The organism is Synechococcus sp. MU1642 (assembly GCF_020514115.1).
Taxonomy (GTDB): Bacteria; Cyanobacteriota; Cyanobacteriia; order PCC-6307; family Cyanobiaceae; genus Parasynechococcus.
In genome coordinates, this window is the sequence record NZ_VTKZ01000002.1 from 56,402 (window position 1) to 109,359 (window position 52,958).

Sequence of the window (52,958 nt, forward strand, 5' to 3'; positions counted from 1 at the left end):
GCAGGTCTTCCTGAGGTTTTAAGCGAGGTTGACTTCGCCCAAAACCCAGAGCCCGATTTGCCATCTGAGCTGAACGCTTCAGCAGGAGTGATAGGCCTACCAGCACCAGCAGAACCATCACCAGGGTCCCGGCTAGTTCGCGTCCTGCTTGTTCACGGCGGATATCAACAACCGTCAGAGGCGTGCCAGAGCTCTCGGCTGCTCGAAGGATTTGGTTGTCATTGGCGAAAACGGGAACGGTGACCTTTCGGCCATCGTTGTATTGGACCCTGACCTCCCTGCTGCCCGGTACGAGATCCAACTGTTTGATCTCTTTTGCATCGATATCCTTCAGCAGGGTGGAATAACTCACCGCGTCCTGCTTTGTCCAAAAACCCTGCATTGAGGAAGGTTGAACCTTCTGAGGGGCCGCGGAACCACTGGAGTCGTCCGAACCTGGTGCCACGTCGTCGCTGCGCTTCACGGAGCCTAGCGATTTGACGCAAGGGGGTTCCAAACGAGACAATTTCAGTCTGGAAATACATCAGGCGCAATGGCCGTCCCGAAGAAGAAAACATCCAAGGCCAAGCGCAACCAGCGCAGCGCCACCTGGAAGGGCAAGGCAGCCGTTGCCGCCCAGCGCGCCATGTCCATTGGCAAGTCTGTGCTGAGTGGCCGTGCTCAGGGATTTGTCTATCCGGTGAGTGAGTCCGAAGACGGCGAATCCTGATCCGCACCCTGGAGGTGGATTCGTCTGAGGTTTCGATCTGGATCCACCTCCAAAACAACATCCGCTTGCATTGTTCGAAAACTGCTCGATGGCAGCGAGCAGAGAATCATGCGGATGAATCGATCCAGCTCGTAATTTGAAAGTGATGCACCCCGTTCTGCCTGAAGGGTGGCTTCCTGTTGTTTTTTCCATCGCCATGGAGCGTTGAAGTCTGTCGCTCGCAGTTGCCAGAGTTGATCGAAACAACTCCAGGTGGCTTCGTAGAGGGCGAGCACTGGTTGCAACTTCTGGCGCCACTCCAATTCCTGCGACGTCAGGGGGATCTCGAGATGGGGCTCAACTGCCGTTGGGTCGGCACTTGATCTGCATCCCACAAACCAACCCTCAAAAATCAGCAGGTCGGCATCGCAACGGCGCCAACCGCTGCGATCTCCACGTCCTTGTCGTTTGGCTTTGTCAAAGCAGGGCATCAAGACGGAGTCACCCTGGCGCCAAGCCTGGAGACAATTCAGCAAGAGTTCCAGGTCATGGCTGCCAGGAAGTGCGCGGGGCACACCCCAGGGGTTGCCCCGCATAGCGGCATCAAGCCGTTCGGCCTCGAAATAAAAATCATCCAGCGACACCACCTGGATTGAGAGGCTAAGTGCCTTTGCCGCGGCTTCAATCCAGTGCCCGAGAGTGGTCTTTCCGCATCCCGGCAAAGCACTGAGTCCCAGCAGACGCCGTTCTCCCAGCCATTGATCCCCCAGACTCAGAACAGGCAGACCAACTGACCACAGCCAATCCGGTGCAGCTTTGGGATGCCAGTGATCTAGGGCGACCCGATGACGCCCGGAATTGCGCTGTTGATCAAACCAACTTTCGAGGTCACCCAACCCGAGATGCTGAAGCAACCGTTGCTGATCGCTACTGGGAATGACGCGTTGACCCTCAGGATCCAACTTTGAACGCCTCCAGAACTACGGCGTAAACAAATCCAAGCCGCAGGTTGTCGAGCCAGGGAAGACGACGACGCCCAAGAACCATCAATTCACAGGCGATGAGGGCACATAGCGCCGCATACGTTCTCAGCTGGACAGCGTCCAGGATGTAAACGGGGAGGTTGCTGCCAATGAAAAATCCAAGCAGAAGCTGTAGCAACGTGGCGCTGCGGCGCCACCAGGGTCCTGACCAAGATCGACGGATCCCCGCACCCAAACTGTTCTGAAGCCCCGCCATACGTGTGCGCTGGATTGAGCTCATCGATCCAGCACCGACAGCAGGGTCTCCAGATACTTCAGCGTCACTGCTCCCTCCTGGCAAGAGGCACCGGAAAGGACGGTCGCTGGTTGTCCAGGGTCCCCCAGGTGATTCAACACTGCAGCTGCCTCGTCACAGGAATTACGCAGGGCTTCGGCATCCCAGGGGGAAGGGGTCAGCAGACAACGCAAACCTGCGGCTCTTGCTGCCGAGAGACCAGCAGCAGAATCTTCGACAGCGAGGCTGGCAGCACTGTTGGCCTCACTACGTTTGAGAGCGAGAAGGTAGCCGTCCGGTGCTGGCTTTCCCGAAGCAACGTCATCCGCTGCCACCACGCCATCGAAGGTGGGGATCTGCTTCTGGATCTGTTCCAGCAGTGCCATCACCGACGCCGTTCCGCTGGAGGTGACGATCCACTGCTGCACTCCGGCGCGGCTCAGCTCATGCAAAAGCCTCTTCACACCAGGGCGGAGATGAACGTGTCCTTCGCGGACCCGTTCCAGGTAATGCAAGCGTTTGCGATCACGCACTTGGTCCAGTTGGTCCTGGCTGAGGTTCATCCCACAGGCTTCAGCGTGAAGCTTCACCCTGCGGAGTCCACCGGGAATTGCCAGCAGCCTGTTGTACAGCGCTTCATCCCACACGAAGGGGAGATCCAGCTCCTTGAAGGCCATGTTGAAGGCCGGTCGATGACCGTCCATTTCCGTGTCGGCCAAGGTGCCATCCACATCCCAAAAGACCGCTGAAAGTCTGTTCACCATGAGCAGCAGCAACGGCACAATGCTGGGACATCACCCCCTATTGCGTTCCCTTGCCGGCTGTTCCGCTCCATTGGTCCTGGTCCCTTCCAGCCGTGGTGGAACCATCCCCACTGCGAGGGCTTGATTTGCCGCTGGCCCTGCGCTGTGTGCTGCGGCGCAGGGGATTCAGCTCAACATCCGAGGCCGAGAGATTTCTCTCCCCTGGTGATCTTCCACCCGCTCTCGATCATTTCCCCGATCTAGAGCGGGCCTGCGCCCGCCTGGTGGCGGCCTGCCGATCCCGTGAACGTGTCGCCATCTGTGGTGATTACGACGCCGATGGGATGACCAGTACAGCTCTTCTGTTGCGGGCTTTGGCCCCGCTGGGTGCTGAGCCGGAGCCAGCGATTCCGTCGCGGATGGAGGAGGGATATGGCCTCAACCCCGCCATGGTGCAGCGCCTCTACGACGATGGAGTACGGCTTCTGGTCACCGTGGATAACGGAGTAGCCGCGAGGGAAGCCCTTGAACTGGCCGCGAGTTTGTCTATGCAGGTGATCGTGACCGATCACCACACCATCCCAGCGGAACGGCCGCCAATGACCGCACTCATTCACCCGGCGACCACGCCGGATGGCTCGCCCTACCGCGGACTGGCCGGTGTGGGCCTGGCCTATGTGGTGGCCCATGCCGTTGCCGAGGTGCTGAACAAACCAGAATCCATCCGCGTTGCCCGGGATCTTTTTTGCATCGGCACGGTGGCCGATATGGCTCCGCTGGTGGGGGCCAACCGCAGTTGGTTGCTTGAAGGGCTGAACTACCTGCACCGCTCCGAGTGCAAGGGCTTGCAAGCACTTCAGCGCCTGGCCGGTTTGGGAGAACGCCCCCTGACAGCCGAGGACATCGGGTTTCAGCTTGCACCACGCATCAATGCCGTCGGTCGCCTAGGCGAACCGAGGCTTGTCGTGGATCTGCTCACAGCCGAGGATCCAGATTCAGCGATGGCCCTGGCACGCCGTTGTGATGATTACAACCGTCAGCGACGGGACCTCTGCGACGCAATTGAAGCGGAGGCAGTGGCTCTGGTGGAAGCGGAGAGCAATGAAGCACTTCCATCCTTTCTGTTGCTGGCCCAAAGTCACTGGCACCACGGGGTGATTGGCATCGTTGCTGCGCGTCTGATGGAGCGTTATCACCGACCCACAGCTCTTCTGGCCGGTGATGGTGATGGAAGCTTGCGGGCTTCGGTGCGGGGACCGATCGGTTTCGCTGTGGATCGTGCCCTCTCCAATTGCAGTGATCTGTTGAACCGTTTTGGAGGCCATCCCGCTGCAGGGGGATTCACCGTGAGAGCGGAGCAAGTGAACTCCCTGCATGAGCGCCTCTGCGCCGAGGCCGATAGCTGGCTGAACACCCAGGCTCAGGGTCGTCCCGTGCAACCTGATGCTCTCCTGCAGTTAAAGGATGTGAACTGGGATCTGTGGCGCCACCTGCAATCTCTGGCTCCCTTCGGCATCGGTCATCCCAAACCGCTTTTCTGGTCACGGGGAGTGAGCGTTGAGGAAAGGCGCGACCTTAAGGGAGGACATCTGGCCCTGACGCTTCGCCAAGGGGAGAGTGAGCGTCGCGCCATTGCCTGGCGATGGGATCCATCGGCGTCTGTCCCCGAATGGTGTGACGTGGCCTACAGCATTTCGATCAACCGCTGGCAGAGCGAACAGCGTCTTCAACTGGAGCTCAAAGCCATCCGCGCCCATACCGAGTTGGTGATGATTGATCGCGGCACACGGCAGTACACCGCCAGCTGGACGGAAAGCTCAGGGCTGACGCTCACCAATGGCGAGGGTGAGACGCTTAAGGCGAGCATCGAACAAGAAGAATCCCCCACCAGTGACGACGAACTGGCGAGGGATCAGCGGGTGATTCAGTTGATCGAAGAAGCCTGTCTGGGATTGGGGCTTCGTCCTTAAGGCGATGCGATCAGAGCGCGCCGCGACGATAGAAGAGGATGAAGATGACAGCAGGACCGGCAATGGTGATCATCGCCAGGGCAGCAAAGTTGGCGATCAGGTGAATGTCAAAGCCCATGGCGTTGCAGCGCTGTCCGAAATCGTTACGCCCACCAGGCTACGGGGCTCTGTCCCGAGAGCGACGGATTGGTCCTGATCTCTGTGATGGCTTGTCACAGCTTCAGTCATGAGTCGGGAGAAGCCGCAATGGACCTGCATCAAACACTGCGGAGCCTGTTGCCGGCTCGCTCCAGAAGAAAGGGCTGATGCCCTGGCGGCCTTGAGCGAAGAACAACAACGCACCTATCTGGCCATGGTCGGACCCGACGGATGGTGCATTCACTACGACACCGGGAGTCAGCGCTGCACGATTTATGAGGAACGTCCTGACTTCTGTCGTGTCAGTGGCCTGGGCTGTCTATTTGACGTTCCCGATGATCAATTCGACAACTTCGCCATCGCTTGTTGCCACCAGCAAATCCGCAGCACCTATGGCGGTCGTAGTGGCGTGATGCGTAGGTTCAAGCGCGCTCAGACCGCGGGAGGTTCTGTCGATGAGTGAGCAAACCAGCCATGAGTCGCGCAGCTTTGCTGCCGTTCTGTTCAGCACCTTCACCACGGTTTTTATTGCTGAGCTTGGCGACAAAACACAGTTGGCAACGCTGTTGCTCTCCGCCCAGTCCGGCTCACCGGTTCTGGTGTTCATCGGTGCTGCGCTGGCGTTGATTGCCTCCAGCCTTGTGGGCGTTCTCGTGGGTCAATGGTTGGCCAAAACCCTTCCGCCTGAACGTCTTGAACTGATGGCTGGAGTGCTGATGGTGGCGCTTGGCATCTGGCTGGGTCTCCAGGCAGCCCGTTCCCTTTGGCTTAATGCCGCGAGCTGACGATGGATTTTCCACTTCTGATTTCCACCTTCTTGACCGTATTCCTGGCCGAACTCGGTGACAAGACCCAACTCGCCACCGTGGCCATCAGTGGCACGTCCAATCGCCCGCTAGCCGTGTTTCTGGGCTCGTCATGCGCGTTGGTTTTGGCCAGTTTGCTCGGGGCCTTTGCAGGTGGATCCGTTGCCACGGTGATTCCGAGCGACTTACTTCAACTGTTGGCCTCGCTGGGTTTCCTTGTAATCGGTGGCCGTTTGTTGGTTCCTCTGTTCCGTGAGACGGAACCCGCCGAGGACGGGGATCAAACTCCTGAGTCCTAGAGTGGGCTTTGAAGGGCTGACTCCGCACGGCCTGCTGAACAACGTTGGCCGCCCCTTCCGTCTCTCCCGACCCTGATGGTCGGTTTCTGCGCACGCCACGATGAAATTTACGGTTGCCGATCTGCTGGATCAGCTCTCGACAGAGCATCCCTCCGAGCCAGACCAATTGGCCAAGATCTTCAAGCTCAGCAACAAGACTGATAAAGAATCGCTCGAGCTTGCTGTCTCATCATTAGTCAAGATCGGTGTAATCGAGCAGACGAGTGAGGGTGGTCTTACACGACCCCAAGAGAGTGACCTGATTGATGCCCGCCTGCGTTGCAGCAGCAAAGGCTTCTGCTTCGCCATTCGCGATGACGGCGGCGAAGATATCTATATTCGCGACCATCAGCTCAACCACGCCTGGAATGGCGATCGTGTGCTGGTACGTGTAACGAGGGAGGGCGGCCGCCGCCGCTCACCAGAAGGTGGCGTGCAGTGCATCCTTGAAAGGGCCACTCAATCGCTCCTAGCTCAGGTGGAGCAGCAGAGCGAGCAGCTGCTTGCTGCCCCCTTGGATGACAGGGTGCTCGCTGGCATTGAGTTACCAGAAGAGGATTCGAAGCATCTCCCAAGCGATGAAGTCTCGAGCGTTGTCGAGGTGCGCATCGATCGCTATCCCCTGGCTCAACATGCTGCGTCTGGTCACGTTGTGCGATCTCTCCCGCTCAACGGTGGACCCGCAGCAGATCGAGACCTGCTGCTGACCAAGGCTGGGCTTCAGGACCGTCCGGCGGCAACTCGAAGCTCCGGCAAAAACCCTGCGGCCAAGGGCCGGGTCGATTTCACCTCGCAACCCTCGCTGCTTCTAAAAGGATGGACCCAGGAGGATGCGCCGGGTATGCCTGCCGTGCATGTTGAGCCCATTGGCGGTGGTTGTCGCCTCTGGGTCCATGTGCCCAGCGTGGGGGAGCGGATCGGGTTGGGCAACAGCCTTGATGCCTGCCTGCGCGATCGCGGCGAAGCGCTTTGCCTCGGTCAAGTCTGGCAACCCCTGCTTACTCCCGCCCTCAACAAGGCCACCAGCTTCTCCGCCGGCTCCGTGGCTGACGCCATCAGCGTTCAGCTCGATATCTCAGCTAACGGTGAGGTGAGCAATTGGGAGTTCATGCTGAGCTCGGTGAGGCCCGTCGCCGACATCTGCGCCGAGCAGTTGATCGCCCTTGCGGAACGCAAACCCAAGGCGCGCAGTATTCCTGCGGCGCTCAAGCCGATCAAAGACCAGCTCGGCCAGTTGGAGACCCTGCGGTTCTGCTGCACTCTGCTGTTGGAGCAAGAGCGCATCAGCGGGGTTGTGCAACTCAATCTCTGCCCTCCGCAGCTGGATGCCCTTGGTGACCTGCGCAGCGCAGATCCATCCGGTTTGCGGCATCGCTGGGTTGATGCGTTCAACCCGGTTGACCCCAATGCTTTCCTTCAGCCTTTGTTGAGGGCTGCTGACCGTGCATGGACCGCACAACGACTCGATCTGCAATTGCCTGGGATCACCATCGAGGCGGATGAACCTGATGGCGGCATGCTGACCGATGTGGCGAAGACAGCCATTGCCCTGGATCTACCCCTTGAGCTGGATGACGAAGGCTGCCCATCTGCTTCGGAACTGGTTCAGGTGTTCAAAGACAGCAGTCAATGTCGGGTGCTTGAACAGCAGCTCAGTAATGCCCTGCCACCGCTCAGCTTTGTGGCATCAAAAGAAGCCACCCCGGCGGCTGCGGAATCCGATGGGGAAGAAGCTGCTTCGACCAGCCCCAACACTTCACTTACCCCATGGACTTGTGCCACCCAGCACTACGTCCACCTGGTGAATCAACAGGTGATCGTTGCGCTGCTGACCGATGCCAAGGATCGTCCAACCGTTCGTCACAAGACACGCCTGACGCTTGGTCTCAAGGGTGCAGGTGCTGATCTCACATGGCCTCTATTCACGGCATCAAAGGACGAGAAACTGAACGGATTGGTGAACGAGCGCACCGTGCAACGGCTCAACACCCTTCGGCGTCGAGTGTTGGAACTGGAAAAGGATCTTCTGTCGATGATCCAGGCCCGTTCTGCTCAGCCCCTGATCGGCCAACAGGTGGAAGGACGCATCAGTGGTGTGCAGAGCTATGGCTTCTTCGTTGAAGTTGGTGAGAGTCGCGTTGAGGGGCTGGTTCATGTGAGCTCCCTCAACGATGACTGGTACGAATACAGATCACGCCAGAATCGCTTGGTCGGGCGAAAGAACCGTCAGACCTATCAACTCGGCGACGCCGTTCAGGTGCGCGTGATCAATGTGGATGTTCTGCGAAACCAGATCGACCTCGATATCATCAGTCAGGGCTCCAATGGCTCCAGCGAGATTGAATCCTCGGAGCCGATGCCCGTTGCCCTCAGCGAGCGCTGAGTGATGCATCCCTACGTTTTGGCGGTCACAGGTGCATCGGCCCAACCCCTGGCCGAACGCGCCCTGCAGTTTCTATTGCAACGCGGTCGCGCGGTGCATCTGGTGCTCAGCCATGGTGCCCATGAGGTCTTCCGTGCGGAACAGGGCCTGTCCATCCCTGTGGATCCTCTGAAGCAACGCGAGTTCTGGAGAGACAGGCTTGCGGTGGAGAGCGGCGAACTAACCTGTCACCGCTGGAATAATCAAGCTGCCTGCATCGCGAGTGGAAGCTTCAGAACCAGGGCGATGGTCATCGTTCCCTGCAGTATGGGAACCGTCGGACGGATCCATGCCGGTATTGCGGCTGATCTGATTGAACGTTGTGCGGATGTGCACCTCAAGGAGCGCCGTCCTCTGGTGATTGCTCCCCGGGAGATGCCTTTCAATCTCATTCACCTCCGCAACCTCACCGGCCTGGCTGAGGCCGGAGCCACCATTGCCGCTCCCATTCCGGCCTGGTACACCCGGCCTGATTCGTTGCAGGAGATGGTGGACTTTTTGGTGGTGCGCTTGTTCGATGGTCTGGAGGATGACCTCGCACCTTTGAACCGCTGGAACGGCCCCCTGGAATGAGCGTGTTTCAGCGGCTGCTGCTGATTCCCTGCCTGGCGCCACTGCTGGCCTTGCTAGTTCTGTCGGCCACCAATGTCGGGGACAACACCCGAATCCGTCTGCTGGTGTGGACAACACCTCCACTCCCGGTGGGGGCTTGGACAGCAATGGCTGGTGTCTGTGGTGCGGCCGGAACAGCTATCGCAGCTTTTCTGGTATCGCCACTGGAGCGTCCTCTGAGTCGTCAAAGGCGTTCCCCCGTTCAGCCGGAGTTGGATGAAAGAGGCTATGCGGCCAACGCACCGACTCCAAGATCGAGCGCAGACCCCAGCCCCAAACGAGATGTGAGAGAACCGGCTCCAACGGTTTCTGTGGCTTACCGCGTGATTCAACGCCCTTCATCAGCTCCCCAACAGCCAGAAGCTTCAGCCGTGGCCTCTCCCATGAAGGACTTAAGTGATTGGGGAGATGATCCTGAGTCGGACTGGTAAGCAACGCACCAAGCTGCTTACAGTTGCGCCAGCAATGCTTGATCGGTGAGCGAAAACCCAGTCGAGAAGCAGTCTTCAGGACAAGACGCCCCCGTCAAAGCGGCGCCGAAAGCCAAGCCGCCCAAACCGGAAGACAAGCCCTTCCCTGAATTCATCGAGACGCTGTTTCTGCCGGCCGTCGCCAAACAGCTGGCTGAACACGACATCACAGCTGATCGGCTTGAGCGCGTGGATGGGCAGCGTCCCGTAGTCGGTGGTGAATGTCCGATGGTGATTGGCGAATTGCCTGGGGGGCGTCGCTTCTGGGTCTGCTTCTCCAAAGCCGACATCAACAGCACAAAGGTGATTGCCCTTGCTGATGCCGGTAGTGAGCCAACGCTGCTGGAGAGCTTTCTGATCGATGAGAAGCGAATGTCATTGCCCCTTCTCGTGTCCCGCCTGTTGCAACGGCTTAACGGCCAAAAATGGCTGGGAGGTAACTAACCCCCCTCTTTCGCCTCGGGGGTCGGGCCGACACGCCTACATTGGCAGGATCGTCAATAGCAACTGATGGTCCCTCCCACCGCCGTGGCCGAAGGCAGCGCTGTAGCAATCAAGGATCCCGTCAAGGACACAATCCTGACTCCTCGCTTCTACACCACCGATTTCGAGGCGATGGCGGCAATGGATCTTCAGCCTAATGAGGCTGAACTGGAAGCCATCTGTGAAGAGTTCAGGAAGGATTACAACCGTCACCATTTCGTACGTAACGAAGAGTTTGAAGGCGCCGCTGACAAGCTCGATCCGGAAACCCGCAAGGTGTTCATCGAATTCCTTGAGCAAAGCTGCACGTCGGAATTCTCAGGATTCTTGCTTTACAAGGAGCTGAGCCGCCGGATCAAGGCCAAAAACCCACTTCTGGCTGAGTGTTTCGCCCACATGGCTCGTGACGAAGCTCGCCACGCCGGCTTCCTCAACAAGTCGATGGGCGATTTCGGGATGCAGCTGGATCTCGGCTTCCTGACGGCCAACAAGGACTACACCTTCTTTAAGCCGAAATTCATCTTTTACGCCACCTACCTGTCTGAAAAGATCGGCTACTGGCGTTACATCGCCATTTACCGCCATCTCGAAAAGAATCCCAACAGCAAAATTTTCCCGATCTTCAATTTCTTCGAGAACTGGTGTCAGGACGAAAATCGTCATGGCGATTTCTTCGATGCCCTGATGAAGGCCCAGCCGGACACGGTTCGTGGACCGATCGCCAAACTCTGGTGCCGCTTTTTCCTGCTGGCGGTGTTCGCCACCATGTATGTGCGTGACGTGGCTCGCAAGGACTTCTACGAGGCTCTCGGATTGGACGCTCGCACCTACGACAAGATGGTGATCGAGAAGACCAATGAAACCTCCGCACGCGTTTTCCCTGTCGTTCTCGACGTGAACAACGACAAGTTCTGGACGCGCCTCGAACGCCTTGTGGCAAACAATGCCGCCCTAGAAGAGGCCGATGCAAGCGGAGCTATTGCCCCTGTGAAGCTGCTGCGGAAGCTGCCGTTCTGGATTCTTAATGGTGCCGAAATGGCCAAGCTTTTTCTGATGCCTGCGGTCGACAGCGATCGCTTCCAGCCTGCTGTGCGCTGAGGAACGACCCCAGCCCAACCGAGGAGATTTCTTGACCAACGCCTTTTCGAACCAATGGCGAGGACTCATGGAGTCCTTGCTACATCGTGGCAGTGCTGCAGGAGCCGACCTGGTGGAGGTATTCCTTGAGCGCACCGATCACATCGGTTTGCTCGCTGAACAGGATCGGATCACCAGTGTGAATCCATCCTTCGCCCGGGGTGCTGGCCTCAGGGTTTTTCGTGATGGCCGGGATGGCTTCGTAAGCACCAACGACCTCAGCGAAGTAGGCCTCCAACGGGCCCTTGATCAAGCCCTCGCCATGCTGGGGCTCGAGGTTCAACAGCTTTCATCGCCGGCAGCTTTTGAAGGGTTGAAGCAGCTGACCGACCACGGTCTGACCAAAGACGACTGGCTGGAACGCTGTCCATCCCTGGACCAGGCCAGCCAATGTCTGCTCCAGGGCACAGCCCATCTTGATCGTCTCGGTCAGCACCTTCAGGTGCGCCGCGGCAGCTATGCCCGCGACTGGCAAGAAGTGCTTGTGGCTGCATCCGATGGCACCTTCGCCCGCGACATCCGCCTGCATCAGTCGACCGGACTTTCCGTTCTCGCCGCCGATGGAGATCACCGGTCCAGCATTGGCCGACGCTATGGCAGTTCCGATCGTCCGGATGATCTTCGGGACTGGGATTCCGAGGCCAGTGCAGCTGAGGTATGTAACAGCGCTGGAACGATGTTGCGTGCCGACTACGTGGATGCCGGACAGATGCCGGCTGTTCTTGCCAACCGCTTCGGTGGCGTGATTTTCCATGAGGCCTGTGGACACCTTCTCGAAACAACCCAGATCGAACGAGGCACTACTCCCTTCGCTGACCGCGTGGGTGAATTGATCGCTCACCCAGCTGTCACTGCCATTGATGAAGGACTGAGTGGTGGATCCTTCGGTTCCCTCTCGATGGACGACGAAGGAATGGAACCGGAGCGCACTGTTCTGATCAAGGACGGTGTGCTGCAACGGTTCATAAGTGACCGGGCCGGTGAACTGCGCACGGGCCACAAACGCACCGGAAGCGGACGTCGTCAGAGCCATGCCTTCGCCGCTGCGAGCCGGATGCGCAATACCTTCATCGATGCGGGCTCGCACACCCCCGAGCAGTTGATTGAATCCGTTGACCAAGGCCTGTATTGCAAGGCCATGGGTGGTGGAAGCGTCGGTCCGACGGGTCAGTTCAATTTCTCCGTTGAAGAGGGTTATCTGATTGAGAACGGCAAGCTCACCAAACCGGTGAAAGGGGCCACGTTGATCGGTGATGCCAAGGAGGTGATGCCTCGCATCTCCATGTGCGCCAATGATCTCGAACTGGCTGCCGGGTTTTGCGGTTCCGTGAGCGGGAGTGTGTTCGTCACCGTGGGCCAACCCCATATCAAGGTTGATTCGATCACGGTGGGGGGCCGTTGATGATGACCAGCAACAACAGCCTCAACGCCACAGATCTCAGGGATCGCCTACAGACCCTCGCTTCTCGCGAAGGCATTCGTCGGTGGGACCTCGGTGCAGCCTGCAGCGATGACTGCTCCGTTCAGGTGGATCGCGGTGAAGCCAAACAACTCAAGGCTTCGCAGCGGAGCTCAATCACCGTCCGGGTCTGGAACAACGATGGACTGGTGGGCATCACCAGCACCACCGACCTCTCGGAAAGCGGATTAGATCAAGCTCTGGTCGGAGCACATGCGGCCAGCCGTTTTGGAAATCCGGAAGACATTCCTCAGTTCTCACCATTGGCGACAGCTCCACTCCCCGAGCTCGATCGACCGCTGCAACCACGTCAGGGAATCCTCCCCCTTCTGGACACCCTCCGGGATGCGGAAGCGGACCTGCTGGGTCGCCACTTCGCGATTCAGACCGTCCCCTACAACGGACTGGCTGAATCCTTATCCCAGAGCCTCTATCTCAACAGTGAAGGAGCACTCCGTCAGATGGAGCGTACCCAAGCTAGCCTTTATCTTTACGCCAGAGCGGAAGAAACAGGTCGCAAGCCCCGCAGTGGAGGTGCTGTTCGTATGGGTCTTGGTAGCAGTGAGCTGGATGTTCAGGGTTGCATTAGCGAAGCGGTTGCTCGCACCGTCAGCCATCTGGACTATCGACCAATCGAAACCGGGAGCTACCGGGTTTGTTTTACGCCTGAGGCCTTCCTCTCCTTGCTTGGTGCCTTCAGCAGCATGTTCAATGCTCGTTCGGTGCTCGATGGGGTGAGCTTGAGCCAACGGGATTCGATTGGATCCAATGTGGCGGTTCCCTTCTTCAATCTCCACGATGACGGCCTCCATCCTGGCCATATCAGTGCGGCTGCCTTTGATGGCGAGGGAACACCGACACGGCGGCTGTCCTTGATTGAGGACGGAAGCCTGCGGAACTTCCTCCACTCGGAAGCCACGGCGCGGGCGTTCGGTGTTCAACCTACCGGCCATGCAGGTCTTGGAGCCAAGGTTTCAGTTGGTCCCGACTGGTTCGTGGTTAGTTCCAACCCGCAGGTGAGCAGCGGCAACAGCCTCGATCACCGCACTGAGTCAGCCCCCTTCGTTCTCATTGAGGATCTGTCAGCTCTCCATGCCGGTGTAAAAGCCACCCAGGGCTCCTTCTCCTTGCCTTTCGATGGCTGGTTGGTGAACAACGGCGAACGGGTCTCCGTTGAAGCGGCAACGGTTGCTGGTGACATCCGCTCCGTTCTGAACGGGATTGCTCATTTGGAAGCTGATTCTGAAGTCACACACCGTGGGGTTTCCCCCCATGTTTGGGTGGATGGACTCTCGATCACCGGCGAAGCCTGACGTTGAAAATTCTGTTCTGGGGGACACCGGTCTATGCCGTGCCGACCCTTGATGCATTGCATGAGGCGGGTCACACCATTGTTGGGGTGGTGACCCAGCCGGATCGGCGGCGTGGACGCGGCAAACAGTTGGTTCCATCACCAGTGAAGGCGAGGGCCAAAGAGCTGGGTCTACCGGTGTTTACCCCTGAGCGGATCAAACGGGATGACCATTGCAAGGCTGAGCTTGATGCTCTCGGAGCCGATATTTCAGTGGTGGTCGCCTTCGGACAGATCCTTCCCAAGGATGTGTTGCAGCAACCGCCCCTGGGCTCTTGGAACGGCCACGGATCGATATTGCCCCGCTGGCGAGGTGCGGGTCCCATTCAGTGGGCCCTGCTCGAAGGTGATCAGGAAACGGGTGTGGGAATCATGGCCATGGAAGAAGGCCTCGACACCGGGCCTGTGCTGCTGGAGCAACGCATCCCGATTCAGCTGCTGGAGTCATCCATCGCGTTAGCCAAAAGGCTGAGTGCACTGACCGCAAACCTGATGGTGCAGGCCATGCCTCTGATTGAAGCGGCTGGTCCTGGCAGCGATGACGAGAGATGGGCAAGGCTGAACGTGCGCGTTCAGGCAGAGGAGTCGACTTATGCCCGCATGCTGGAGAAGCAGGATTTCCAATTGGATTGGTCATTCCCTGCCCTCAGCATCCATCGCAAGGTCATGGGACTTCATCCCGGAGCATTCACCCAGTGGAAGGGTAAACGTTTGAAGGTGTTACGCACAGAGCCGTTGATCGAGCGCTTGCAGGATCAACTAAGCGCCGAAGGACGCAACCTCGTGGGCCAGTGGCCCACGGGCGGGCATATCCCAGGGACGATCTTGGCAGTGATTGAAGATTTGGGACTTGTGGTGAGCAGTTCAGGTTGTCCTCTTCTGATTCGGGAGGCACAACTGGAAGGGAAAGCTCGCAGCACAGCACCCGTTATGTTGCAGCAACTAAAGGCCACTCCGGGAGATCGCTTCGATGAGGGTTGATTCAGGTTTCCGTGTACAACGAACGGGCTTGAGTCCAGACCCGATCAAGATTCTGTTCGGAAAGTTGTAGAGCTTCCGGGAACATCGTTGAAAGCCATTGTTGTCGTTTCAACAGAGTGTCAGCCTCAAAAAATGTTTGCTGCGATGCGAGCACTCTGAATTTTAGGAATTCAAGCAACCTTGCACGCAGGCGAATCGTGTCCATGAGTTTGATTCGTCCGCCTTCATCTCGAAGTTGAATGGTGCTGCCGGGTTCAATCCCCCTTAAGTGGGGTGCAAGCAACTCCAACGTTGTTGGAGGTTGCCAATGACGTTCTTTGGTCTCGGGGTGGGCGTAGTAAATCCATCCGTTCACAACGTCAGTTTCATTTGCTTTGATCTCCACAGTCCAGAACGAGAATGTTTCAGGGGGGTGGAATTCGGTCCAATTCACGTTCTCGAAACAGTGATCTGGATTTGTGAGAGAAACCTCGAGTGGCGAAAAATCGATGTTTAGTGTGCCGTAATGACAGCCCGATAAGTCAAGCCCGAAGCCCTGGAAAACAGGGACTTGCATTCGAATCGTTCCATCTGGATACGGAGATTCTTTACTTGATCCGGAGGCGACTCCATGGCCAGCGCAGAGACGCCCAGTGAGCCAATTAGCACTCATGGATTAGCGAGTTCACGATGGCGGCAGCTCTCACAGGGGCCTTCCGGCCACACGGCGCAACGGAGCAAAGGGCTGCGAGCATTGAACCGACACTTCGGATCACCGATCACCCAGCCGTGTCGCCAGTGTGTTGCATCAGCTGGTCGAGCTTGGGGTTTCACCATCAAGGCCACCGATGCCATCACATAGCGACCGTTACGAAGGGCATAACGGTGACGACGTTGCATCACAAGAAAGGATTGCTCTTCAACAAAAAGCCAGCGTCCCGGTTGTGGTGGATCTTCCAGATCAACGCGATGGATCAAACGGTCACCACTGATATGACGAAGTTCAACAAGCATGGCTTTCATCCTGATCGAGATCATTGCTGCGGATCGACATTCCCCAGCCAAATAGCATCAGCACCACCAACAGGGTGAGCCAATCGGGTTGATTGAGACTGGGGAGAACAACGTGAACAATCAGGCGCAACGCCACAAAGGCAACAGCGAGAAATCCAGCCGTTTCCAGCCGTGGGTAGAGATCAAGCCAGCGGATGAACAGAGCGGACGTGAAGCGCAGCGCCACGATGCCAATGAAGGCACCTGCACTGATCAACAAAATTTGATCACTGATGGCAACTGCTGCGGCAACGCTATCAATGGAAAAGGCCAGATCTGTGAAGGCCAACAGCAGAACAGTGTTGAGGAAAGGGCGTGACAGAGCCCTGGATTCACTGCCTTCGATGGAGTCCGCGTCATCGCCTGATCGATTGCTGAAGTGATCCACCACCAGCCACACCAGATAGACGGCAGCCAGAAGTTGCACCCATGCGTTTTGCAACACCCATTGGGCGACAACGATCAAGGCGATCCTCAAGACCAATGCAATGCCGATGCCCAGGTTGAAGGCAAGGCGTTCCTTCTCCGGTTGGCGGCTGCTTCTGGCGATGGCAGCAAGGGCCACGGCATTGTCGGCGGAGAGGATCAGCTCCAGCAACACCAGAACGGGGAGCAGTGACACAACCTCTCTCCATTGATCGGCACCTTCGAAGAAATCCGAGAGTGAGGGGAGCGAAGTGATGTCCATCGCGGCAGCCTAGAAAGTGCAAGCGCTGTTCCATTGCGATGCAGATCCGGGCCGAGCTGTGTCACGTCGACACCCTGCGATGCATCGTGCGAGTTGAGGCATGGCACGACGGCTCTCTGCAGGGCAGTGCCCTTGGTGAATCCGCGACGGCGGAGGAAGCGGAGGAAAGGGCTTTGCAGCGCCTGAACACCAGGCTCGAGGCCACTGGGCGCGCACGACCCACACAGACTTCGGCTCGTCTCGAAGCCAAGGCGAATGATGGGGACGCAAAGGCGGTCCACGTCGAAAGGCCAAGAAAGCTTGATCAGGCCGAGCCCGAGTCCGTTTCCGCTTCGCCCCCTCCGGCCCCACAGGAGCTCGCCGTTACAGCCTCTGACAATCCTCCGTCCGAAACCCCCACGGATCCTGACGATTGGAGTGATGAGCTGACCGCCATCGATATGGAAATCAGACGTATCGGTTGGTCTCGGGGGCAGGAGCAGGAGTACTTGACTCGTGCTTTCGGTCTTGGCAGCCGGCACAAGCTGACGCGCTATGCCGATTTGGTGGCCTATCTGCGTCAGCTGAAGTTGATCCAAGCCAACGACGATGCGTCAACCGCGCCAGCTCCTATCCGCCGTGGTGATCTGCTCCAGCAAGGAGATTCAATGTTGAAGCAGCTGGGCTGGAACTCCGATCAAGCCCGGGCTTTTCTCCAACAACAACTTGGGTCCACCACTCGTCAACAGCTGAGTGATGAACAGCTGCTGCAGTTCAACATGCTGCTGGAGGAGCAAGCTATGAAAACGCCGAGCTGATTTCTTTAGCTGAAAAGCCTTTGCTGACTGTGCTTCTCAGGTTTTAGGGAAAGGTTGTTTGCGTGCAGTAGTGCCCTTTCGGAACTGCTTCAGAGCCTTTTGCGTGCGTTTTTGCGTGCAGGGCCATCGTTTTGCGTGCACGTGAGCCCTACAGCCGCATTGCAGCCATCTCAGAGGCGTTCAAGATCGTCAACAGCAACGTGCTGGAGGCTGAGCAACGCAAGCAGTTCCAGGCGATCAGAGCGCATCTGGACAGACTTGAGGACGGTGGTGCACAGGTGATCGATGTTTAGTTCCCGCCTCCCTGCAAGTAGGCACCGCAATACGTGTAGGCGGCGCCGTAATCGTCGAACCCCTTTTTCTTGGCGATCTTTTCTGCCATGTCGTTGTCAAAGGTCGCCAGCAACCTGGCGCATTCATCCCGTTGTGATGAACAGGCTGAAAGCAGCCAGATGGCTGGCAGCAGGAGCAGGAGCTTTCTCATGCGCCAAGGATGGCAGCGCTGATCACCCACATCACCCGTCCTTATGAGAAGTCAGTCACAGTCAATGATTTGGCCGGATGAGAGACATTCCGTCGGTGTCGGAGGTTACAAGGGTCACAGGTCTTCACAGGAGATTTTCTGAAATCAAAAAATGACCAAATGATCTGTTGCTGATCCCGCTGTTTGGCCCCATATTTGCCAAGCGCGAGCAGGGTGAATTCCCTCACACGCGACGGCCTCGGAAGAGCGATCCGAGAGCTGGCAGAACCCCTGTCTCCTGCGTGAGCGATCGCTGGAGACAATGTTCTGTGCAACGGAATTGTGAAGAGAGTTAGTGCGTTCGTAGGGAACCTATGTAACGCGGCGAACGTGCGTTCACCGATGCCGCATCGCTCGGGAAGGACAGAGTTCTTCTCGCGGCCTCAGTAGCCTCCCTTCCTTAGGAGCCGTTAGGCCCTGGAGGGTGCTGCCTGCTGCTCATGCGCCAAGGATGGCAGCGGTTCAGACCCTTGGGCAGATGTGAGTCACAAGGTCAGCGTTGACCCAGTTGATGACGCCGGTATCGACATCAGCAACCTGGAACAACGTTGGAACCTTGGGGTTTCTGGCACCGCCATCCACCCAAATCACATCAGCCATGCGCCAGGCACCTTCCGTGTCAGTGACGATCACGGTCATGCCTGGCTTGACATGCAGGAAAACGGGATCCGACTTGGGCGCTGCAACGGCGCTTGCATGATCAACCGACATACCCACAGAGCTGGTACGGCTGTATTAGTGCAGGAGTAGGTCGCAGGTCCAGGAAATGAATCGGAAGACTGCGAACAGCAGGCATCACGCCCGGGGCTGCCTAGGGCAGTCACAAGCATTCCCAATCAAATAAGCGTGCTTTTTTGGTTGCAGATTGTCGAGGTTCGTTGAAAACCAGGTCAGTCACTCAAACTGTTGCTGCTGGAGGAGCAGCAAATGAAAGCGGCGAGCTGATGGTTGCTTTCCCCATGCGCCAAAGTTGGCAGCAGCTCAGGCTTCGATTTCAGTCTTCTGAACTGCGATCTCGCCGATACCGGTCAGGGCTGAAAAACCAAATGATTAACCGGGTGGTGAACCAGGCGAGCAAAATGCCCAGAACTATCGAGACAAGCGCCTCCACAACAATTATTCAGAGAACATCAGCCGGAGCTGGATATCCTCAATATGCCGTGCTGATCAAGGGCTGAAGAGCGACCGTTAACGGTCAGTCGCGAACTGGTTCGTCCTCGTCTTTGGGTGCCTCGACTTGAGGCTGGTACTTGACCACTGACTTTGACGCGAGGGAGGCCGCGAGACGCTGCAGCTGCGCTTCCCGCAGTGCGGCGGGGATGTCGAGAATTCGTTCAGTCATCAATTGGCGTTTCCAAACACCCTCTGCAACCTATCCATTTCTCCCGCTTCTTTCGAGAAGGGGGAGATGTCTCCTTTGGGGCGATAACGAGCTCCCTTCTGCCATGCTTTCAGGGCTAGTTGAACGATGAACTCAACTGCGGAAGTTGAACTGCAGCCTGTTTTTGGGCTTTTGATACTTGATGACATTCATGACCTGAAGGCCGGTATTTTCGGACTTCCTTTCTTCAGAGAGAGCTTTGAGGATCATTGAGCCACAGGAATGCCAATCTTGATCCACTTCGATCAGTTCCTTGGCCCGTGAATAATATTCGGCAGCTTTAGCCAAATGATTAGACTTTTGATCCGAGGTTTTTGATGATATAGCTGATGTGATGGACTTTGACTCGTCTAGTTGAATTATACAGCATGCTTTTCAAAAAAAGCATGCTTTTGGGCGGTCTCTAGCGGCGCGCTTTTCTGTACAGAGTTTGATTCACGAGCGGAAAGGCATAGGGCATTGGGTTGATTTCATTCTTGATAGATGAAAAGCAGGCCGCGGAGCCATCCGAATAGCCATCTTCGAGAATCCATTCTTTGGCTTGTTGAAGGGTTAATCCATATCGCATTCGAGCTTCAAGGTTGAATGCCGCCTCATAGCTTTGGCAGGCACCAGTTTGCGCTTTCATGCTTTGACCAAAAAGCAGCAGCATCAGACCAGCGTTACCAGCAAAAGCATTCCTAAACAAGGGGACTGAAGGGATAAAAAAAGATCACTATGTCTACGGCTGCGTGATCAGGGAGAAGGTCTCACTCCGTAATCCCAGCCCAGTACATATTGCCTTGACGATCGGATTTACCAGAAGAGGTGCCTTCAAATCTCAACGTTTTGAATCTTTAACTTGTCAAAGTTACACGTTGCTTTCGCGATAGGTTCAGGTATGGAAGAATCCACGCTTGTTGTACGGCAGCTGATCAACGAGCTTCGGGATGACATATCCGAAGCAGGCCGTGAACTGAGAAATCGGAACACTTGGGATCTTCAATGCCCCGTCGTCATCATTGACGCCCGAACCGAACCGAACCGGGTTGTTCGAACTTCGGTACGTGGCATCACCGGTGCAATAGCCACCAGCAACGTGATCGACGATCCATTGATGCAGTCTTTTCTGGAACGCTTCCGTGAGATTGGTGCTGATCAAGCACGGGAGGAATTTCTGCAGGGTCCAGAGGCAGAACGCTTCGCGGAACTCTGGGACATTTACACCGACGAAGCCCAACAGCAGGGTTTAGCGGTCTGGTCCCATAGTGATGCCGCCAAATTTGTGCTCAAGTCGAAAACCTGTTTTGACGATGGTCAGTTGGCCTGTGTGGCCATCACTTCCAGTGACCATCGAGAGGCCCATGACGTGCTGACCTTTTCAGTGGATGCCTGCTGGTTGTCTTGAGATCCCCCTCAGTTTCAAACACACCAGAGATCAGGAACGGATCAGTTGCACAACGACCAAAAGCGCTGAGGCTGCCAATGGCCAAAGCAACCAAGTCAGCTGAGGAACGGTAAGCGCGAGCGCTATCCCGACCACAAAGAAAATCAAAAAACGGCCGAGGGTCATGAAGGCACCGATACCGACGTATTGAACCGAAAACACCGCTTTAGGCCAGTTTTTCGGGCCTCGATCTGGGAGCTTGTTCTGGATTCAACAGGAAGGGGATCGACGAGGCCACGAGAACTCCACCAACCGTGAGCAACACCAGCAGTGGGATGGGCCGGACCAGCGGCTGACGCTGTAACGGGGTCGCGCAGCTGGAGCAGAGCGGAATCAAGCCTTTGGGGGGATGCAACATCAAGCCGGGCCGCAACAACAGGACGGGCAGCGAAAGCGCGGCATCGACCGGTGAAACGCAGCTCCTGGCACCTTATTGCGAAGATCATGGACTGCCGAGGCCTGCTCCATGCCGCTCCGTTCCCTGGTGACCAAGTTGCAGGAAACTGCACTCACCGGTGAGCTTGATGAGCGCTCAAGCCGCACTGAACGTCTGTTGATGCGCGGAGCTGGTCGTTGCAGCCGCGCTCTGGTGGCCAGTGCCCTCTCTCAACGACGGGACGCACCTCTGCTGGTTGTAGTGCCGACGCTTGAGGAAGCAGGGCGCTGGACGGCGCTGTTGGAATTAATGGGGTGGGGCCAGGCAAGCCTGTACCCCACCAGTGAAGGCTCTCCCTATGAACCCTTCGATCCCACAAGTGAAATCACCTGGGGGCAGCTTCAGATTCTGAGTGACCTGTTGGGGGAACCCAACGCGGCGTCCTGGGCCATCGTGGCCACGGAACGTTGTTTGCAGCCCCATCTCCCCCCGCCGGATGTTCTGAAAACAAAAACGCGCACCTTGCGCAAAGGGGATGAGGTTGATCTAGAGGCACTGGGCGAGACGCTGGCCCAACTTGGCTACGAGCGGGTCACCACCATTGAGCAGGAGGGGAGCTGGAGCCGTCGCGGCGACATCGTCGACATCTTCCCGGTGAGCAGTGAGCTGCCTGTTCGACTCGAATTCTTCGGAGAGGAGCTCGACAAGCTGCGGGAATTCGATCCCGCCAGCCAACGCTCACTGGACCCCGTCGATGCGCTTCGACTCACACCAACAGGGTTTGGGCCTCTGATTGCGGACCAGCTCAGAGAGACAATGCCCGATGGACTGGAGCAACTGCTCGGTTCTGAGGGCACAGAGCAGCTTTTGAACGGCGGGACACCGGAGGGCATGCGCCGGCTGATGGGTCTCGCCTGGGGGCAACCCGCTTCACTGCTCGACTACCTGCCGGACACCACAACAGTGGTGATCGATGAGCGACGTCAGGGCCTAGCCCACGGACAACAGTGGCTCAGCCATGTGGAGGAACATCACCACGACATGGCTGCTGAGGCGGGCCTGGACGAGGGAGATCGTGATCGGGTCTGGCCAGCGGTTCTGCACCGTGAGATTGAAGCCGCCTATGCCCTGACGGAGGTCTTCCATGGCTTTGACATGGCAGAACTGCTGGAAGTTGACCAGCACCCCAACAGCTTCGACCTCGCCAGCCGCCCTGTTGCGGCCTACCCCAACCAATTCGGAAAACTCGGGGAACTGATCAAGGGATTTCAAACTGAACGCACGGCGGTTTGGTTGGTGTCTGCACAACCCAGCCGAGCGGTTGCGCTGCTGGAGGAGCACGACTGCGTTAGTCGGTTTGTGCCGAACGCGGGAGACAGCAATGCCATTTCCCGTCTGATTGAGCAGAACACCCCCGTCGCCCTGAAGGTAAGGGGCACGGCCGAACTTGAGGGTTTGCAGCTGCCGGCTTGGCGGATTGCTCTGGTCACCGACCGTGAATTCTTTGGCCAGCAGAGCCTCAGTTCCAGTGGCTATGTGCGCCGTCGTCGCAAGGCCGCCAGCCGCACGGTGGATCCCAACAAGATGCGCCCGGGCGATTTCGTGGTGCATCGGAACCATGGCATCGGCCGCTTCAAAGCCATGGAAAAACTCGCGATGTCCGGCGACATCCGCGACTACCTCGTGGTGCAGTACGCAGATGGAATCCTTCGGGTTGCCGCCGATCAACTCGGCAGCCTTGGGCGTTATCGGGCCACGAGTGAAACACCCCCGCAGCTCAACCGCATGGGTGGCACGGCCTGGAACAAGGCCAAGGAACGGGCCAAGAAGGCGGTTCGCAAGGTTGCCCTTGATCTTGTGAAGCTGTACGCAGAACGCCAACAGGCCGCAGGCTTTGCCTTCCCCACCGATGGCCCCTGGCAGGTGGAAATGGAGGAGTCGTTCCCCTATGACCCGACGCCGGATCAACTGAAGGCCACGGCCGACGTGAAACGGGACATGGAACGGCAGGAGCCGATGGACCGACTGGTGTGCGGGGACGTTGGCTTCGGCAAGACCGAAGTTGCGATCCGCGCCATCTTCAAAGCCATCACCGCTGGAAAACAGGTGGCGATGCTGGCCCCAACCACGGTGTTGGCTCAGCAGCACTGGCGCACGCTCTCGGAACGCTTCGCGCCATATCCGATCAAGGTGGCTCTGCTGAATCGTTTCCGGACGGCGTCGGAACGCAAATCCATTCTCGATGGCCTGAAGCAGGGAATCATCGACGCCGTGGTGGGAACCCACCAGCTGCTCAGCAAAGGAGCGTCGTTCCAAGAGCTTGGTCTTTTGGTGGTGGATGAAGAACAGCGCTTCGGTGTGAACCAGAAGGAAAAGATCAAAGTGCTGCGGAAGGACGTCGACGTGCTGACCCTGTCGGCAACGCCGATTCCCAGAACGCTCTACATGAGCCTTTCGGGGGTGCGGGAGATGAGCCTGATCACCACACCACCGCCACTGCGCCGTCCAATCAAGACGCATCTGGCTTCTCTGGATCCGGAGGCGGTGCGCAGCGCCATCCGCCAGGAACTGGATCGTGGGGGCCAGGTCTTTTATGTGGTTCCCCGGGTGGAAGGAATCGAGGAGGTGGCAGCAGGCCTACGGGAAATGCTGCCAGGCCTGAAGCTTTTGGTGGCTCACGGTCAGATGGCCGAGGGCGAACTGGAGAACGCCATGGTGGCGTTCAACGCCGGTGAAGCCGACGTGATGCTCTGCACCACGATTGTGGAAAGCGGCCTGGACATTCCTCGTGTCAACACGATCCTGATTGAGGACGCCCACCGCTTTGGCCTGGCCCAGCTGTACCAATTGCGGGGACGGGTCGGTCGCAGTGGGATTCAGGCCCATGCCTGGTTGTTCTATCCGGGCAACGCATCGCTGAGCGACACCGCTCGTCAGCGGCTGCGCGCCATTCAGGAGTTCGCCCAACTGGGCAGTGGATACCAGCTCGCCATGCGGGATATGGAGATCCGTGGGGTCGGAAATCTCCTCGGCGTGCAGCAGAGCGGCCAGATGGAAACCATCGGCTTTGACCTCTACATGGAAATGCTGCAGGAATCCCTGGCGGAAATTCAGGGTCAAGACATCCCCAGCGTTGAAGACACCCAGGTGGACCTCCCCGTCACGGCCTTCGTGCCTGCGGACTGGATCACTGATCCGGATGAGAAGATCGCGGCCTACCGGGCTGCCTCCGACTGCCTCACCGCCGAGGCCCTGGTGGAGCTGGCTGCGGGTTGGGCCGATCGCTACGGAGCGCTGCCCGCTGCCGTGGTGTCGCTTCTGCAGCTGATGGAGCTCAAACTGCTGGCGAAGCGGTGCGGCTTCTCCAGGATCAAACCGGAAAAGCCCAACATCGTGCTCGAAACTCCCATGGAGGAACCGGCGTTCCGTTTGCTGCGCCAGGGATTGCCCCAGCATCTGCATGGTCGTTTGGTGTATCAGGCCGGCAGCGGCATCCAGCACAAGGTGATGGCCCGCGGTCTTGGTGTTCTCCCCATGGAGAAGCAACTGGAACAGCTGATGGAATGGCTGCGTCTGATGGCAGCCCAGATTCCCGATGCCGATGGCAAAACGGAGGCACAGCGGCAGGAGGAACTGCGTGCCAAGAATGCAGAGGTGGTTCAGGTCTGAAGCCTGAACCCAATTCTGAGAAAAACGTTACCAACCACGCAATTCTTCGTTACATTGGTACCAGCAAAATCCGTTGACATGGGTGAATTCGTCGAGATCGGTGCTGGTGGCGTCTCTCTGGAACTGATCAGCGGCGTTTTCTGTGCAACCGCGCTTGGTGTGTATGCCCTGTTCCAGCCCGGCGCTTCAGACGATGACGACTCCAACGGTGGTGGCGGCGGCGGACTGATGCAGCCGATCTCCTGAGCTACTGCAACGCGTAGCTGAGGTTGGCTAGGCCGGGTTGATAGGTCTTGCCTGCCTGAATTTTCTTCAATTGGTTCATGAGGGTCCCCTCAGCTGTCCTGTACTGACTGTCCTTCTGGGTACCCAGGTCTTCAACCGAGAAGTTCTTGATCTCCTGCTTCGACATCGCCGCTTCGATGTCCGGTTGGATTCCGTTCTTGTGAATATCGGTTCCCTTGGGTGTGAGGTACTTCGCGATGGTGACCGTCAGACCGGATCCATCGGCCAATCCGCGAACGGCCTGGACAAGCCCTTTGCCGAAGGTCTTCTGTCCAACGAGTTGGGCACGGGAATTGTCCTGAAGTGCCCCTGAAAGAATTTCGCTGGCACTGGCGGATCCCTGATCAATCAGAACGACCAGAGGTTTATCGGTGATTGCACTACCCGTGGCGCGCCTCACATCGCGGATTCCTGCGCGGGTTCGGGTGCTAACGATGGTGCCCTCGTTGAGCCATTGGCGGGCGATGTCCACACTGGCCTCAAGCAAGCCGCCGGGATTGCTGCGTAGATCCAGCACGTAGCCCTCAGCAGCCTGTGATTCCAGATCCTTGATGGCCGCACGCATCTCACGCGTGGCGTTGGCATTGAATTGCTTGAGACGGATGTAGCCCACCTTGCGGCCATTGGGCGCCGTGTTGAGCATCGCCTTCACGGCATGAATCTCAATGCGCGCCCGTTTCAAGGGCACATCCAGCACCTGACTCTGGCGCCTGAGTCCCAGCACCACATCGGTGCCTTCCGGACCACGGATCAACTTGACGGCGTCCTCGGTGGTCATGCCTTTGGTCGAGGCACCATCGATGGAAACGATCACATCCTTGGGCTGAACGCCCGCACGGGATGCAGGGGTGCCCTCAATCGGGGAGACAACAATCAGCTCTTTCGTATCTTTGTCGAGACTGAGCTGAATCCCCACGCCCATCAACTCACCGGAGGTGTCGATCTGCATTTCCTTGAACTCCTTCGGATCAAGGAAACGCGTGTAAGGGTCATCGAGGCTGACCAGCATGCCCCGGATCGCCTCGTAGGACTCGGCGCTGCCTCCATAAGACTTGCTCAGCAGATTGCTCCGCAACTGGCGCCACGTTCTTTCGTCGTAGGAGCCCGTGGAATCGAGGTAATCGCGATAAACGATCTGCCAGACCTGATCAATCACCTCCTTGGGGCTGTCGTGTATCGATCCCCCGGATGCCGATGGAAGGGAAAGGCCTGGTGAGCTGATGCCCATGGCGGTGACCACACCGCCGACACCGAGCATCAGCAGCAACGGAGTCGAACGAACCAAAGAACGCAGGCGCTGACTCCGAACCATGGCCCTTCAGGACTGATTCTTCAGACTAACGAGATCAGGCGGGCTCCACCCAGCGACCGTCCTCTTTGATCAACTGGATCAGAGCTTCAACGCCCTCAGCTTCAGGCACCTTGCGGATTTCATCACGACCGCGATACAGAGCAATGGTTCCAGGCCCTTTGCCCACGTAGCCGTAATCAGCATCGGCCATCTCTCCGGGCCCATTGACGATGCATCCCATCACAGCAACGTCAAGACCCTGGAGATGCTTGGTGGCATCCCGCACCTTATGCAGCACCTCTTCGAGATTGAACAGGGTGCGACCGCAGCTGGGGCAGGCGACGTACTCGACCATGGTCTTGCGCAGACCCAGGGATTGAAGAATCGAGTAGCAGACGGGGATTTCCTTTTCAGGAGCCTCCGTCAATGAGACCCGGAGGGTGTCTCCCAATCCATCGGCCAACAGGGTGGCAATGCCTGCGGTGCTCTTGATCCGGCCGTAATCACCGTCACCGGCTTCGGTCACGCCCAGGTGCAGAGGGTAATTGAAGCCTTCCTTGTCCATGGTGTCCGCCATCAGGCGATAGGCCGCAAGCATCACCGGCGCCCGCGAGGCCTTCATCGAAATCACGATGTTGTGGAAATCAAGTTCGTGACAGATCCGCACAAATTCCATCGCTGATTCGACCATCCCCTCAGGGGTGTCGCCATAGGTGAACAGCATCCGCTCCGCCAGGGAGCCATGGTTCACACCAATTCGCAGCGCCTTGTTCTGATCCCGCAGCAGGGTCACCAATGGCTCGAACGTCTCACGGATGCGCTGGCCGATGGCGGCAAATTCTTCTTTGCTGAACTCCTGCCGATCGGGATCGGGTTTGTCGAAAACAAATAGCCCGGGATTGATCCGAACTTTGTCGACATGCTTGGCGACTTCAAGGGCGATTTTGATGCCGTTGTGGTGGACATCCGCCACCAGGGGAACCATGCAGCCCTGCTCTCGAAGTGCAGCACGAATTTTGGCCATAGCCTTCGCATGGCCAATCGAAGGCGTCGTCACACGAACGATTTCACAGCCAGCTTCCACAAGCCGAAGGATTCCTGCGACGGACCCATCTATATCGAGGGTGTCCTCGTTGATCATCGACTGAACAACCACAGGATGCTCACTGCCGATCGGCACATCACCCACCATCACGGTGCGGGTCACACGTCGATGGATCTTGGTGTCGTAACGCCGATCCAGGGCAGTCATGAAGCTCAATTAGAAGCAACCCAAGGCTCGCACAGGCGCTGTTGGACTGCGGCCAGGTCCTGTTGTGTCAGATCCAGGGGCGCGCCGGCTGCTTTGGAGGGATTGCGCAGCAGATAAGAGGGGTGAAAAATCGGCATCACCGCCCGTCCATTCCAGCTCTGCCACTGCCCACGAAGCTGGGTCATGCCCCCCTTGATGCCAAGGATGGTCTCCACAGCGGTGGCTCCCATCAGCACGATCACCTTGGGGTCAACGGCCTCCAGTTGAAGGTCAAGCCAGGCCCGACAGGCGGCCAACTCAACTTTTTTCGGCCGTCGGTTGTTGGGAGGTCGGCATTTGATCGCGTTGCAGATGTAGAGGTCATGCTCGGGATCCAGATCCACATCCCGCAGCAGTTGATCGAGGGCACGTCCTGAACGGCCGACAAACGGGACGCCCTGAGCATCTTCCTGAGCCCCTGGTGCTTCACCGATCAGCATCAGATCCGCTTTGGGATTGCCGCGGCTGATTACAACGGTCTGGCGCGAACTGGAGAGGTCACAGGTAGTGCAAGAACTGCAGGCCTCCAGGCTGGAGAGAGTCATGACATCGGAGCAACAGAGGCAAGGGGAGCCAGGAGCAACAGGGGATTGCCCTCCGGATCTTGGATCCAGGCCTCAGCACCAAAGGGCTCAAGCCGCGCCTCCTCGAGGAGCGATCCACCACGCTTCAGGGCGTTACTGAGCAGCCTTTGAAGTTCAGGCAGGGGTTCCTGCGATGGGGAGAGCCTCAAACAGGGCGCCAGCGCTCGCCCTCGGGCTGGAAAAGAGCGCCGGCGTGAAGGCCTGTAGATCTCCAGCTGGGTGCCATCGCTGAATTGAACGATGTAGTGGTGCTCCGCCAGCCCAGGCTTCAACGTGGCTTGAAACAGCTCGCTGTAGAACGTCGCCAACCTGGCGCTGTCTTCCGCAGCCAAGACCCAGCTGATCTGTATCGCATTCATGGGCGCTGAGAAATCAAGGTTGTCTGCGACACCATCTGCGGCAGGATGATGACGTTTTAAACGCACCGCGGGGAGGTGCGTTACCGATGCCGCGCCCGCCAGAACTTTCCGACCGGGCTGTCGCCCTCAAACCGTCGCTGACGCTGGAGATCAGCGCCAAGGCCAAAGCACTGCGCGACAGCGGTAGGGACATCTGCAGCCTCAGTGCCGGTGAGCCGGACTTTGCGACGCCTGCATTCATCGTTGAAGCGGCCCAGCGTGCTCTGGGATCCGGCTTCACCCGCTACGGCCCCGCCGCGGGGGACCCCGATCTGCGTGCTGCTCTGGCCCACAAACTCAGCGTCGAAAACGGGATTCCAACCCAGCCCGAGCAGGTGCTGGTCACCAACGGTGGCAAGCAAGCCATCTACAACCTGTTCCAGGTGCTGCTCAATCCCGGCGACGAAGTTCTGTTGCCGGCGCCCTACTGGCTGAGCTATCCCGAGATGGCGGCCTTGGCCGGGGCGAGCACCAGGATCATCCCCACCAAAGCGGAGGAAAGCTTCCGTCTCGACCTCGATCTGCTGGAGCAGCAGATCACCCCACGCAGCCGACTGCTGGTGATCAATTCCCCTGGCAACCCCAGCGGCCAGGTGATGACACGGGCCGAACTGGAGGCCCTGGCCGCGCTGGTGGCCCGTCACCCCCAGCTGATAGTGATGACCGATGAGATCTATGAATATCTCCTTGCCGATGGTCAGCAGCACTGCAGCTTTGCGGCCATTGCCGAAGAGATCCGCTCGCGCTGCTTCACCGTGAACGGCTTTGCCAAAGGCTGGGCGATGACCGGCTGGCGCCTCGGTTATCTGGCTGGAGATGCTGCCGTGATCAAGGCTGCTTCAGCCCTTCAGAGCCAGAGCACCAGCAATGTGTGCAGCTTTGCTCAACGGGGCGCACTGGCGGCGATCGAAGCGCCTCGAGATTGCGTGCGCGAGATGGCCATCAGCTACAACCGCCGCCGAACTCTGCTCACTGAAGGGCTTCAGGCTCTGGAGGGCATCACCCTGATGCCTCCTCAAGGGGCCTTCTACGCCTTCCCCCGCCTGCCGGACGGCATGCCCGATTCGATGGAGTTCTGCCGGCAAGCCCTGGAACAGGAAGGCCTGGCCATGGTTCCGGGTCTGGCCTTCGGCGATGACCGCTGCATTCGACTCTCCTGTGCCGTAGCTGATGAGACGATCAACGATGGACTGATGCGACTGAAGCGGCTGCTTCGTTCCTTCTGATCCGATCTCATCATTCTCTTTTTCTGAATGTCTGTACGAGAACGCAGGGCCGTGGTGGCCACCGGTTTGATTGCCGGGCTCGCACTCACGGCCAGTGTTTCCAGTTGCGGCGCACCCCAGAACGACGCCAAACAGGCCGTTCTGCAGATCGGTGCCATCCCCGACCAGAACCCCGAGAAACTCAATCGCCTCTACGGCACACTCTCTGCGGAACTCAGCGAAAAGCTGGATGTTCCCGTGCGGTATGCGCCGGTCAGCAATTACGCGGCGGCAGTGAGTGCCTTCCGCACCGGCAGCGTTGATCTGGTCTGGTTCGGTGGACTCACCGGTGTGCAGGCCCGGCTGCAGACGCCTGGAGCCCGGGTGCTGGCGCAACGGGACATCGATGCAGAGTTCACCAGTGTGTTCATCGCCAATGGCGCCAGTGGTTTGCGCCCCTTCACCAGTGCCAACCAACTGGTTGAGCTGAAGGGACGCCGACTGACCTTCGGTTCGGAGAGTTCCACCTCCGGCCGCCTGATGCCCCAGTTCTTCATGGGGGAAAACGGCGTGAAACCTGAGGATCTGGCGGGGGGCGGCCCTGGCTTCAGCGGAAGCCACGACGCCACTATTGCGGTGGTGCAGAGCGGTGCCTTCGAGGTGGGCGCCTTGAACGAGCAGGTCTGGCGCGGCAATGTGGCGGACGGCCGCGTGGATCCCGGCAAGGTGTCGGTGATCTGGAGGACGCCGCCCTACGTGGACTACCACTGGGTTGTACGACCCGGTCTGGATGAGCGCTTTGGCGAAGGTTTCACCAACAAGCTGCAGAGCGCGTTGCTGGACCTTTCGGCAGACACAGATGACGGCGCCACGATTCTTGAGTTGTTCGGTGCCGAACGCTTCATCCCCGCCAAGAATGAGGACTACGTGATGATCGAAACGGTGGGCCGCCAACTCGGAAAGATCCGTTGACGGCGCTGCTGGAGCTGCACCAGGTCTGCCTGGGGCAACGGCTCCAACCGATCACCCTCATCCTTCGTGCGGACCAGCGTGTGGTTTTGCTCGGTGCCAGTGGCGCCGGCAAAACCACGTTGCTAAAGCTCTGCAACGGGGCATTAAGCCCCGATTCAGGATCCGTGCACTGGTGTGGTCGCCCCCATCAGCAGTTGTGCCGCCGGCAACGGCGCCAAATCGGCACGCTCTGGCAGGACCTGCGCCTGGTGGAGGAACTGAGTGTGATCCAGAACATCAACAGCGGTGCCCTGGGACGCCATGGGCTGCTCTGGGCGATTCGGAACCTGCTGGGTCCCCTGGACCCAAACACCTGCCTGGAGCTGATGCACCAGGTGAAACTGGAAGCAGATCTGCTTGAGCAGCCCGTGCGTGAGCTCTCCGGAGGGCAGCGCCAACGGGTGGCTCTGGGCCGTCTGTTGCATCAACGGCCTGAACTCGTGCTGGCGGACGAACCCCTCTCCGCCCTTGATCCCAGCCTCGCCGAAGACGTTCTCAACACCCTGCTTCTCTTGCCGGGCTGTCTGATCAGCCTGCATCGGCCGGATCTGATACACCGTTTCGATCGGGTTCTGGGGCTCCGTGATGGTGCCCTTGTGATCGATGCAGCTCCAGACACCATTCATCGGGATCAGCTGGAATGGCTCTACGCATCGACCTGAAGCCAGCCCTGCCGTTGATCCCATTGCTGCCGGGGCTCAGCCTGCTCGGCATTCTTGTGGTGATGTTGCGCGATGGTCACGGCGGCGGACTTTCAGTTCTTCAACAGTTCGCGGCTGGGGCCGTGCAGCCCTCCATCGACCCCATCGTTTTGGGCAGCTTGCTCAACGGGCTCCAGATCACCCTGGTGATCGCCGTGATGTCCTGGGGCATCAGCAGTGTTCTCGGCGTGGGTCTCGGACTCCTGAGCTCAAGCACCTTCTGGGAAATCCAGGCGGGCGTGCGTTGGCCTGCCGTGATCTTGCGCCGTTGGCTGGCGCCCCTGCGCGCTGTGCATGAACTGGTCTGGGGGCTGATGCTGCTGCAGGTGTTCGGGCTGAATGGCTGGGTTGCGATCTGCGCCATCGCGATTCCTTACACGGTTCTGATGGCGCGGGTGATCGCCGATCAGGTGGATTGCCACGTTTCACCGGCCATTCCCGTCCTCAAGGGAGCCGGCGCCACGCCATGGGCCGTGATGCTCACCGGGCTGGTCCCACCGCTGGCAGAGCCGATCAGCGACCACATCGGCCACCGCCTCGATTGCGCACTTCGTTCAGCCTTGATTCTGGGCGTTTTCGGCCTCGGAGGACTGGGGACAGACCTCAGCCTCAGCCTGCGCTCGCTTCAATTTCAGGAGCTGTGGAGTGGGCTTTGGATGCTGGCCATCGCCATGGTGGTGCTCGACCGACTTCTGCGAACGCTGCGCAGCTGGTCACGCATGCTGATTCTTCCCGTGGCCATGGCCAGCCCCTGGGCTGCCCTTGGCTGGGGAACACAGCTGGATCTGCAGCTGGCCTGGCCAGTGGCTGAGTGGTCGATGGTTGTCGGCAACCTCATCGACGGATCCCAGGGATTCAATACTGCCCTTGAGATCTCCTGGCCCGGGGTGATTGGAGCCACGGTGTGGATCACCCTGATCGGCGGTTGTGTTGCCACCGGGCTTCCACCGCTGTTGCTGCTGGTTTGGCCCAGCCAGGCCAGCCTGCGGCTGCAGGGAGTCGTTTGGGGGGCGTTGCGACTCATCCCGGCCCCTCTCACCGCACTCCTGCTGCTGATGCTGGCCAAACCAAGCTTGAGCCTGGCGGGGCTGGCCCTGGGGCTGCACCACGGCGGTGTGATGGGTCGGGTGCTGATCGACGAGATCCGCAGCACGGGATTGGGTTCCGCCCAGACCATGAAGGCCTGCGGCGCCCCCAACCGGGTGAGCTGGCTTTACGGCCCCCTGGCGGATGTGAGTCGCGCTTACCTCACCTATGCGACCTACCGATTGGATGTGATCCTGCGCGACACCGCGATCATCGGCATGGTGGGGGGAGCTGGTCTGGGCTGGCAGCTGATGGAGGCCCTCAGCTCGTTTCATTGGTGGTTGGTGCTCTGGATCGTGCTCATTTCCGCAGTGCTCACACTGCTGGGTGAGAGCCTGGGGGAACGACTTCAGGGGAGCTGGAACAGCCGGGCCATGGCCTTATGAGCGGTGCGAACGACGCCCCCCGTCAGCTGATCGTGCTCGGGGACAGTGGCGTACATGGTTGGGGTGACCGTGAATCGGGTGGCTGGTGCCAGCGGCTGCGCCTGCGCTGGATGAACCTACCCAGCGCTCCAGTGGTGTACCCCCTTGGCATCCGCGGGGATGGCCTGGAACGCGTGGCCGCCCGCTGGCGCAGCGAGTGGAGCTGCCGCGGCGAACTGCGGCGCCAAACACCGGGCGGACTTCTACTCAGTATCGGGCTGAATGACACCGCCCGCGTTGGTCGGTTCGACGGCAGACCCCAACTGGATGTGGAGGCCTTTTCGTTCGGCCTGGGACAACTTCTCAATGAGATGACCCAGGAGGTGCAGGTGTTTGTGCTGGGCCTCACTGCGGTGGATGAGCACGTGATGCCCTTTGCCGGCTGCCTCTGGTACAGCAACAGCCAGATCGCGGCAACGGAGGCCGTGATGGCCGAACAGTGCCGTGAGGCGGATGTTCCCTTCCTATCCATGCATCAGGAGATGCAGGAGGAGCCCGACTGGTTGACCTGGATGGAACCCGATGGGATCCATCTCAATGCCGACGGCCACCGCTGGCTCGACCAGCGCTTGGGTCAATGGGCGCCTCTGCAGGAGTGGGCCGGACTCGCTGCGTTTAACACATCAACACCTATCAGCATGTAAACGAGACCCGCAGCGGCGACTAATGTGTGGCTCTCCTGACATTGGTGATCGGACTTGGGACCTGACCGCTCTGCACAACGCGCTGCCGGCCACCCCCCTGCCCAGCGCAAAACCACGCTCAAGTGGGACGAAAACGGTGAACTCACAGCCCTGGATATGGCACGCATCGTTGACCGCTTGACCCAGCCGGAACTGCAGCGCTGCGATCTCGATCCCTCGTGAGGATCAGCTCGGGGCCATGGCCTGCTTGGCGGATTTGTAGAAATCCAGGTCGATGTCGGAATGTCCGTCTGAATCCGCCATCGCCTCAACGCGTTTACGAACAGCAGGCCGTACGAAGAACGGAACATCTTTCTTGAGTGCTGCCAGTGCTTCTGGTTGCCAGTCCATCAATCCAATACCGTTGCACCCATGATCCGGCACGAAAGTGCCGATCTGCGGCACCAAAGGGCCAACCGCTTCGGGGCTGAGGGTTGAACCGTTGGATCAGTTGCACTGATCCCTTGATTTCTCAACGTCACCTGCGCCAGGAGTCCCGGCGTGGACTGCCGCCCTGCATTGCACGACGCAATCAGCAGGCTCTCAAGCACCTGGGCCTGGCCCACTGCGCGGCCCGTCGCCAACAGCAACGCGGGCCTGAAGAGTTCGACGACCTGCTGCAGGAGTCCAGGGTTGGATTGATCCGTGGCCTTGAACGGTTTGATCAACAACGAGGCCTCCGCCCCAGCAGCTATCTGCTCTCGCGGGCCAACGGCCAAATCCTCCACTACCGCCGGGATCGATCACGCACCATTCGGATTCCCTGGCGGTTGCGTGATCTTTACGCAGCAGGGATGAAGATCCACATGAACGCAATCAGAACCAGCTGCCGAGCCTCAGCGATCACGAGCTTGCAGCCAAACTCTCTGTGAAACCGGAACGCTGGGCCGCCGCCGTGCAGAGCCATGGGGCCAGCCAGGTCGCTCACCTGTTTGCCAGTCCTGGAGATCCAGCAAGCTCATGTGCGGAGGATGAACACCTGGACTAGTTGAGGACCGTGCTGCCGCAGGTGGAGGGCAAGGCCGCATGGTGCTGCAGGGCCACTTCATCGAAGGCCAGATCCTTGAGGCTCTGGCTCAGGCTCTGAATTGCAGCCGCTCTTCCCTGCACCTTTATCTCAATGAGGGGCTGGGACTCTCACGGCAATGGGCCCACCGAGATGGTCTGAAACCACTCCGTACCAGCTGATTAAAGCGCCATCAGCAGCATCGCTAAAACTGCGGCCAACAGGGTCTGGAGAGCATTGACCAGCTCGTTGCTCAACCAGGCCACGCGGTCCTGCACCAGAGCGCCGAGAAGGCTTTCACCAAGGGTCGCTAACAGACCAACCATCATCACCAGCACAGCCACAGGCCACGAGGGAATGAGCTGCAGAGAAAGCATCACCAGGGTCATGGCGATGCTGCCGGCGGCACTGGCCAGGGTTCCCTCAAAGCTGATGGCTCCTTCAGTACCTGGTGGAACCACCCGAAGGCTGGTGATCAAGACCGTGGTGCGACCGAAACGTTTGCCGATTTCACTGCCGAAGGTGTCGGCCAACTTGGCGGCGAAACTCGCGGCAAAGCCAACCAACAACAGTTCATGGGGCTCGACACCGGCACCCACCAGCAGTGCCAGGAAGGCTCCAACAGCAGCGGAACCCCAGACATTTTCAGGGCCGCGCTGACCACCGCGGGCTTCGGCAAGGCCGCGGGTTTGCTTGTTTTGAAAGCCGATCTTGGTGACCAGACTTCCAAGGCAGAGGTAGGCGACCACAGCCAACCAGCCCGACCAACCCAAACAACCCCAAAGAATCGTGCCCAAAGCAGCCGCGTGGACCCAACCCTTCCGGGTGAGAACGGTTGTCCGCTGCGCCAGGGCAATCAAAACCGTGTTCACCAGCAGCGCCTGAATCCAGAGTGCGGACATCACACCGTGTTGCAGTGCTCTAAGCATCTCCTGCCTGCGGCCATTGCAGAGGGAGAATCGGGTGCGTTCGTTCTCTGGTCGACCGGATGGTGTTCAACAGCAACAAGGGGTTTTTCCTCACCCTGGATGACTCCGCCGCTCCTGCCACCCTCGAGCTGCCTCAACAAGAGCCGCTCGCAACCGAAGAAGCGCCGGTCGAGGAAGCTCTCGTTACTGCGAGCGCCGTAGCAACACCTGTCGCACCTTCCGAACCTTCAGCTGTTTCCAAGCCTTCAGCCACTGTGGCCGTTGTGGAATCCAAAGCTGAATCCAGCTCTCAGCCCGCAGTCTCACTCACCACTGCAGAAGCCATCGCCGCTGACCTGGCCGCGTCGGAGGCAGCCAAGCCGGCCGTGACTTATTCCACTTTCGCACCCGTCAACCTGATGCCCGGTGGCGGACTGCGCCAGCGCAGCCGTCGGCCTGGAGCAGCTCTGAAATCCTTCCGAGGCATCGCTCAGGATCTGTTCAAGAGCTGATCAGGCCATCGCGCCAACGAACCAGTTCAACCGCGCCTGCCACTGCTGCTGTTGAACTGCGCAGGATGGTTGCCCCCATCCGCACAGAGCGGACCCCTGCATCGGCAAAGAGGCTTTGCTCTTCTGAGGTCCATCCCCCCTCAGGACCGATCACCAACCACGTGGGCTGAAGAGGATCGCCCTGTTGGCGCAAACATTGATCCAACGATGGAGCTGCCGTCTCGCGGGTGACCCCTGCAAGACGCAGACCTTCCACTGCTCCGATCCATTCGGAAATACCTCTCAGCTCATGCAGCTGCGGCATCCACAAACGTTCGCACTGCTCCACGGCTTCACGAATGATCGTGGTCCAGCGCTCCTGTCGATGGTCGGCCTGGGGAACACAGCGATCGCAGCGCAAGGGCTGAATCCGATCAATACCAAGCTCACAGGCCATTCGAACCACCTCATCCATCCCCCGCCGCATCAAGGCCACGGCTAAGCCCAGCTGAGGTTGTGGCAAGGGCTCGATCTGCTGCGCTGGCCTGTCGAGCGCAAGCAACTGAGGTTCCACCAGGGTTGCGAGCGTGAGGCGGCCGCAACCATCGGTCACATCCACTTGCTCGCCACAGCGCAAACGCAACACCCTCCGTAGATAGTGCTGCTCTTCGGTGTTGAGCAGAACCGAACCACCCTCCCTTAGGCGATCCGGCGACAGGAGTAGACGCCGGCGTTCAGCCACCTGCAGGGAAAACGCTGTCGGGATGATCTTCGACCGGCCAATTTTCATTGACCCCACCAACGATCAGCTCCTCGAGCTGAACCACGTCAGAGTCCAGTTGACGCAGGGAATTGATCAATATATCGATGGCGACACCATCTGACGTACCGAGATCCACCCAGCAGCGGCCCCAGTCGTTCTGATATTCGAGCTGTCCCATGTTGTGCATCAGGGCGGGCATCGCCGACTCAGCCCCATCGATCTCGTAGGCCATCCAGCTGAGATCGGAGCCAGCGTCATGAACCTGCAGGTTTTCTGCATTGAAGCCGCCCAAACGCCCGATCACGTACCAGCTGTCGAACACACCATCTACGTAATTTCTCTCCCCCTGGCTGGGGGGTTCCGAGAAACGGATCCATAACCAGCAATTAAAGGGGTCGACTTCACGAAAACGAATGTCCATGGGGCCATCGCGACACCTTCATCATCGTTCAAGCTGATCGCATGCTCGAGCTCTCAGGAATCACCTATGCACCTGCGACGGTTAGCGACCCGATCCTCGATGGCGTCAGTTTTCAGACGCAGAATGGACGGCCGCTGCTGATAGCTGGCGCCAGTGGATCCGGAAAGACATCGCTGCTGGAAATCATCAGCGGCTTGGCGTCAGCCACATCCGGCAGCATCCACTGGAAGGGCAGCGCGATGAAACGGCGCCAGCTGCGCTGGCTTTGCGGTTTCGTCTTCCAATTTCCCGAGCGCCATTTCCTCGGGCTGAGCATGGCTCAGGAACTACGGCTGGGCCATCGCCGGCTCGGTCATGAGCGCGAACAGAGCGTGCTCGAACGCGTTGGCCTCAACAACATCGCCTCCACAACGGCGCCAGAACGACTGAGCGGCGGGCAACAACGGCGGCTTGCCTTAGCGGTGCAAATGCTCCGCGGCGCTGAAGTGCTCCTCCTGGATGAACCCACCGCAGGGTTGGATTGGTCGGTGCGACGCGACGTGCTTAATCTGCTCGCCGGCCTGGCTCGTGAACAGGTGTTGATCGTGGTCACTCATGAACCCGAACTGTTTCAAGACTGGGACTGCCAACGGCTGCGTTTGCAGGGCGGGCGGCTCGATCCGATGACTACATTGCCCTGAGCTTCAAAGGGGACATGGCCGACCGGATGGTTCGCGCAACCGCAGCTGCAGGTGGCATCCGGTTGGTGGCGGTATCAACAACCAACATCGTGCGTGAGGCGAGGGAGCGCCATGGGCTGTCGTTCCTCACCAGCGTGATGCTCGGACGGGCCATGGCGGCTGGACTGATGCTCGCTAGCTCGATGAAGGTGCGCCACGGCAGGGTGAATCTGCGCCTCGGCTCCGACGGACCGATCAAGGGCTTGATGGTGGATGCCGGTCGCAACGGAACCGTTCGTGGCTACGTCGGCGAGCCGGCCCTGGAACTCGATCCTATTCAGGATGAAGTCGGACACTTCAGCTTCAACTTTAAGGAAGCCGCTGGCACCGGTTACCTCCACGTGATGCGTGACGACGGCAAGGGCGAGCCCTTCAACAGCACTGTTGAACTCGTTAGCGGAGGCATTGGTGAGGATGTTGCGTCCTATCTGCTCCACTCCGAACAAACCCCTTCAGCTGTGTTTGTGGGAGAGCAGGTGAATAGTGCCGGCATCCACGCCAGCGGTGGCCTGCTGGTTCAAATCCTTCCCAAAGCAGCGGAAGAGCCCGCCCTGGTGGAGCTGATTGAACAACGTTGCCGCGAGATCACTGGATTCAGTCAGCGGCTGGCTGCAAGTGGAGACCAGCTTGAAGATCTCCTTCAGGATGTCTTCCCCGACCTTGATCCAAAACCTCTCGACGACGCTGAGGCCAGTCAGGAGCTTCGTTTTTTCTGTCCTTGCAGCCGTGAACGCAGCAAGGCGGCCCTGCTCCTGCTGGGAAGGGACGAACTGACCGACATGCAAGACAAAGATCGTGGCGCGGAACTGACCTGCCACTTCTGTAACAACCGTTATGACGTGAGTGCTGCGGAGCTGCAGGAACTGATTAACACCCTGCCGTCGGCTGCCTGACTGAATTTCAGGCCAGGAAAAGGGCTGCCGCCCAGAGCAGCAGAGCAGCAGGCAGGGATTGAATCTGGAGAGGACTGAGAGCCAGCTGCTCAAAAGCAGTCGGAGAAAGCGCCAGGTTCAACAAAGAGCCCACCGCCAAGCCGATGCTGAGCGCCAGCAACGTCCAGCCAAGGGATGCCAGTGGTCGCCGGCCACGGCGAACCTGGCTGAGAAACACGCCGATCGTGGCCAAAGCAAGCACTAATTGAATGCTGCCGGCAGACAGCAGCAGCAGAGCAACACCGATGATCCCCGCAATGGTGCGCACGTAACGCCCCTGCCCCTCCACAAGCGCCCAGTCAGGCTTAAGTCCGGAGAGAGACTGGGAGGGATCAGGCAACTTGCTGCGGAGATTCGCCAAAACTTTGCCCACTGGTGCCTTGGCTGGCAACGAGGGCATCGATCCTGCTATCTCCTCACGCTCCGATGCGGTTGCTGCAGCAGCACTCACCTGACCTTGCTGCCGGTCCCGAAGACGAGCCATCAAGACGGCGTCGTAGGCCGCCTCAATCTTTGCCCGGGCCTGATCATCACTGGAAACTTCGGCCAGGCAGCGCGCCTTCGCCGCCTGAACCTGTTCGAACCCCGCATCACGGCTCAGGCCGAGACGGGCAAATGGATCATCTGCGTTTGCATCGGGACCAGATTCACCCAGGGCTGCCATTGCGTCGGTCGGGGTCGTTTGATGAGCGTATCGGGGCCTGTTCAGAAGAGGGGAGCACCGTGACGAAAACCCTCGCTTCGCTGAAGCCTGCTGCGACAGCTGAGGGCATCCATCCTGTTCATCCAGGAGCGACGTTTAATCAGCGGCATCTGCGGGGGAAAGTGGTAGCCCTCGAGCATTTCCACTGATTCGTCATCACCACGAAAACACACGTATTCGGTGCCGCCGTCAGCGTTATTTTTCAGCAGCCAGAACGTACTCACGAGAGTTGGACGCACGGCATGATTCTGGCGAGAGAGCAGCTGAGGTGTGGATGAAGAGATCAGCTCTGTTCAAAGACTGATCGGCTCCACTCCACTCACCACGGGGGCAACACTGCTGAGTTGAAGCTCGGGATGGTCCTCTCGGAGCTGATTGAGATTCCACTCGTTTTTGAACAGCAACACCGGCCGATTCCAGGCATCACGCACGGTCTTGCAGTTGAAGATCCGCCCGACCTTCTCAAGTTCAGCCCAACCACCGCTGATCCAACGGGCAACCTGGAAACCCATGGGCTCAAGGCGGGTTTCAACGCCGTATTCGTTTTCCAGCCTGTGCTGCACAACCTCAAGTTGGAGTTGTCCGACGGCCGCCAGAATTGGATCTCGCTTGCTCTCATCGGTGTCGTAGAGGATCTGCACAGCCCCCTCTTCCCGAAGTTCGTTAACGCCTTTGCGGAAATTCTTGAAGGCTGAAGGGTTGGGGTTACGCAGCCAACTGAAAATCTCCGGGCTGAAGCAGGGAATGCCTTCGTATTCCACTTTCGAACCCACATATAGGGTGTCTCCTATTGAAAACATGCCGGGATTATTGAGACCAATCACATCACCCGGATAGGCGTCTTCCACCACGGCTCTGTCCTGACCGAAAAGCTTTTGAGGACGTGAGAGGCGGATTGCTTTGCCGGTGCGGGCATGCTTCACCGTCATGTCTTTTTCGAAACGGCCGCTGCAGACACGAACGAATGCCACCCGGTCTCGGTGCCTGGGGTCCATGTTTGCTTGAAGCTTGAACACGAAGCCGCTGAACCCCTCCCGCAACGGGTCCACCAGACCTTCGCTGCTGGATCGGGCAATCGGCCGCTGGGCCATCTCGAGGAAGGCATCGAGGAACGGACGGACCCCGAAGTTGGTCATCGCCGAGCCAAAGAACACCGGGGTGAGCTCACCGGCATGAACCATCTCGATGTCCAATTCGGCGCCTGCCGCTTCCAGGAACTCCATTTCTTCAACGGCCAGATCCAAGAGGTCCTCTTCCACCAACTCCCGCAGGGCAGGGTCGTCCAGGGAGAGGCGCTGCTCAATTGCCTGTTTGCCGCGTTCAGCACGGCTGAACAAAACCACCTCCTTTGTGCGGCGATCGATCACGCCACGGAATTGCTCACCACTGCCGATAGGCCAGTTCACGGCCCAGGGGGTAAGGCCGAGTTCCGACTCGATTTCATCGAGCAAAGTCAGCGGTTCCCGCCCCGGGCGGTCCATCTTGTTGATGAAGGTGAAGATCGGGATCTCGCGCATGCGGCAGACCTCGAACAGCTTTCGGGTCTGCGGCTCGAGACCCTTCGCTGCGTCCTCCAGCATCACAGCGTTGTCAGCAGCTGCCAGCGTTCGATAGGTATCTTCGGAAAAATCCTGGTGACCTGGGGTGTCCAGAAGATTGATCGTGGTGACGCCGTAATCGAACTGCAGCACCGTTGAGGTAATCGAGATCCCCCGCTGCTTTTCAAGCTCCATCCAGTCGGAGGTCACCTTCCGCTGCTCACCCCGCGCTTTCACAGCACCGGCCTGCTGAATGGCACCGCCGTAGAGCAGCAACTTCTCGGTAAGAGTTGTTTTTCCCGCGTCTGGGTGGGAAATGATCGCAAAGTTGCGACGGCGATCCACCGCCGAGGCCAAAACCTGGGCCAGATCACCATCAGTGGTCGCTTGACTGCCGCTCATCGGATTTCAGGACTTCACCAAGCCTGACACCACCAGATAACGGTCGTCCTCTACTGACACCGTTAATTGATTGAGGCCCAGCTTGTACAACTCCTCAGTCACCTCCTGAGGTTCAAAGGCCGCAGCCAACGAGGCAGCGAAGTCCTGCTGCAACACCTCTGGCGCCGATGGCAGATGTTTGAGCAGCAGCTGTTGAACCTCAGCATCGGAGGTCGGACGCCGCAGATCCCGATGCAACGTGCGACAACCCGGTGCTGCTAGGGCTCGGCTGACCGTCCAAAGCAGATCGGGTTGGTGCAGGTGATGCAAAAGGCTGTTGCTAACGACCAGATCGGCCCGCCCGAGTAGAGGACCTCGTAGGACCTCCTTAAGGGTCTGACATAGGAATGACATCTCCAGCTGCTGCTGCTGAGCCCGCCCCTTAGCAATGGCCAACATCGATTCGGCACCGTCAATACCGATAATCCGAGCGTTGGGGAAGAGTTCGGCCAGCCGAAGGGTGATGTTTCCCGGGCCACAGCCCAGATCCACCACCAGTGGATCTGGCGGCAAAGGTGATGTGGTGAAGAGGAGGTGCTGTATCGCCTCGATGGTGGCTTGATCGCCGGAACTGAAGTCAGCAGCGGCATAGGCCTGCACCTGCGCATCGCCGTTCATCAACTCAGGCTCCAGCCGCCGCTGCATTATTCACTGCCGATTTGGAACTCAGTCTGAACGGGACACTGTTGATGGTGGTAAAGAGACCTTGCTACCCCCATCTGTGGCGTTAGGGTTTCGCTACTTGTCCTTTGCCCACATACCGCACGTGACCCTCACTCCAAATCGCGTGGAGACCTCTGCGGGATCTGTCGCCGGGTTCGGCGCCTTCCCCGCAACTGCTCCTGCTGCCAACCCGGTCTTCTACCGCACTTACAGCCGCAAAACCCCAAGCGGCCGTGAGAGCTGGAACCAGGTGGGTGCGCGAAACCTGGAAGGTCTGCGTCAACTGGGCAACCTCAACGACGCGGAAGTGGCCCTGCTGGCTCGCATGCAGGCCGAGAAAAAAGCTCTTCCCTCAGGCCGCTGGCTCTGGATCGGTGGCACACGCTGGATCGAACAGCCCGAAAACTTCTCGGGCTCCTACAACTGCACGTCCACCAACCTGGTTGATTGGCAGGCCTTCGGTCTGATGATGGACCTGGCGATGATGGGCTGTGGCACCGGCGCCATCATCGAGCCGCACTTGATCGACAGGCTTCCGGTGGTGCGCAACACCTTTGAAGTCCTCAGCGTTAGCGACATCGGCATCACTCCTGCGTCTCAGCGCCAGGACGACTGCACCTACAGCATTGTCGGCAACAAGGTGACCATCAAGGTGGGTGACACTCGCCGTGGCTGGGTGGACAGCTACCAGCTGATGCTCGAGCTCAGCAGCGATGAGCGGTTCAACGGCGAACCAATTCAGGTCGAGGTGGACCTCAGCGATGTGAGGCCCGTTGGTGAAACGCTGAAGGGTTTTGGCGGCATGGCAAACCCCGTCAAGCTGAAGGATCTCTACGGGCGTGTTGCTCGGCTGCTGAACAAGGCCCAGGGCCGTCGACTCACATCGGTGGAGTGCTGTTTGCTGATCGACGAAGCCGCCGTCACGATCGTTGCCGGAAACATCCGTCGCAGTGCCGGCATGCGCCAGTTCGCCGCAGACGACCAGGCCGCTGCGTCCTCCAAGGACAACCTCTGGCAGCAAGACGAGGAGGGCAACTGGAGGATCGATCCCGAGCGTGATGCGCTGCGGATGGCCAACCACACACGTGTGTACCACACCCGTCCCAGCAAGGACGTTGTGCACGCAGCGGTGACCAAACAGTTCCACTCTGGTGAAGGTGCGATCCAGTTCGCTCCCGAAGCGATCGCTCGCTCCAATGCCGATCTGCTCACCACCCCTGAACTGCGCACGGAGTTCATCGAGATCTACTGCGACCAGGGTCGCGAGGAGGCTGGTCGCTGGTTGTCCGACAACCACGGCCCAATAGACGCCCACGAGCTGGAGCACCGCCTCAGCCGTTACGGCTTGAATCCCTGCGGCGAGATCCTGGGTGCTGACTTCCACTGCAATCTGGCCGAGGTTCACCTCAACCAGATCGACCCCAGCGACGAGGAGGGGCAGGCTGATGCTTTCCGTGCTGGTGCTCTGTCGGTTGCTTGTTTGCTCAACCATCGTTTCGAAGTTGAGCGCTACCGCCAGAGCCGCGAGTGGGATCCGATCGTGGGCGTCAGCTTCACCGGTCTGTTCGACTTCTTTGTTCACGCCTTCGGAACGGATTGGCTGCGTTGGTGGGAAGCCGGCCGCCCTGAAACCGAGTCAGGTCTGCGCTTCAAGGAGCAGGAAGCCGCTTACCTGAGCCGGTGGAAGGAGATCGTCAATCAAACGGTCTCGGACTACTGCGACCGCCAGGGTCTGCGTCGCCCCAACCGCTGCACCACTGTCCAACCTGCAGGCACCAAGAGCCTTCTCACCGGTGCCGCACCTGGTTGGCATCCCCCCAAAGCCCAGCGCTTCATCCGCCGGATCACCTTCCGCAAGAACGACCCCGTGGCCATGGCCTGCATGGACTACGGCTACACCATCGTTCCCTCCCAGTCCGACAAGGATGAGGAAGGCCGTCTACTGAATGATCCCTTCGATCCCCGGTGCACCGAATGGCTGGTGGAGATCCCCACCGAGGTGAGCTGGGCCAACCTTCCTGGTGCTGATGCAGTCGACATCAACGGCTTCAGTGCCATGGCGCAATTCGACTTTTACATGCAGGTGCAGCGTCACTACACCGCCCACAACACCTCCGCCACGATCGAATTCCGCGAGCACGAAATCGAACCGTTGACTGTTGCTCTGCATCAAGCCATGGAGAAGGGCGAGGGGTACATCTCGGCGGCCCTTCTAGCCCGCTTCGATGCCAATGCCACCTTCCCCCGCCTGCCCTTCGAGCCGATCGATGCAGCCACCTACGAAGAACTGCAATCCGCTGTGGTGAAGCGTCGCGTCAGCACTGATTTCTTTGAAGCACTGCAGCGTTACGACCAGGGTGAGCTGACCGAAGCCGGCCCCGCTGGTTGTGATTCCGACAAGTGTCTGCTGCCTCTGGCCAAGCCAAAAAACTGAGCTGGCATCACGTCCCGATACAGTTGCCAGGTGCCCCGTGGGGCACCTGGCACCCTCTGGAGAGGTGGTCGAGTGGTTTATGGCTCTGGTCTTGAAAACCAGCGTGTCTTCACGGGCACCGTGGGTTCGAATCCCACCCTCTCCGTTTTCTTGAACTAAAAGCGGCGACCTCAATGATCGCTACTTTTCAAACAGATCAAACAATGTTGTGTGGCCGACGGTGATGCATCACCGGAGCGATTCGACCACATCGATACATTGACGGACAAATCAGTTCACTGAGATACACAACCATATTTCTTAAGGAAGAAACGGATTTGACCCCCCACCAAAGCGAGGGCCAAATACCTACTCGTCGGACATCGCTCTACCCGGCTTCCATGCCCAATTAGCGAGTTGGCGACATCACTATGGGAGAAATAGTTCGGAGTTTTGAAGGGCTTGTGCTCGATTTCGTGACATCCACAAATTGCTTCCGAAACTCAAAATAATTCCTGCCTGGACGCCATGCGTCGAACTCTGGAATCGGAAGGCCCATCCCTCAAAGGACAAGGTTATTGGCGCATCTAAACACTATCAGCCTGGCTGTGCAGGGGCCTCGATGCTGCTGCCGTCGAACTCGAAGATATACGCCGATTCCTCAGCAACGAGTTCACGTATCTCATGGCGGGGGACATAAAGCAGATCCGTCTCGCCAGCCATGCAGGCCTCTGCATGGCTGCAGTAATAACAGGCATAGCCATAACAAGGTTTACTGACCCTGGGGTCTTGCTCAATCCCATGTTCTTCCATCAAGGAGCGCACAAGGCGGCAACAAAAGTGCTGCTTCTGGATTTGCATCAACGCAAAATCACGCAGCACATCTTGCATGCTTCGATTCAATGAAGCGCAGTAGGTCTTAAGCAGAGTGTGCTCCGATTCAGACAACCTAACGTTGACAATCTTGTCAGCTTGAACAGAAGCAGCGCCCATCAAATCCATCGACATCGCAGTGTCATCTTATCCACATTGATGCGAATTTTGCATAAACAGGGACTTGACTTGGGAAATTCAAAGTGGATACCTCAAATCACCGAGTCAGCAGAACGAGCAGTCCATGGAACTGCTGAATTGACGAGACAAAGACACAACAATTTCAGCCAGATCAGCAAAGCCTGATGCTCAAGATACGAGGTCCGTGGACCGAGTGCCTGCGCGCCAGCCATTGAAATCGCGCAGCACGACCAAGAAGCACTGCCAAGCGACTGTGCAGCAACCCTAAGCCCACTTTAAGATACCTTGTAGTTGCTTGTGGGTAGCTGTGGGGTTACTCTCAAGATGCTACGGCAGCAAACGGACCATGATCAAAACCTCCACCCGCGAGACTCAGGTCAAACTCACGGTCTCCGTTCCCCCGAGCCTTCATGTGCTGCTTCGGAGTTGGGCCCTGTGTGAAGGGCGTGAGCTCACCAGTGTTGTGCTCCAGTGCGTAGAGCTCTCGGTGCGCCAGCTCAAGAGCAATGGCTCCATACCCAACGCAGCCATCCGCGCCTACGAGGGTGCCTGTGATGAACGTTTGGCCGTAGGAGGGTTTTAATTGTGCAGTTTGAACAGATTGAACAAGCACTCCAGGCACCGGTGATGGATGCCGTGATTGCCCTAAGTGAACGGGTTCAAACCCTTGAGGACAATCCTGAAGGAAGGATCTACACCGCCTATCGCGCCATTGATCAGACCCTCTCCCTGGGATATTCCAACAAGATCGATGCAATCAGCGAACAGCTTCGTGAACGCAACTTTGCGATGATCGCGAGCCGGCGAGGTACACGCCGGGAGCAGAGGTTGCTGCTGCTCACCCTCAAAGAGATCGGAATTACCAGCAGCTACAGCGAGAACTGCTTCAACGCGTCGGCAAACACGTTGAGACATCTCAGGCACCTCGGCTGGCCTTTGGGCAACCTTATGAAAAGCGCCAACAGCACCAAGACGCCCAAACGCTTCAACCCTGAGCGCTGATCAACGGTCGAAAGCGTTGAACCATCGAGGCCACAGCAGCAGGATCTGCAGCGGCTCGATCTCCACGATCCATCGACCGGTACAAGTAGGCAATCGCCCATGCCTTGGAGGCTGGTTCATTCAGATGGCGTGGGATGAGATTCAGATGAAGGTGCTGGGCTCCCTCACCAAAGGCAATCGCATACACACGTTCGCATCCGTTGATCTGCTTGGCGAGGCGACTCGCATCACAGACAGCGCGACCCCTAGCAGAAGCCTCGACCGCTGTGAAATCCACGGGGCCGGAACAGTGCCTCAGTGAATCCAAAAGAAGCCAACCAGGAAGAGGTGCTGGGTCGGGGTGATGGCGCAAGAACCAGAGCTCCGATCGCCGAATCACATAATGCTCTCGAGCTGCAGGGTCAGCGTGCAGCTGACAGATGGCACAGTTATCCACGGGACGCGTGTTCAACGGCATACGGCACCTCGACCATTGCCGATCAAGCCGAAGTAGATGATCACTACGATCAACAACACCAACAATCCGCTCAAGGACGACACTCCCCCCAACGAAGCGACAGCCCAGCAATACCCAAGGGTTGTGGTGGGAAGGAACAGCAAGCCAAGAACAGGCAGCACTGGGTTGGGAACAGTGGCACCGCTAAAGGGCTGCAGAACAAAGCTGCTGTTGATCACCCACAGCAGCACCAAAACAAGGCGCGGAGCTAGCAGGCCAATCGCCGCCAAAAGACACATCGCAGCGCATGGACGCTGAAACATCCCTAGCGACGCCACCTGATCGTCCCAACCAGAAGATTCAGGTTTCCAGAGAGCAGTTCATTGCCAACTCAAAGGGGACCGAAGCGTTCGGCATCGATAACAGGCTGCTGGAGAGTGACGCAAGATCCTCGGGTTGGGTCATCGCACCAGGCTCAACGGCTGTCACCGCACAAGCCATATCGGTATTGACCCAACTTGGGCAGATCGCCGTCACCCGAATCCCCTTGTCCCAACCTTCATTGCGCATGCTCTGACAGAGCCCCATCAAGGCAAATTTGCTCACGGGGTAGGCCGCCATTCGACCTTTGACTCGTTTACCACTCATTGACACCAGCACCTGGATTCGTCCATGACCACTGGTCACCAGGAATGGCCAGGCAGCACGGGTCAGCCACCAGGGCCCCTTCACATTGATCGCCCAGAGTTCGTCCAGCTGCTGCTCCTCACCATCCGCAAACAGCAGCGGTGTTCGATGCAAAATCCCCGCGCAGTGAATCAGGGTGTCGATTGAACCCCAGTGACGAACTGTGCTGCCAACCCAGGCATAAGCACTGGCTGGATCGGTGGCGTCGTAGGCGTGATGCAACACCCTCTCGACATCCAGATCTGTTCCCCTTAAAGCCTCTGGATCCCGCAGGCCAAGACTTAAGCGGTGACCATCGTTGAGCAACCGTCTGGCGATGGAACGTCCGATGCCACGACTGGCTCCGGTGAGCAAAACCGTGCGTCGCATCAAGGCACATTGAGGAGTCGATGGATGAGCAATTCTGGCGTTGTTGCATCCAAGAGGAGCGCACGATTCCGCTCCGAGAGAAAGCCTGTCGAAACGCTGTCATCCAGAAAGCTCAGCAACGCATCGAAATAGCCATTCAGGTTGAGCATGCCGATCGGCTTGGCATGAAAACGGAGCTGAGCCCAGGTCAAGGCTTCAAACAACTCGTCGAGGGTCCCGAGACCTCCGGGCATAGCCAAGACTGCATCGGCCAGGTCGAGCATCCGCGCTTTGCGCTCGTGCATCGATCCAACAACCTCGAGATGGGTCAAACCGGCGTGCATCACCTCATCGTGCGTTATTGCCTTGGGGATTACCCCGATCACCTCCCCGCCAGAGGCCAAAGCGGCATCAGCAACAGCGCCCATCAAGCCAATCCGAGCTCCGCCATAAACCAGGGTCATCCCCTGGGAGGCGATCAGTGCACCCAGCTCAGTGGCAGCAAGCTTGAACAGGCTCGAGTCGCCGCTCGAGGAGCCGCAATACACAGCGATCCGATTCATGACGCCTTGCTGTGATTCATTCATCCTCACCTGCGATGGCTGGTAAAAACGAGCCAAGCCTCGAAAATGACCAGGTACGGATCCCTGTGTGGATGACCTCGATGCGCCTTGAGCTGCTGAGACGTCATCGGATTCGTGACCCAGGGCTCGGCCTGAATGAACCATCCGGACTGACGTTGAACAGGGATGGCTCGGCGCTGTACACCGTCAGTGATGACACCAAGGCGATTTTTCGGCTCAATCTCCAAGGCAGGGTGTCGGTGAGCGACTCGTTCTTCATCGACATCGACAACTTGGAGGGCATCGCCATCCGTGGCGATGACAGCGAGCTGCTCGTTGTCCAGGAAGCGAGCGATTCTTTAGTGGTGGTGGATCTGAAAAGCAGGACGGAACGCTCTCGACGCCCCCTGTCAGCGATGACCAACTACAACACGATTGCGCACCACTTCCCAGACCCTCCCGAAAACAACGGATTGGAGGGCATCACCGTGAACACCAGGAACGACCATGTGTTTGTGCTCAAAGAGCACCAGCCAGGTCTGCTGATCGAACTCGATTCCTCACTCACGAAAATCCTCTCCAAAAGAGTGCTGCAGCCCAGCCAAGGGTTCATTCATCCCGAACTGAAGGCCGACATGCTGGATTTCTCGGGTCTGAGCTACGACAGCACCAGCGACACCCTCTGGATCATCAGCGACAAGGGCCGATGCCTGTTCCAATACGACTGGACAGGCGACACTGTTCTCCAGCGCCTCGACCTCACCATCAGCACAGGAGGCAAGCCAAAACCGATCCGCAAACCGGAGGGTGTTGCCTTCGATCCCGGTCGGAAAAGGATGTACGTGGTGAGCGATCGTGACGCCGATCTTTACGTGTTCATGCTCCATGACAACTGCTGAAAAGCGCCACGTTTTGATCACTGGTGCCAGCAGCGGTATCGGGCTTGAAGCAGCCAAGATCCTGCTAGCCCGTGGTGATGCATTGACCGTGCTTTGCCGTAATGCGGAGCGGGCCGATGCAACCCGGGCGGCGTTGTCTGATTCCGTTCAAACCTGTATTGCCGATCTAGCGGATCTGAAATCCGTAGCCCAAGCGATCGAACCGCTGCTTCAAAACCATATGCCCTTCGATGCGCTGGTGCTGAATGCTGGATTGCAATACGCCGGCCATGGCTCACCCCGTTGGAGTGCACAAGGCGTTGAACTCACCTTTGCGGTGAACCACTTAGCCCATCAACTCCTGGCTGAAAGATTGAAGGATCACACCCGAGCCATCGTGATCACCGCCTCGGAAGTGCACAACCCATCCACCGGTGGGGGACGGGTCGGCCTGCCTGCCGGACTGGGAGCGATGGAGGGGCTTCACCAGGGACCTGGTGCCCCGATGGTGGACGCAGAGAGTCGGTTCAATGCGGATAAGGCCTACAAAGACAGCAAGCTCTGCAATCTGCTGATGGCCCAAGAGATCCATCGGCAGCGTCCCGGTATGCCTGTTGTGGCGTGGAGTCCAGGACTGGTGATTCCTCGGACATCGGGCGGTTTTTTCAGAAACAGTCGCCAGGCCAATCCCCTAGGGCAGGCCTTGTTTGGCTTTGTTGCCCGAGATGTTCTGAGACTGACGGAGAGCGTTGAACGAGCTGGAGAACTGCTTGTGAAGCTCATCAATGAACAGCTTCGCCAGCCAGGCTTCAGCTACTGGAGCAATGGACTGTTGGGCCCTGGACGGCATCAATTGAAACCAACAGAACCATCTGAGGAAGCGAATGACAGAGAAAAAGCGACGATGCTCTGGACGTGGTCAAGCGAACTGATTAAATCCGTGCTGACGCCGTCAGACAGACTCTCAAAGTGATCCCTTAAGACCCGACTATTGTTTAATTCACCTTATGACTATCAAACTAATAAATAGAAGTGGGGAATCACGCTGACGTTCACATCAAGATCCTTTTAGCCAAAGTCTTTAGCTCGCCTCTGCATTTTCTGACAAAAGTCATCCATCGACGATTGATTCAGAAAATCTTCGAGTGTATGCAAAGCAAGATCAAGCCTTACTTTGTTATTGACGACTATCACATTGCTGTACACCAGTCAAACCCTCGACCAAGATCTTGGGTTGCTTTGGGCAATAGCTACACGTTTCAATTAGCCTGCCTTAAAGCGACCAAACACGGCATCCATTCTGCCGAAAGGTAAATACGTGCAAGGCCGATGACAGCGGAATGCTCAGCAAGCTGAGTAGACCCAGCCAAACCAAAAGATTGCGCCAATACGTGCGGACTGAACCGTAACGCTGCACTAAAAACACCACAAGGCTGGTGACAGTGATGTCGATCAAGTTCGCCAGAAAGAGCAGAAATGATCCCTCCGCAATCTGATTAGTGAGACCCGCCACTGTTCCTCGCCCAAACACAGCCACCATTTCCGAGCCAAGGTTGATGCCGATGCCGATGACGCAAATCGGTGGAACCAAGGCGTCAGCAATCGCCTCACCAACGATTGAATTCGACAAGTGCTTGCGCGTCATCGAGAACGAACCGGCTGCAGCCGCTGCAATGGTGATGCCGAGATCAATCAGATTCCCAGACGTGCGTCCGGTGATCTCCGACTGCACATGGCTGATGCCGAGCCCCCAACTGAGAACGATGCGGTTCCAATCACCGCCAACACGCCAAAGCCGACAGTGACGGCAGAACGTCGGATCAATTTCCCGTCACTGACCGCCAAGCCAAAGGCCAAGCTGATGATGGGATCCATCAATGGGGCGACGATCATGGCCCCGATGACGACCGCTGTGCTGTTGGAGATCAGCCCGAGGGTGGCGATCACCGCAGAACTGATCAGAAGAATGGAGAAGCCAAGCGATGGCTTGGATAATGCGAACCGAGTTTCATAGAGCTCAGTGCGCGGAACACGACTTTCAAGATGAACAGCCCACTGACCTGAAGAGCTTTCCAGCAATTGCCTCAGCACCTTGTGCTTCTCCAGGACTCACGTTCCTGAATCCTGCACAGAGTTCTGAACAGCGCAGCAGACTGCACAACGATCACCACCAAACAATGACGGGTGTGCTGGCGGCCCTCGGAGCGGCCATGGCCTGGACGGGAGCCAGTGCGCTTTGGCGATCGCTATCGGGGCGGATGACGGCGATCCGGCTCAATGCCATGAAAAACGGGCTGGCCAGCCTGCTGTTTCTGCCGGCTCTGCTCACACTTCCGCACGACACCGAAATGCAGGCCGTTCTGCTGCTATTGATCAGCGGCTTGATCGGCATTGCGATCGGCGACAGCTTTTATCTCGGGGCGCTGCGGCGACTCGGTACCCGACGAACCCTCACTGTGGAAGCCAGCGGACCGGTGCTAGCCAGCATCGCTGGGGTGCTGGTGATGAGGGACAGCTTGGGAGTGAAGAACATTCTTGGCGCGTTTTTGGTTTCAATCGCGGTGGTTCTCATTGCTTTGCAGGCGAGAGAAACGAGCCAACGTGAGAAGGGGGCGATCGCCGCTGACCTCGGCCCCGGGCTGCTGTTGGCATTCACCGCCGTGATCTGTGGGCTGAGCGGAGCCTTTCTGGCCCGTCATGTGCTGATCAGCAGCGACCTCACTCCATTGCAGACTGCAGCCATCAGGTTGCTTGGCGGATGGCTTGGTCTGCTCCCCTTCCTCAACGGAATCAGGAGACAACCCCGTCTGATGCGGCGAGAGCTATGGAAGCTTGTGATCGCAACCGTGATCGGAACCAACGGGGGCATCTTGTTGCAACAAATGGTGTTGCAGAGCATGCCCGTTGGAGAAGGGGTGACGCTGATGGCCACGGCGCCAGTGATGGCTCTTTTTGTGGGCCGAATGGAAGGAGACCCAATTCAGCTCTCTGGAGTAGCTGCCGCGGTGCTGGCCTTGGCCGGTGTTGCATGTACCAGCCTCTGAAGGCTGGATTCAACCGCCGAAGCGGCAGCCTTGTTCAAGGCCAACACCACCAGATCAGCACCACAGCCATGATCGGGACGCCAGGCATGGCTGGGAGCTGCTTCAAACCAGCTGTTCAACCGCGGACCCACCATCTGGATCTGCAACGGAAGCGTTTTGCTGGGCAACCAGACACGCCCCTTGAGTCGCACCACCTGGTGATCGCTGATGAGGTTGGGCAACAGATGCTCGAGAGCCTGGCGGTCCAATGCCCCTTCGACGCGAACATTGCTGCCGACCAT

The 52,958-nt window shown here is 58.3% G+C and carries 69 protein-coding genes and 1 tRNA gene (2 of these 70 running past the window's edge); 36 read left to right on the forward strand and 34 right to left on the reverse strand.

What is annotated here, in order from left to right:
- Window positions 1–445, reverse strand: partial view of an ATP-dependent zinc metalloprotease FtsH gene (gene ftsH / locus FZZ85_RS02885; protein WP_226412068.1) — the 5' portion only. 1,355 nt of this gene lie to the left of the window's left edge; only the first 445 of its 1,800 coding nucleotides appear in the window; the start codon lies at window positions 443–445; the stop codon falls past the left edge of the window.
- A gap of 87 nt (window positions 446–532) precedes the next feature.
- Here ftsH and rpmF point away from each other — a divergent pair, with 87 nt between their 5' ends.
- Complete coding sequence (gene rpmF, locus FZZ85_RS02890) at window positions 533–709, forward strand: 50S ribosomal protein L32 (protein WP_226412070.1); 177 nt, start codon at window positions 533–535, stop codon at window positions 707–709.
- Here rpmF and FZZ85_RS02895 read toward each other — a convergent pair.
- Genes FZZ85_RS02895 through FZZ85_RS02905 form a run of 3 tightly spaced genes read right to left on the reverse strand, consistent with a single transcriptional unit; the run spans window position 673 to window position 2,709 of the window.
- On the reverse strand, window positions 673–1,650 hold the full coding sequence (locus tag FZZ85_RS02895; protein ID WP_226412072.1) for a phosphoribulokinase: 978 nt from the start codon (window positions 1,648–1,650) through the stop codon (window positions 673–675). The two genes, rpmF and FZZ85_RS02895, sit on opposite strands and share 37 nt — an antisense overlap.
- Window positions 1,640–1,951, reverse strand: coding sequence for a DUF565 domain-containing protein (locus FZZ85_RS02900; protein WP_226412074.1), 312 nt, complete (start codon window positions 1,949–1,951; stop codon window positions 1,640–1,642). The genes FZZ85_RS02895 and FZZ85_RS02900 overlap by 11 nt, the downstream gene beginning before the upstream one ends.
- A complete protein-coding gene (locus FZZ85_RS02905; RefSeq protein WP_226412471.1) occupies window positions 1,948–2,709 on the reverse strand; it encodes an HAD-IA family hydrolase in 762 nt (253 codons plus the stop codon). The genes FZZ85_RS02900 and FZZ85_RS02905 overlap by 4 nt, the downstream gene beginning before the upstream one ends.
- Window positions 2,710–2,759: 50 nt before the next feature.
- On the opposite strand from FZZ85_RS02905, the gene recJ reads away from it, so the two are divergent.
- Window positions 2,760–4,658, forward strand: coding sequence for a single-stranded-DNA-specific exonuclease RecJ (recJ, locus tag FZZ85_RS02910; protein WP_226412076.1), 1,899 nt, complete (start codon window positions 2,760–2,762; stop codon window positions 4,656–4,658).
- A gap of 10 nt (window positions 4,659–4,668) precedes the next feature.
- On the opposite strand, the gene psb30 is transcribed toward recJ, so the two are convergent.
- Entirely contained in the window at window positions 4,669–4,776 is a 108-nt protein-coding gene (gene psb30, locus FZZ85_RS02915) for a photosystem II reaction center protein Ycf12/Psb30 (protein ID WP_025362280.1), read from the reverse strand.
- 108 nt (window positions 4,777–4,884) lie between these two features.
- On the opposite strand from psb30, the gene FZZ85_RS02920 reads away from it, so the two are divergent.
- From FZZ85_RS02920 to fmt, 11 genes are all read left to right on the forward strand, one after another.
- The gene (locus FZZ85_RS02920; RefSeq protein ID WP_226412078.1) at window positions 4,885–5,259 is read left to right on the forward strand and encodes a YkgJ family cysteine cluster protein; all 375 of its coding nucleotides are present in this window, start codon (window positions 4,885–4,887) and stop codon (window positions 5,257–5,259) included.
- Complete coding sequence (locus FZZ85_RS02925; protein WP_226412080.1) at window positions 5,252–5,581, forward strand: TMEM165/GDT1 family protein; 330 nt, start codon at window positions 5,252–5,254, stop codon at window positions 5,579–5,581. Before FZZ85_RS02920 ends, FZZ85_RS02925 begins: the two co-directional genes overlap by 8 nt.
- Window positions 5,582–5,583: 2 nt before the next feature.
- Complete coding sequence (locus FZZ85_RS02930) at window positions 5,584–5,901, forward strand: TMEM165/GDT1 family protein (RefSeq protein WP_226412082.1); 318 nt, start codon at window positions 5,584–5,586, stop codon at window positions 5,899–5,901.
- A gap of 100 nt (window positions 5,902–6,001) precedes the next feature.
- Window positions 6,002–8,323, forward strand: a complete 2,322-nt coding sequence (locus tag FZZ85_RS02935; protein WP_226412084.1) for an RNB domain-containing ribonuclease — start codon at window positions 6,002–6,004, stop codon at window positions 8,321–8,323.
- 3 nt (window positions 8,324–8,326) lie between these two features.
- A complete protein-coding gene (locus tag FZZ85_RS02940) occupies window positions 8,327–8,935 on the forward strand; it encodes a flavin prenyltransferase UbiX (RefSeq protein WP_226412086.1) in 609 nt (202 codons plus the stop codon).
- The gene (locus tag FZZ85_RS02945) at window positions 8,932–9,405 is read left to right on the forward strand and encodes a hypothetical protein (RefSeq protein ID WP_226412088.1); all 474 of its coding nucleotides are present in this window, start codon (window positions 8,932–8,934) and stop codon (window positions 9,403–9,405) included. The genes FZZ85_RS02940 and FZZ85_RS02945 overlap by 4 nt, the downstream gene beginning before the upstream one ends.
- A 45-nt stretch (window positions 9,406–9,450) precedes the next feature.
- Complete coding sequence (locus FZZ85_RS02950) at window positions 9,451–9,888, forward strand: DUF2996 domain-containing protein (protein WP_226412090.1); 438 nt, start codon at window positions 9,451–9,453, stop codon at window positions 9,886–9,888.
- A gap of 66 nt (window positions 9,889–9,954) precedes the next feature.
- A complete protein-coding gene (gene acsF / locus FZZ85_RS02955) occupies window positions 9,955–11,025 on the forward strand; it encodes a magnesium-protoporphyrin IX monomethyl ester (oxidative) cyclase (protein WP_226412092.1) in 1,071 nt (356 codons plus the stop codon).
- A complete protein-coding gene (locus FZZ85_RS02960; protein ID WP_370631129.1) occupies window positions 11,000–12,466 on the forward strand; it encodes a TldD/PmbA family protein in 1,467 nt (488 codons plus the stop codon). The genes acsF and FZZ85_RS02960 overlap by 26 nt, the downstream gene beginning before the upstream one ends.
- Window positions 12,466–13,836, forward strand: coding sequence for a TldD/PmbA family protein (locus FZZ85_RS02965; RefSeq protein ID WP_226412096.1), 1,371 nt, complete (start codon window positions 12,466–12,468; stop codon window positions 13,834–13,836). The genes FZZ85_RS02960 and FZZ85_RS02965 overlap by 1 nt, the downstream gene beginning before the upstream one ends.
- Window positions 13,837–13,838: 2 nt before the next feature.
- On the forward strand, window positions 13,839–14,855 hold the full coding sequence (gene fmt, locus FZZ85_RS02970; RefSeq protein WP_226412098.1) for a methionyl-tRNA formyltransferase: 1,017 nt from the start codon (window positions 13,839–13,841) through the stop codon (window positions 14,853–14,855).
- Between the two features lies 1 nt (window position 14,856).
- Here the strand turns inward: fmt and FZZ85_RS02975 are convergent, their stop codons facing one another.
- The 3 genes from FZZ85_RS02975 to FZZ85_RS02985 all read right to left on the reverse strand — a co-directional run bounded on the left by FZZ85_RS02975 (window position 14,857) and on the right by FZZ85_RS02985 (window position 16,575).
- The gene (locus tag FZZ85_RS02975; RefSeq protein ID WP_370631122.1) at window positions 14,857–15,411 is read right to left on the reverse strand and encodes a hypothetical protein; all 555 of its coding nucleotides are present in this window, start codon (window positions 15,409–15,411) and stop codon (window positions 14,857–14,859) included.
- Window positions 15,412–15,503: 92 nt separating this feature from the next.
- Window positions 15,504–15,848 (reverse strand): DUF6464 family protein, encoded by a 345-nt coding sequence (locus FZZ85_RS02980; RefSeq protein WP_226412102.1) that lies wholly within the window; start codon window positions 15,846–15,848, stop codon window positions 15,504–15,506.
- Window positions 15,838–16,575 carry a DUF475 domain-containing protein gene (locus tag FZZ85_RS02985; protein ID WP_226412104.1) on the reverse strand — a complete coding sequence of 246 codons (738 nt, stop codon included), beginning with the start codon at window positions 16,573–16,575 and terminating at the stop codon, window positions 15,838–15,840. The genes FZZ85_RS02980 and FZZ85_RS02985 overlap by 11 nt, the downstream gene beginning before the upstream one ends.
- 38 nt (window positions 16,576–16,613) lie before the next feature.
- Between FZZ85_RS02985 and FZZ85_RS02990 the strand changes: the two genes are divergently transcribed.
- Together FZZ85_RS02990 and FZZ85_RS02995 are read left to right on the forward strand one after the other, a co-directional pair.
- Window positions 16,614–17,372 (forward strand): hypothetical protein, encoded by a 759-nt coding sequence (locus FZZ85_RS02990; RefSeq protein ID WP_226412106.1) that lies wholly within the window; start codon window positions 16,614–16,616, stop codon window positions 17,370–17,372.
- Window positions 17,373–17,503: 131 nt separating this feature from the next.
- Window positions 17,504–17,665 carry a hypothetical protein gene (locus FZZ85_RS02995; protein WP_226412108.1) on the forward strand — a complete coding sequence of 54 codons (162 nt, stop codon included), beginning with the start codon at window positions 17,504–17,506 and terminating at the stop codon, window positions 17,663–17,665.
- Here FZZ85_RS02995 and FZZ85_RS03000 read toward each other — a convergent pair.
- Both FZZ85_RS03000 and FZZ85_RS03005 read right to left on the reverse strand, forming a co-directional pair.
- Window positions 17,662–17,856: a hypothetical protein gene (locus FZZ85_RS03000; protein ID WP_226412110.1), complete on the reverse strand. Its 195-nt coding sequence runs from the start codon at window positions 17,854–17,856 to the stop codon at window positions 17,662–17,664. The genes FZZ85_RS02995 and FZZ85_RS03000 overlap by 4 nt on opposite strands.
- 501 nt (window positions 17,857–18,357) lie before the next feature.
- On the reverse strand, window positions 18,358–18,606 hold the full coding sequence (locus FZZ85_RS03005; protein ID WP_226412112.1) for a DUF3104 domain-containing protein: 249 nt from the start codon (window positions 18,604–18,606) through the stop codon (window positions 18,358–18,360).
- 167 nt (window positions 18,607–18,773) lie between these two features.
- On the opposite strand from FZZ85_RS03005, the gene FZZ85_RS03010 reads away from it, so the two are divergent.
- Window positions 18,774–19,073, forward strand: a complete 300-nt coding sequence (locus FZZ85_RS03010; RefSeq protein ID WP_226412114.1) for a hypothetical protein — start codon at window positions 18,774–18,776, stop codon at window positions 19,071–19,073.
- Between the two features lie 17 nt (window positions 19,074–19,090).
- On the opposite strand, the gene FZZ85_RS03015 is transcribed toward FZZ85_RS03010, so the two are convergent.
- The 3 genes from FZZ85_RS03015 to FZZ85_RS03025 all read right to left on the reverse strand — a co-directional run bounded on the left by FZZ85_RS03015 (window position 19,091) and on the right by FZZ85_RS03025 (window position 19,928).
- A complete protein-coding gene (locus FZZ85_RS03015) occupies window positions 19,091–19,237 on the reverse strand; it encodes a hypothetical protein (RefSeq protein WP_226412116.1) in 147 nt (48 codons plus the stop codon).
- A 132-nt stretch (window positions 19,238–19,369) separates the two neighbouring features.
- Complete coding sequence (locus FZZ85_RS03020; protein WP_226412118.1) at window positions 19,370–19,564, reverse strand: hypothetical protein; 195 nt, start codon at window positions 19,562–19,564, stop codon at window positions 19,370–19,372.
- Between the two features lie 115 nt (window positions 19,565–19,679).
- Window positions 19,680–19,928 (reverse strand): hypothetical protein, encoded by a 249-nt coding sequence (locus tag FZZ85_RS03025; RefSeq protein ID WP_226412120.1) that lies wholly within the window; start codon window positions 19,926–19,928, stop codon window positions 19,680–19,682.
- Window positions 19,929–20,156: 228 nt separating this feature from the next.
- On the opposite strand from FZZ85_RS03025, the gene FZZ85_RS03030 reads away from it, so the two are divergent.
- The 3 genes from FZZ85_RS03030 to FZZ85_RS03040 all read left to right on the forward strand — a co-directional run bounded on the left by FZZ85_RS03030 (window position 20,157) and on the right by FZZ85_RS03040 (window position 24,993).
- Window positions 20,157–20,663: a hypothetical protein gene (locus FZZ85_RS03030; protein WP_226412122.1), complete on the forward strand. Its 507-nt coding sequence runs from the start codon at window positions 20,157–20,159 to the stop codon at window positions 20,661–20,663.
- 505 nt (window positions 20,664–21,168) lie between these two features.
- Window positions 21,169–24,747, forward strand: coding sequence for a transcription-repair coupling factor (mfd, locus tag FZZ85_RS03035; RefSeq protein WP_226412124.1), 3,579 nt, complete (start codon window positions 21,169–21,171; stop codon window positions 24,745–24,747).
- A 78-nt stretch (window positions 24,748–24,825) separates the two neighbouring features.
- Window positions 24,826–24,993 (forward strand): hypothetical protein, encoded by a 168-nt coding sequence (locus tag FZZ85_RS03040; RefSeq protein ID WP_006849887.1) that lies wholly within the window; start codon window positions 24,826–24,828, stop codon window positions 24,991–24,993.
- 1 nt (window position 24,994) lies between these two features.
- On the opposite strand, the gene FZZ85_RS03045 is transcribed toward FZZ85_RS03040, so the two are convergent.
- The 4 genes from FZZ85_RS03045 to FZZ85_RS03060 are packed head-to-tail and all read right to left on the reverse strand — an operon-like array spanning window position 24,995 to window position 28,557.
- The gene (locus FZZ85_RS03045; RefSeq protein ID WP_226412126.1) at window positions 24,995–26,344 is read right to left on the reverse strand and encodes a S41 family peptidase; all 1,350 of its coding nucleotides are present in this window, start codon (window positions 26,342–26,344) and stop codon (window positions 24,995–24,997) included.
- Window positions 26,345–26,378: 34 nt separating this feature from the next.
- Window positions 26,379–27,575 (reverse strand): (E)-4-hydroxy-3-methylbut-2-enyl-diphosphate synthase, encoded by a 1,197-nt coding sequence (gene ispG, locus FZZ85_RS03050; RefSeq protein ID WP_115009012.1) that lies wholly within the window; start codon window positions 27,573–27,575, stop codon window positions 26,379–26,381.
- Window positions 27,576–27,580: 5 nt separating this feature from the next.
- A complete protein-coding gene (locus FZZ85_RS03055) occupies window positions 27,581–28,159 on the reverse strand; it encodes a uracil-DNA glycosylase (RefSeq protein WP_226412128.1) in 579 nt (192 codons plus the stop codon).
- Entirely contained in the window at window positions 28,156–28,557 is a 402-nt protein-coding gene (locus FZZ85_RS03060; RefSeq protein WP_226412130.1) for a VOC family protein, read from the reverse strand. The genes FZZ85_RS03055 and FZZ85_RS03060 overlap by 4 nt, the downstream gene beginning before the upstream one ends.
- Before the next feature lie 86 nt (window positions 28,558–28,643).
- Between FZZ85_RS03060 and FZZ85_RS03065 the strand changes: the two genes are divergently transcribed.
- From FZZ85_RS03065 to FZZ85_RS03090, 6 genes are read left to right on the forward strand one after another with little or no spacing between them, the layout of a single operon-like run.
- Window positions 28,644–29,822, forward strand: a complete 1,179-nt coding sequence (locus FZZ85_RS03065; RefSeq protein WP_226412132.1) for a pyridoxal phosphate-dependent aminotransferase — start codon at window positions 28,644–28,646, stop codon at window positions 29,820–29,822.
- 27 nt (window positions 29,823–29,849) lie between these two features.
- Window positions 29,850–30,773: a putative selenate ABC transporter substrate-binding protein gene (locus tag FZZ85_RS03070; protein WP_226412134.1), complete on the forward strand. Its 924-nt coding sequence runs from the start codon at window positions 29,850–29,852 to the stop codon at window positions 30,771–30,773.
- A complete protein-coding gene (locus FZZ85_RS03075) occupies window positions 30,770–31,474 on the forward strand; it encodes an ATP-binding cassette domain-containing protein (protein WP_226412136.1) in 705 nt (234 codons plus the stop codon). The genes FZZ85_RS03070 and FZZ85_RS03075 overlap by 4 nt, the downstream gene beginning before the upstream one ends.
- Window positions 31,453–32,985: an ABC transporter permease gene (locus FZZ85_RS03080; protein WP_226412138.1), complete on the forward strand. Its 1,533-nt coding sequence runs from the start codon at window positions 31,453–31,455 to the stop codon at window positions 32,983–32,985. Before FZZ85_RS03075 ends, FZZ85_RS03080 begins: the two co-directional genes overlap by 22 nt.
- Complete coding sequence (locus tag FZZ85_RS03085; RefSeq protein ID WP_226412140.1) at window positions 32,982–33,668, forward strand: GDSL-type esterase/lipase family protein; 687 nt, start codon at window positions 32,982–32,984, stop codon at window positions 33,666–33,668. Before FZZ85_RS03080 ends, FZZ85_RS03085 begins: the two co-directional genes overlap by 4 nt.
- 54 nt (window positions 33,669–33,722) lie before the next feature.
- Window positions 33,723–33,890, forward strand: a complete 168-nt coding sequence (locus FZZ85_RS03090; protein ID WP_011364263.1) for a hypothetical protein — start codon at window positions 33,723–33,725, stop codon at window positions 33,888–33,890.
- 3 nt (window positions 33,891–33,893) lie between these two features.
- Here the strand turns inward: FZZ85_RS03090 and FZZ85_RS03095 are convergent, their stop codons facing one another.
- Window positions 33,894–34,058, reverse strand: a complete 165-nt coding sequence (locus tag FZZ85_RS03095; protein ID WP_226412473.1) for a PCP reductase family protein — start codon at window positions 34,056–34,058, stop codon at window positions 33,894–33,896.
- A gap of 83 nt (window positions 34,059–34,141) precedes the next feature.
- On the opposite strand from FZZ85_RS03095, the gene FZZ85_RS03100 reads away from it, so the two are divergent.
- Entirely contained in the window at window positions 34,142–34,579 is a 438-nt protein-coding gene (locus FZZ85_RS03100; protein ID WP_226412142.1) for a sigma factor, read from the forward strand.
- Between the two features lie 112 nt (window positions 34,580–34,691).
- Here FZZ85_RS03100 and FZZ85_RS12025 read toward each other — a convergent pair whose 3' ends face one another.
- Window positions 34,692–34,817, reverse strand: coding sequence for a hypothetical protein (locus FZZ85_RS12025; RefSeq protein WP_255615954.1), 126 nt, complete (start codon window positions 34,815–34,817; stop codon window positions 34,692–34,694).
- A gap of 78 nt (window positions 34,818–34,895) precedes the next feature.
- Window positions 34,896–35,615 carry a TIGR00297 family protein gene (locus FZZ85_RS03105; protein WP_226412144.1) on the reverse strand — a complete coding sequence of 240 codons (720 nt, stop codon included), beginning with the start codon at window positions 35,613–35,615 and terminating at the stop codon, window positions 34,896–34,898.
- Between the two features lie 86 nt (window positions 35,616–35,701).
- Here FZZ85_RS03105 and FZZ85_RS03110 point away from each other — a divergent pair, with 86 nt between their 5' ends.
- Window positions 35,702–36,133: a hypothetical protein gene (locus FZZ85_RS03110; RefSeq protein WP_226412146.1), complete on the forward strand. Its 432-nt coding sequence runs from the start codon at window positions 35,702–35,704 to the stop codon at window positions 36,131–36,133.
- Here FZZ85_RS03110 and FZZ85_RS03115 read toward each other — a convergent pair.
- A complete protein-coding gene (locus FZZ85_RS03115) occupies window positions 36,123–36,854 on the reverse strand; it encodes a 16S rRNA (uracil(1498)-N(3))-methyltransferase (protein ID WP_226412148.1) in 732 nt (243 codons plus the stop codon). The genes FZZ85_RS03110 and FZZ85_RS03115 overlap by 11 nt on opposite strands.
- Window positions 36,847–37,296, reverse strand: coding sequence for a DUF3531 family protein (locus tag FZZ85_RS03120; protein ID WP_226412150.1), 450 nt, complete (start codon window positions 37,294–37,296; stop codon window positions 36,847–36,849). The genes FZZ85_RS03115 and FZZ85_RS03120 overlap by 8 nt, the downstream gene beginning before the upstream one ends.
- Window positions 37,297–37,337: 41 nt before the next feature.
- Between FZZ85_RS03120 and FZZ85_RS03125 the strand changes: the two genes are divergently transcribed.
- Both FZZ85_RS03125 and hslO read left to right on the forward strand, forming a co-directional pair.
- Window positions 37,338–37,976, forward strand: coding sequence for an ABC transporter ATP-binding protein (locus FZZ85_RS03125; protein WP_226412152.1), 639 nt, complete (start codon window positions 37,338–37,340; stop codon window positions 37,974–37,976).
- A 14-nt stretch (window positions 37,977–37,990) separates the two neighbouring features.
- A complete protein-coding gene (gene hslO, locus FZZ85_RS03130; protein ID WP_226412155.1) occupies window positions 37,991–38,908 on the forward strand; it encodes an Hsp33 family molecular chaperone HslO in 918 nt (305 codons plus the stop codon).
- A gap of 7 nt (window positions 38,909–38,915) precedes the next feature.
- Here the strand turns inward: hslO and FZZ85_RS03135 are convergent, their stop codons facing one another.
- The 4 genes from FZZ85_RS03135 to FZZ85_RS03150 all read right to left on the reverse strand — a co-directional run bounded on the left by FZZ85_RS03135 (window position 38,916) and on the right by FZZ85_RS03150 (window position 42,274).
- Window positions 38,916–39,611, reverse strand: coding sequence for a CPP1-like family protein (locus FZZ85_RS03135; protein ID WP_226412157.1), 696 nt, complete (start codon window positions 39,609–39,611; stop codon window positions 38,916–38,918).
- Between the two features lie 41 nt (window positions 39,612–39,652).
- Entirely contained in the window at window positions 39,653–39,874 is a 222-nt protein-coding gene (locus FZZ85_RS03140) for a hypothetical protein (protein WP_226399915.1), read from the reverse strand.
- A gap of 69 nt (window positions 39,875–39,943) precedes the next feature.
- The gene (locus FZZ85_RS03145) at window positions 39,944–41,590 is read right to left on the reverse strand and encodes a peptide chain release factor 3 (RefSeq protein ID WP_226412159.1); all 1,647 of its coding nucleotides are present in this window, start codon (window positions 41,588–41,590) and stop codon (window positions 39,944–39,946) included.
- Between the two features lie 6 nt (window positions 41,591–41,596).
- Window positions 41,597–42,274, reverse strand: a complete 678-nt coding sequence (locus tag FZZ85_RS03150; RefSeq protein ID WP_255615955.1) for a trans-aconitate 2-methyltransferase — start codon at window positions 42,272–42,274, stop codon at window positions 41,597–41,599.
- Between the two features lie 121 nt (window positions 42,275–42,395).
- Here FZZ85_RS03150 and nrdJ point away from each other — a divergent pair, with 121 nt between their 5' ends.
- Both nrdJ and FZZ85_RS03160 read left to right on the forward strand, forming a co-directional pair.
- The gene (gene nrdJ, locus FZZ85_RS03155) at window positions 42,396–44,726 is read left to right on the forward strand and encodes a ribonucleoside-triphosphate reductase, adenosylcobalamin-dependent (RefSeq protein WP_226412161.1); all 2,331 of its coding nucleotides are present in this window, start codon (window positions 42,396–42,398) and stop codon (window positions 44,724–44,726) included.
- 58 nt (window positions 44,727–44,784) lie between these two features.
- A tRNA-Ser gene (locus FZZ85_RS03160) sits at window positions 44,785–44,871 on the forward strand.
- Window positions 44,872–45,302: 431 nt separating this feature from the next.
- On the opposite strand, the gene FZZ85_RS03165 is transcribed toward FZZ85_RS03160, so the two are convergent.
- Window positions 45,303–45,698 carry a hypothetical protein gene (locus FZZ85_RS03165; protein ID WP_226412163.1) on the reverse strand — a complete coding sequence of 132 codons (396 nt, stop codon included), beginning with the start codon at window positions 45,696–45,698 and terminating at the stop codon, window positions 45,303–45,305.
- A gap of 367 nt (window positions 45,699–46,065) precedes the next feature.
- Between FZZ85_RS03165 and FZZ85_RS03170 the strand changes: the two genes are divergently transcribed.
- Together FZZ85_RS03170 and FZZ85_RS03175 are read left to right on the forward strand one after the other, a co-directional pair.
- Window positions 46,066–46,302 carry a hypothetical protein gene (locus FZZ85_RS03170; protein ID WP_226399927.1) on the forward strand — a complete coding sequence of 79 codons (237 nt, stop codon included), beginning with the start codon at window positions 46,066–46,068 and terminating at the stop codon, window positions 46,300–46,302.
- A 2-nt stretch (window positions 46,303–46,304) separates the two neighbouring features.
- Window positions 46,305–46,721, forward strand: coding sequence for a hypothetical protein (locus FZZ85_RS03175; protein WP_226412165.1), 417 nt, complete (start codon window positions 46,305–46,307; stop codon window positions 46,719–46,721).
- Here FZZ85_RS03175 and FZZ85_RS03180 read toward each other — a convergent pair.
- The 4 genes from FZZ85_RS03180 to FZZ85_RS03195 all read right to left on the reverse strand — a co-directional run bounded on the left by FZZ85_RS03180 (window position 46,705) and on the right by FZZ85_RS03195 (window position 48,755).
- Window positions 46,705–46,998, reverse strand: coding sequence for a hypothetical protein (locus tag FZZ85_RS03180; protein ID WP_226412167.1), 294 nt, complete (start codon window positions 46,996–46,998; stop codon window positions 46,705–46,707). The genes FZZ85_RS03175 and FZZ85_RS03180 overlap by 17 nt on opposite strands.
- A gap of 170 nt (window positions 46,999–47,168) precedes the next feature.
- Window positions 47,169–47,456, reverse strand: coding sequence for a hypothetical protein (locus FZZ85_RS03185; protein WP_226412477.1), 288 nt, complete (start codon window positions 47,454–47,456; stop codon window positions 47,169–47,171).
- Between the two features lie 61 nt (window positions 47,457–47,517).
- The gene (locus tag FZZ85_RS03190) at window positions 47,518–48,213 is read right to left on the reverse strand and encodes an SDR family NAD(P)-dependent oxidoreductase (RefSeq protein WP_226412169.1); all 696 of its coding nucleotides are present in this window, start codon (window positions 48,211–48,213) and stop codon (window positions 47,518–47,520) included.
- Window positions 48,213–48,755 (reverse strand): TIGR00730 family Rossman fold protein, encoded by a 543-nt coding sequence (locus FZZ85_RS03195; RefSeq protein WP_226412171.1) that lies wholly within the window; start codon window positions 48,753–48,755, stop codon window positions 48,213–48,215. Before FZZ85_RS03195 ends, FZZ85_RS03190 begins: the two co-directional genes overlap by 1 nt.
- A 92-nt stretch (window positions 48,756–48,847) precedes the next feature.
- Here FZZ85_RS03195 and FZZ85_RS03200 point away from each other — a divergent pair, with 92 nt between their 5' ends.
- Together FZZ85_RS03200 and FZZ85_RS03205 are read left to right on the forward strand one after the other, a co-directional pair.
- A complete protein-coding gene (locus FZZ85_RS03200) occupies window positions 48,848–49,654 on the forward strand; it encodes an SdiA-regulated domain-containing protein (protein WP_226412173.1) in 807 nt (268 codons plus the stop codon).
- On the forward strand, window positions 49,641–50,606 hold the full coding sequence (locus tag FZZ85_RS03205; RefSeq protein WP_226412175.1) for an SDR family NAD(P)-dependent oxidoreductase: 966 nt from the start codon (window positions 49,641–49,643) through the stop codon (window positions 50,604–50,606). The genes FZZ85_RS03200 and FZZ85_RS03205 overlap by 14 nt, the downstream gene beginning before the upstream one ends.
- A gap of 300 nt (window positions 50,607–50,906) precedes the next feature.
- Here the strand turns inward: FZZ85_RS03205 and FZZ85_RS12155 are convergent, their stop codons facing one another.
- Complete coding sequence (locus tag FZZ85_RS12155) at window positions 50,907–51,365, reverse strand: DUF389 domain-containing protein (protein WP_370631125.1); 459 nt, start codon at window positions 51,363–51,365, stop codon at window positions 50,907–50,909.
- Window positions 51,326–51,526 carry a DUF389 domain-containing protein gene (locus FZZ85_RS12160; RefSeq protein WP_370631130.1) on the reverse strand — a complete coding sequence of 67 codons (201 nt, stop codon included), beginning with the start codon at window positions 51,524–51,526 and terminating at the stop codon, window positions 51,326–51,328. Before FZZ85_RS12160 ends, FZZ85_RS12155 begins: the two co-directional genes overlap by 40 nt.
- A gap of 284 nt (window positions 51,527–51,810) precedes the next feature.
- On the opposite strand from FZZ85_RS12160, the gene FZZ85_RS03215 reads away from it, so the two are divergent.
- Window positions 51,811–52,677, forward strand: coding sequence for an EamA family transporter (locus tag FZZ85_RS03215; protein WP_226412177.1), 867 nt, complete (start codon window positions 51,811–51,813; stop codon window positions 52,675–52,677).
- Here the strand turns inward: FZZ85_RS03215 and cobW are convergent.
- On the reverse strand, window positions 52,614–52,958 hold the 3' portion of the coding sequence (gene cobW / locus FZZ85_RS03220) for a cobalamin biosynthesis protein CobW (protein ID WP_226412179.1). It continues 765 nt past the right edge of the window; 345 of the gene's 1,110 nt are visible here — the last part of the coding sequence; the start codon falls outside the window, past its right edge; its stop codon occupies window positions 52,614–52,616. The genes FZZ85_RS03215 and cobW overlap by 64 nt on opposite strands.

Bases quoted from the DNA above. Each gene is read 5' to 3' on its own strand.
- rpmF (WP_226412070.1), top strand. From the start codon at position 533: ATGGCCGTCCCGAAGAAGAAAACATCCAAGGCCAAGCGCAACCAGCGC.
- FZZ85_RS02900 (WP_226412074.1), bottom strand. From the start codon at position 1,951: ATGAGCTCAATCCAGCGCACACGTATGGCGGGGCTTCAGAACAGTTTG.
- FZZ85_RS02905 (WP_226412471.1), bottom strand. From the start codon at position 2,709: ATGGTGAACAGACTTTCAGCGGTCTTTTGGGATGTGGATGGCACCTTG.
- psb30 (WP_025362280.1), bottom strand. From the start codon at position 4,776: ATGGGCTTTGACATTCACCTGATCGCCAACTTTGCTGCCCTGGCGATG.
- FZZ85_RS02920 (WP_226412078.1), top strand. From the start codon at position 4,885: ATGAGTCGGGAGAAGCCGCAATGGACCTGCATCAAACACTGCGGAGCC.
- FZZ85_RS02925 (WP_226412080.1), top strand. From the start codon at position 5,252: ATGAGTGAGCAAACCAGCCATGAGTCGCGCAGCTTTGCTGCCGTTCTG.
- FZZ85_RS02930 (WP_226412082.1), top strand. From the start codon at position 5,584: ATGGATTTTCCACTTCTGATTTCCACCTTCTTGACCGTATTCCTGGCC.
- FZZ85_RS02935 (WP_226412084.1), top strand. From the start codon at position 6,002: ATGAAATTTACGGTTGCCGATCTGCTGGATCAGCTCTCGACAGAGCAT.
- FZZ85_RS02940 (WP_226412086.1), top strand. From the start codon at position 8,327: ATGCATCCCTACGTTTTGGCGGTCACAGGTGCATCGGCCCAACCCCTG.
- FZZ85_RS02945 (WP_226412088.1), top strand. From the start codon at position 8,932: ATGAGCGTGTTTCAGCGGCTGCTGCTGATTCCCTGCCTGGCGCCACTG.
- acsF (WP_226412092.1), top strand. From the start codon at position 9,955: ATGGTCCCTCCCACCGCCGTGGCCGAAGGCAGCGCTGTAGCAATCAAG.
- FZZ85_RS02965 (WP_226412096.1), top strand. From the start codon at position 12,466: ATGATGACCAGCAACAACAGCCTCAACGCCACAGATCTCAGGGATCGC.
- FZZ85_RS02975 (WP_370631122.1), bottom strand. From the start codon at position 15,411: ATGCAAGTCCCTGTTTTCCAGGGCTTCGGGCTTGACTTATCGGGCTGT.
- FZZ85_RS02980 (WP_226412102.1), bottom strand. From the start codon at position 15,848: ATGCTTGTTGAACTTCGTCATATCAGTGGTGACCGTTTGATCCATCGC.
- FZZ85_RS02985 (WP_226412104.1), bottom strand. From the start codon at position 16,575: ATGGACATCACTTCGCTCCCCTCACTCTCGGATTTCTTCGAAGGTGCC.
- FZZ85_RS02990 (WP_226412106.1), top strand. From the start codon at position 16,614: ATGCAGATCCGGGCCGAGCTGTGTCACGTCGACACCCTGCGATGCATC.
- FZZ85_RS03000 (WP_226412110.1), bottom strand. From the start codon at position 17,856: ATGAGAAAGCTCCTGCTCCTGCTGCCAGCCATCTGGCTGCTTTCAGCC.
- FZZ85_RS03005 (WP_226412112.1), bottom strand. From the start codon at position 18,606: ATGTCGGTTGATCATGCAAGCGCCGTTGCAGCGCCCAAGTCGGATCCC.
- FZZ85_RS03015 (WP_226412116.1), bottom strand. From the start codon at position 19,237: ATGACTGAACGAATTCTCGACATCCCCGCCGCACTGCGGGAAGCGCAG.
- FZZ85_RS03025 (WP_226412120.1), bottom strand. From the start codon at position 19,928: ATGCTGCTGCTTTTTGGTCAAAGCATGAAAGCGCAAACTGGTGCCTGC.
- FZZ85_RS03030 (WP_226412122.1), top strand. From the start codon at position 20,157: ATGGAAGAATCCACGCTTGTTGTACGGCAGCTGATCAACGAGCTTCGG.
- mfd (WP_226412124.1), top strand. From the start codon at position 21,169: ATGCCGCTCCGTTCCCTGGTGACCAAGTTGCAGGAAACTGCACTCACC.
- FZZ85_RS03040 (WP_006849887.1), top strand. From the start codon at position 24,826: ATGGGTGAATTCGTCGAGATCGGTGCTGGTGGCGTCTCTCTGGAACTG.
- FZZ85_RS03045 (WP_226412126.1), bottom strand. From the start codon at position 26,344: ATGGTTCGGAGTCAGCGCCTGCGTTCTTTGGTTCGTTCGACTCCGTTG.
- ispG (WP_115009012.1), bottom strand. From the start codon at position 27,575: ATGACTGCCCTGGATCGGCGTTACGACACCAAGATCCATCGACGTGTG.
- FZZ85_RS03055 (WP_226412128.1), bottom strand. From the start codon at position 28,159: ATGACTCTCTCCAGCCTGGAGGCCTGCAGTTCTTGCACTACCTGTGAC.
- FZZ85_RS03060 (WP_226412130.1), bottom strand. From the start codon at position 28,557: ATGAATGCGATACAGATCAGCTGGGTCTTGGCTGCGGAAGACAGCGCC.
- FZZ85_RS03065 (WP_226412132.1), top strand. From the start codon at position 28,644: ATGCCGCGCCCGCCAGAACTTTCCGACCGGGCTGTCGCCCTCAAACCG.
- FZZ85_RS03070 (WP_226412134.1), top strand. From the start codon at position 29,850: ATGTCTGTACGAGAACGCAGGGCCGTGGTGGCCACCGGTTTGATTGCC.
- FZZ85_RS03080 (WP_226412138.1), top strand. From the start codon at position 31,453: ATGGCTCTACGCATCGACCTGAAGCCAGCCCTGCCGTTGATCCCATTG.
- FZZ85_RS03085 (WP_226412140.1), top strand. From the start codon at position 32,982: ATGAGCGGTGCGAACGACGCCCCCCGTCAGCTGATCGTGCTCGGGGAC.
- FZZ85_RS03095 (WP_226412473.1), bottom strand. From the start codon at position 34,058: ATGGACTGGCAACCAGAAGCACTGGCAGCACTCAAGAAAGATGTTCCG.
- FZZ85_RS03105 (WP_226412144.1), bottom strand. From the start codon at position 35,615: ATGTCCGCACTCTGGATTCAGGCGCTGCTGGTGAACACGGTTTTGATT.
- FZZ85_RS03110 (WP_226412146.1), top strand. From the start codon at position 35,702: ATGGTGTTCAACAGCAACAAGGGGTTTTTCCTCACCCTGGATGACTCC.
- FZZ85_RS03120 (WP_226412150.1), bottom strand. From the start codon at position 37,296: ATGGACATTCGTTTTCGTGAAGTCGACCCCTTTAATTGCTGGTTATGG.
- FZZ85_RS03125 (WP_226412152.1), top strand. From the start codon at position 37,338: ATGCTCGAGCTCTCAGGAATCACCTATGCACCTGCGACGGTTAGCGAC.
- hslO (WP_226412155.1), top strand. From the start codon at position 37,991: ATGGCCGACCGGATGGTTCGCGCAACCGCAGCTGCAGGTGGCATCCGG.
- FZZ85_RS03135 (WP_226412157.1), bottom strand. From the start codon at position 39,611: ATGGCAGCCCTGGGTGAATCTGGTCCCGATGCAAACGCAGATGATCCA.
- FZZ85_RS03145 (WP_226412159.1), bottom strand. From the start codon at position 41,590: ATGAGCGGCAGTCAAGCGACCACTGATGGTGATCTGGCCCAGGTTTTG.
- FZZ85_RS03150 (WP_255615955.1), bottom strand. From the start codon at position 42,274: ATGCAGCGGCGGCTGGAGCCTGAGTTGATGAACGGCGATGCGCAGGTG.
- FZZ85_RS03165 (WP_226412163.1), bottom strand. From the start codon at position 45,698: ATGGGCGCTGCTTCTGTTCAAGCTGACAAGATTGTCAACGTTAGGTTG.
- FZZ85_RS03170 (WP_226399927.1), top strand. From the start codon at position 46,066: ATGATCAAAACCTCCACCCGCGAGACTCAGGTCAAACTCACGGTCTCC.
- FZZ85_RS03185 (WP_226412477.1), bottom strand. From the start codon at position 47,456: ATGTGTCTTTTGGCGGCGATTGGCCTGCTAGCTCCGCGCCTTGTTTTG.
- FZZ85_RS03190 (WP_226412169.1), bottom strand. From the start codon at position 48,213: ATGCGACGCACGGTTTTGCTCACCGGAGCCAGTCGTGGCATCGGACGT.
- FZZ85_RS03195 (WP_226412171.1), bottom strand. From the start codon at position 48,755: ATGAATCGGATCGCTGTGTATTGCGGCTCCTCGAGCGGCGACTCGAGC.
- FZZ85_RS03200 (WP_226412173.1), top strand. From the start codon at position 48,848: ATGACCTCGATGCGCCTTGAGCTGCTGAGACGTCATCGGATTCGTGAC.
- FZZ85_RS03205 (WP_226412175.1), top strand. From the start codon at position 49,641: ATGACAACTGCTGAAAAGCGCCACGTTTTGATCACTGGTGCCAGCAGC.
- FZZ85_RS12160 (WP_370631130.1), bottom strand. From the start codon at position 51,526: ATGATCGTCGCCCCATTGATGGATCCCATCATCAGCTTGGCCTTTGGC.
- FZZ85_RS03215 (WP_226412177.1), top strand. From the start codon at position 51,811: ATGACGGGTGTGCTGGCGGCCCTCGGAGCGGCCATGGCCTGGACGGGA.